Below are 55,655 nucleotides of genomic sequence, written 5' to 3'. Positions count from 1 at the left end.
GAGGCGGCCGACCTTGCCCATGAGGTCCGGGGTGGCGACGACGGCGTCGAAGTCCAGACGGCCCTTCGCAACCTCGTCGATGAGCTCGTCGGAGCCGACGATGTCGGCGCCCGCGGCAAGCGCGGCCTCGGCACGGTCGCCGGTCGCGAAGACCAGGACCCGGGCGGTCTTACCGGTGCCGTGCGGGAGGTTCACGGTGCCACGGACCATCTGGTCGGCCTTGCGCGGGTCGACACCCAGGCGGAAGGCGACCTCGACGGTGCCGTCGAACTTGGTCGTGGAGGTCTCCTTGGCGAGACGGACCGCCTCAAGCGGCGCGTACAGCTTGTCCGCGTCGATCTTGGCGTCCGCAGCGCGGAGAGTCTTGCTGCGCTTCACTTCAGCTCCTGTAGGGAGTAACACCATGCGGCTGACGCCACGTGGTGGGCATGGAGTCGTGGTGCGGGCCAGCGCTTGGCCCTACCACTGGAGGTCAAACGGGGGTGAGCTGAGATCAGCCCTCGACCGTGATGCCCATGGAACGGGCGGTGCCGGCGATGATCTTCGACGCGGCGTCGAGGTCGTTGGCGTTCAGGTCGGCGAGCTTCGTCGTGGCGATCTCGCGAACCTGGGCCTCGGTGATCTTCGCGACCTTGGTCTTGTGGGGCTCGCCGGAGCCCTTCTCGACACCAGCGGCCTTGAGGATCATCTTCGCGGCCGGCGGCGTCTTGGTGATGAAGGTGAAGGAGCGGTCTTCGTAGACCGTGATCTCCACCGGGATCACCCAGCCACGCTGCGACTCGGTCGCGGCGTTGTAGGCCTTGCAGAACTCCATGATGTTGACGCCGTGCTGGCCGAGCGCGGGGCCGACCGGCGGGGCCGGGTTCGCCGCACCGGCGTTGATCTGGAGCTTGATAAGCCCCGTGACCTTCTTCTTCTTGGGAGGCATTGCTCTCTCCGGGTCCTAGTGAGAGTGAACTGCCTGCATCCGTTCAACCGGATGGAGGCATACCGCACAACGATAACGGGTATAGCTGCGCGGCTAAAAACCGAGCAGGTCAGAGGGGCTGCGAGAGCTCCTCTGACCTGCTCGGAAGTGCTGGTTCCAGAAAGCGTTCCGGGTTGCCGGAAGGCGTCAGTTCTTCTGGATCTGGTCGAAGCTGAGCTCGACCGGGGTCTCGCGGCCGAAGATCTCGACGAGGCCCTTGACCTTCTTCGAGTCGGCGTTGATCTCGTTGATGGTCGCCTGGAGCGTCGCGAACGGGCCGTCGGTGACGGTGACCGAGTCACCCACCTCGAAGTCCAGGACCTGGACCTCGACCTTGCGCTGCGGAGCCGGCTTGCCCTCGGCCTCGGCGGCCTCACGGGCGGCCTTCTCCTCGGCCTCGGGGGCGAGCATCTTGACGATCTCGTCGAGCGTCAGCGGGTACGGGTCGTACGCGTTGCCCACGAAGCCGGTGACACCGGGGGTGTTGCGGACGACGCCCCAGGACTCGTTCGTCAGATCCATGCGGACGAGAACGTAACCGGGCAGCTTGTTCTGCCGGACGTTCTTGCGCTCGCCGTTCTTGATCTGGACGATCTCCTCTTCGGGGACCTCGGCCTGGTAGATGAACTCCTCGACGTTCAGCGAGACGGCACGCTGTTCGAGGTTGGCCTTCACGCGCTTCTCGTAACCGGCGTACGTGTGGATGACGTACCACTCGCCGGGCAGGAAGCGGAGCTCCTGGCGCAGGGCCTCGACCGGGTCGACGGGGGCGGCGGGCTCCGCCGGCTCCTCGTCCTCGGCGGACTCCTCGGACTCTGCGTCCTCGTCCTCGACGGAAGCCTCGGCCTCGTCGGCGTCCTCGGCCTCGTCGGCGGCGTCCTCGGTCACGTCGGACGCCTCGGCCTCTTCGGCCTCGACGTCATCGGAGTCGACGTGCAGGGCAGCCTCTTCGGCCGCTTCGCCCGCAGCGGCGTCGGCAGCCTCGGCCTCGTCCTCGTCGGCCGCCTCGATGATCTTGAGCTCGTCCTCGACGGACTCGACCGACTCGGAGGCGTCGTTCAGGTTCGGGTCAGACACGGTGGCTGCTTCTTCCTGGCTACAGATGGGGTGGAACGCGCGAAAGGGGCGCCAATGAGGGGCGCCCTTCGCGATCAGCCGAAGACGTACTTGACTACCTGCGAGAAGCCGGAGTCAATCAACGTCACAATGCCGATCATGATGACGACGAACACGATCACGACCGTGGTGTACGTCGTCAGCTGGCTGCGTGTCGGCCAGACAACTTTACGGAGTTCGGCAACAACCTGCCGGTAGAAGAGCGCGAGACGGCCCACAGGGCCCTTCTTGCCGCGCTTACCGCCCTTGCGGGCCTTCTTCTTCGAATCCTTGGACTCCGCTGCCTCGTCCTGGGCATCAGGCATGTCGATGGAGCCCACGGCGTCCGTCACGCTTCTCACCTGATTCCGGGTCATGGCCGTGCCGCGCCCGGTGGAGCCGCACGGCGGTGCATTGAAGTACGTACATGCGCACACATCCTGGCGAAGGTGTGTGTAGCAGGGCCGGAGGGACTTGAACCCCCAACCGCTGGTTTTGGAGACCAGTGCTCTACCAATTGAGCTACGACCCTTTGTGGTTCCCCCAACCTACCGCATGTGGTGGTGCGGTTGGTGAGGACCAACAGGCAGTGAGTGTACGTGGTCAGGGGCCCGGCGTCGAACAGCTTCCTCCCGAGCCCCTCCGGACCGCCGCCGTCCCGTCCTTCTGCCGGCCTTCTCCGCGCCCGCCCCAGGCCTTCCCACGGCCTTCCCGCGGCCTTCCCGCGGCCTTCCCGCGGCCTCGGCCCGGCCTCCGCGAGAGGGGCTCTCGGACGCCTGTCCACATGCTGACCGGTCCGTGGGACGCGGGTGCCCGGGCCGTTGGCGTTCTGGGACCATGGCCCGCATGAGCGCTGCAACTCCCCCGCCTTCCTCCCCCACCGAGCGCCGGGTCTCCGCGCGCATCGGCGCCATCTCCGAGTCCGCGACCCTCGCGGTCGACGCCAAGGCCAAGGCCCTCAAGGCCGCCGGGCGTCCGGTCATCGGCTTCGGCGCCGGCGAGCCCGACTTCCCGACGCCCGACTACATCGTCGAGGCCGCGGTCGAGGCCTGCCGCAACCCGAAGTACCACCGCTACACGCCGGCCGGGGGCCTGCCCGAGCTCAAGGCTGCGATCGCCGCGAAGACGCTGCGCGACTCCGGTTACGAGGTCGACGCCTCGCAGGTGCTGGTGACCAACGGCGGCAAGCAGGCGATCTACGAGGCCTTCGCGGCGATCCTCGACCCGGGCGACGAGGTCATCGTCCCGGCCCCGTACTGGACCACCTACCCCGAGTCGATCCGGCTCGCGGGCGGCGTCCCGGTGGACGTCGTGGCCGACGAGACGACCGGGTACCGGGTGTCGGTGGAGCAGCTGGAGGCGGCCCGTACCGAGCGGACGAAGGTCGTCCTGTTCGTCTCGCCGTCGAACCCGACCGGCGCCGTCTACAGCGAGGCCGACGCGGAGGCCATCGGGCGCTGGGCCGTCGAGCACGGCCTGTGGGTGATGACGGACGAGATCTACGAGCACCTGGTGTACGGCAGCGCCGCGTTCACCTCGCTGCCCGCGATCGTCCCGGAGCTGCGCGACAAGTGCATCGTCGTCAACGGCGTCGCCAAGACCTTCGCGATGACGGGCTGGCGGGTCGGCTGGATCATCGGCCCGAAGGACGTCGTCAAGGCCGCGACCAACCTCCAGTCGCACGCCACGTCCAACGTCTCCAACGTGGCCCAGATCGCCGCGCTCGCCGCCGTCTCCGGGAACCTGGACGCGGTCGCGAGGATGCGGGAGTCCTTCGACCGGCGGCGCGCGACCATGGTGCGCATGCTGGGCGAGATCGACGGGGTGATCTGCCCCACGCCCGAGGGCGCGTTCTACGCCTACCCGTCGGTGAAGGGCCTGCTGGGCAAGGAGATCCGCGGCAAGCGCCCGGCGACCTCGGCGGAGCTCGCCGCGCTGATCCTGGACGAGGCCGAGGTCGCGGTCGTCCCCGGCGAGGCCTTCGGTACGCCGGGCTACCTGCGGCTCTCGTACGCCCTGGGTGACGAGGACCTCGTCGAGGGCGTCTCGCGGATCCAGAAGCTGCTGGCCGAGGCCCGCGACTAGGTTCCGGCGGATCGTGTGGTGGGAGCGGGCCCCGGTGGGGCCCGCTTCTGCGTTCGGGGCGGGCCCCGATCGGGGAAAGGGGCTGCCGGATTCCGGCCGGGTGCGGCAAGATCCCTGGATGGAGCACGTTCGCGACGTACGAGATCTGCCGAAGGCCCATCTGCATCTGCACTTCACCGGGTCGATGCGGCCCTCGACCCTGCTGGAGCTCGCCGACAAGTACGGCGTACGGCTGCCCGATGCGCTGACCGGCGCCGAGCCGCCGAAGCTGCGGGCCACCGACGAGCGCGGCTGGTTCCGCTTCCAGCGCCTCTACGATGCGGCGCGCTCGTGTCTGCGCGCCCCCGAGGACATTCAGCGCCTGGTGCGCGAGGCGGCCGAGGAGGACGTCCGGGACGGTTCCGGCTGGCTGGAGATCCAGGTCGACCCGACCTCGTACGCGCCCCTGCTGGGCGGTCTGATCCCGGCCCTGGAGATCATCCTGGACGCGGTCGACTCGGCCTCGCGCGAGACCGGGCTCGGCATGCGCGTCGTGGTCGCGGCCAACCGCATGAAGCATCCCCTCGACGCGCGCACCCTGGCCCGGCTCGCGGTCCGCTACGCCGATCGCGGGGTGGTCGGCTTCGGGCTGTCCAACGACGAACGCCGGGGCATGGCAAGGGACTTCGACCGCGCCTTCGCGATCGCCCGCGAGGGCGGGCTGCTCGCGGCCCCGCACGGCGGCGAGCTCTCCGGGCCGTCGTCGGTGCGCGACTGCCTCGACGACCTGCACGCGCGGCGGGTCGGGCACGGGGTGCGGGCCGCGGAGGACCCCCGTCTGCTGCGCCGCCTCGCCGAGAAGGGCATCACCTGCGAGGTCTGCCCCGCGTCCAACGTCGCCCTCGGCGTCTACGAGAAGCCCGAGGACGTGCCGCTGCGGGTGCTGTACGACGCCGGTGTCCCGATGGCCCTGGGTGCGGACGACCCGCTGCTCTTCGGCTCCCGGCTGGCCGCCCAGTACGACATCGCCCGTCACCACCACGCCTTCGACGACACGGAGTTGGCGGAGCTGGCCCGCCAGTCGATCCGGGCGTCGGCGGCCCCCGCGGACATCCGGGAGGAACTTCTTGCGGGAGTGGACTCCTGGCTGAAGGCCTGACTCCCGCGAGGGGCCGGGGCCTGGCCGGCGGCTGGTCGCCGCGTCCCGACAAGATCCGCCGGAAGGGCCCGGGGCGCTAGATCTCCACCCCGACCGCCACCGGCTCGTTCACCAGCGTCACGCCGAACGCCAGCTCCACGCCGGCCACCACATCGCGGGCCAGGCTCAGGAGGTCCTCGGTGGTGGCGCCGCCGCGGTTGGTGAGGGCGAGGGTGTGCTTCGTGGAGATGCGGGCGGGCCCCGTCCCGTACCCCTTCGTGAACCCCGCCTTGTCGATCAGCCAGGCCGCCGAGGTCTTCGTCCGGTCGGCGCCGACGGGCCACGCGGGCGGCGCCACGTCCGCGCCGAGCCGCTCCTGGGCGCGGGCGAGGAACGCGGCGTACGCCTCGTTGGGCAGGATCGGGTTGGTGAAGAAGGAGCCCGCCGACCAGGTGTCGTGGTCCTCCGGGTCGAGCACCATGCCCTTGCCGGCCCGCAGCTTCAGGACGGTCTCGCGGGCGGTGCCGGCCGGGACCCGGTCACCGGGCTCGACGCCCAGCGCGCGGGCGGTCTCGGCGTACTTGACCGGCGCCGAGAGCCCCCCGGCGTCCTCCAGCTCGAAGACGACGCGGAGCACGACGTAGCGGTCGGGGTGCTGCTTGAAGCGGCTGTGGCGGTACGAGAAGTCGCACTCGGCGTTGGTGAGCGTCACGGTGGCGCGGTCGAGGCGGTCGTAGGCGACGACGTGCGTGATGGTGCTGGACACTTCCTGGCCGTAGGCCCCGACGTTCTGGATCGGGGTCGCGCCGGCCGAACCGGGGATGCCGGCCAGGCACTCGATGCCGGCCAGCCCGGCCTCCACGCTGCGGGCCACCGCGTCGGTCCACACCTCGCCGGCGGCGAGTTCGAGGCGGGTGCCGTCGAGCTCGAAGCCGCGGGTGGCGATGCGCAGGGCGGTACCGGCGAAGCCCTTGTCCCCGATGAGCAGATTGCTGCCGCCACCGATGACGAGGAGCGGGGTCCCGCTGTCGTCGGCCTCGCGCACGGCGGCGACGACCTCGGCGTCGGTGGTGGCGGTGACGAGCCGGTCCGCCGGGCCGCCGAGGCGGAGGGTGGTCAGGGGGGCGAGGGGAGCGTCGTGAAGTTCCTGCACGGGGTCCAGCGTACGGGTGCGGTGCCGTGGGGGCCGTCGCCCCCGCCGGGTTCCGGGGGCCGCGGCCCCCGGAACCTTCGCGGCTCAGGCCAGGCGGACGACCGCCCGGGACATGCCCAGGACCTTCTGGCCGGCGCTCATCGCGGTGAGGTCCACGCGGACCGTGCGGGCCTCGTCGTCGAGCTTCGCCGCGACCTTGGCGGTGACCTCGATCAGTGCGCCGGTGTCGTCGTTGGGGACCACCACCGGCTTGGTGAAGCGGACGCCGTACTCCGCGACGGCGGCCGGGTCGCCGGCCCAGTCCGTGACCACGCGGATCGCCTCGGCCATCGTGAACATGCCGTGCGCGATGACGTCGGGCAGCCCGACCTCCTTCGCGAACTTCTCGTTCCAGTGGATCGGGTTGAAGTCGCCGGACGCGCCCGCGTACTGCACGAGCGTGGCGCGGGTCACGGGGAAGGACGCGGACGGCAGCTCGGTGCCGGGCTCGACGTCCTCGTAACGGATCTTCGCGGTCATGTCAGGCCCCCTCGGCCGCTCGGGACACCAGCTTGGTCCAGGCGGTCACGACGTGCTCGCCGGCCTCGTCGTGGACCTCGCCCCGGATGTCCAGGATGTCGTTGCCCGCGAGGGACTTGATCGCGTCGATGGTGGAGGTGACCGTCAGCCGGTCGCCCGCGCGGACCGGGCGGGTGTACGCGAACTTCTGGTCGCCGTGCACCACCCGGCTGTAGTCCAGGCCCAGCTGCGGGTCCTGGACGACCTGGCCCGCCGCACCGAACGTGATGGCGAACACAAAGGTGGGCGGCGCGATGACATCGGCGTGACCCAGCGCCTTGGCCGCCTCCGGGTCGGTGTAGGCGGGGTTCTCGTCCCCGACCGCCACCGCGAACTCGCGGATCTTCTCGCGGCCGACCTCGTACGGGGCGGTGGGCGGATAGGTCCGCCCCACGAAAGACTGGTCGAGCGCCATCGGGCGGCTACCTCCTGCGGATCAGGGTGGTGGGGTCTACGGAGAATTTAGTCGTACGCCTGGAAAACGCCGAGAGGCCGCCCCCCGGTATGGGGGACGACCTCTCGAACGAGCCTGAGTGCCAGACGCCGTGGTTAGCGGGTCTCGCGGTGCGCGGTGTGCGAGTTGCAGCGCGGGCAGTGCTTCTTCATCTCAAGTCGGTCCGGGTTGTTACGCCGGTTCTTCTTGGTGATGTAGTTCCGCTCCTTGCACTCCACGCAGGCCAGCGTGATCTTCGGGCGGACGTCGGTGGCAGCCACGTGAGTGCTCCTTGACGGACGGGTTGACGGATGAACGCATGAAAGAGTAGCCGATCGAAGGACCGACCCCACAATCGGCTACTGTGTGTAGCGGTGACCGGACTTGAACCGGTGACACAGCGATTATGAGCCGCTTGCTCTACCGACTGAGCTACACCGCTTTGACACGGATTCCCTCACCCGAAGGTGAGGGCTTCCGCACCAGAGCCCCAATACGGAATCGAACCGTAGACCTTCTCCTTACCATGGAGACGCTCTACCGACTGAGCTATTGGGGCGAGCGAGGAAGACATTACACGCTCTCTCGCCGATCGCCCAAATCCGTTTCGTGCCGCCCCCGAGCGCCCCTCCCGAGGCCTTGCCCCACCGGTCCCGTAGGCCACTCAGGGCCACACCGGTACGACTATTTCGCTCCTCCTCGATGCACGCCGTAGCCGCCCCTAGGCTCGGCTCACGCTGCGTGATCATGCCCGCCGAGCCGATCACCCGAGCCCGATCACCCGAGCCCGATCAGGAGCGCGATGTCCGACAGCCACCAGCAGCCGGCCCACTCCCCCGGCACCGGCGAAGGCCCCGATCCCGCCGCGGGATCCTCGCTGCTGCTGTGCGGCGCCCGGCTCGCCGACGGGCGCACGGTGGACGTGCGGCTCGGCGGCGGTCGGATCGAGGCGGTGGGCACCGCGGGCAGCCTCACCGCGAACGGCTCCTCGCGGGTGGATCTGAACGGCTTCCTGCTGCTCCCGGCCCCGGCCGAGCCGCACGCCCACAGCGACACCGCCCTGACCGCCTCCAGCGCCGAGGGCCCGGTCTCGTACGCGGTCGAGGAGGTCCAGCGCCGGGCCACCGAGGCCGCCCTGCTCCAGCTCGGCCACGGCGCCACCGCACTGCGCTCGCACGTACGCATCGACGAGGTGAGCGGCCTCGATCCGCTGGAGGCGGTGCTCCAGACCCGGCGCTCCCTGCGCGGCCTCACCGAGCTCGCGGTGGTCGCCGTGCCGCGGCTGCTCACCGGGGTGGCCGGCGCGGACGGGCTCGCCATGCTGCGGGACGCGGTCAAGATGGGCGCCTCCGTGGTGGGCGGCTGCCCGGATCTGGACGCCGATCCGGCCGGGTACGCCCAGGCCGTCCTGGAGCTCGCCGCGGAGCACGGCTGCGCGGTCGACCTGCACACCGACGGCGCCGATCCGGCGCGCCTCGCGCGGCTCGCGGCCATGTCCGGCGGCCTGCGCCCCGGCGTCACGATCGGCCCCTGCGGAGGCCTGTCCCGCCTTCCGCGCGACACCGCGGCCCGCGCCGCCGACCAACTCGCCTCCGCGGGTGTGGCGGTGACGTGTCTCCCCCAGGGCGGCTGCGGTATGACGGACCGTCAAGGTGCGGCTCCAGTACGGCTGTTGAGGGCCGCCGGGGTCCGACTCGCGGCGGGCAGCGGCGCGTTGCGGGACGTCTCCAACCCGGTCGGGCGGGGCGATCCGCTGGAGGCCGCCTACCTCCTCGCCTCCCAGGCGGGCATGCGGCCCGAGGACGCGTACGCGGCGGTCAGCACGGTGGCCCGCGAGTCGATGGGGCTGCCCGAGGTGCGGGTCGAGGCGGGCTTCCCCGCCGAACTGCTCGCGGTGCGCGGCGAACGCATCGCGGGCGTCCTCTCGCTCGCCTACAGCCGCATCGTCGTCCACCGCGGCCGGGTGGTGGCCCGTACGAGCGCGGTGCGCGAGTACTGCGACTCGGCCGCGGCGGTCGCCCTCGACCTGCCCCGGCAGGGGCGCACGGAGGCGGGGCGCGGCGACGCGGGGTGAAGCCGGTGACGCGTGCGCTCGCCGGCGCCGCGTGCGCTGCCTGTGCCGCCGGGTGACCCGTGGGCCGCCGGGTGCTGCCTGTACCGCCTGTGTCACCTGTGCCGCCGGGTGACTCGTGTGCCGCCTGCGCACGCCTGTCCGCCGGGCGAACCTCCACCCGCAGCGCTCACTCACTCCACCCGCTCCACCCGCTCCACCGCCTCCACCGGCGAGCGGCGGCATCTCCGCGTACCGTCGGGAGCATGCGCATTGTCATCGCTGGAGGTCATGGTCAGATCGCGTTGCGGCTCGAACGCCTGCTGGCGGCGCGCGGCGACGAGGTGGCCGGAATCATCCGCAAGCCGGAGCAGGCGGACGACCTGCGGGAGGTCGGCGCGGAGCCGGTGGTCCTCGACCTGGAGTCCGCGACGGTGGACGCCGTCGCCGAGGCGCTCCAGGGCGCGGACGCGGTGGTGTTCGCGGCGGGCGCGGGCCCGGGCAGCGACGCCTCCCGCAAGGAGACGGTGGACCGCGGGGCGGCGGTCCTGCTGGCGGACGCCGCGGAACGGGCGGGCGTACGCCGCTATGTCATCGTGTCGTCGATGGGCGCGGACTCGGCCCACCAGGGCGACGAGGTCTTCGACGAGTACCTGCGCGCCAAAGGCGCCGCCGACGACGCCGTACGCTCCCGCCCGCACCTGGACTGGACGGTCCTGCGCCCCGGCATGCTGACCAACGACGCGGGCAAGGGCCTGGTGACCCTGGCCGCCTCGACCGGCCGCGGCACGATCCCCCGCGACGACGTGGCCGCGGTCCTGGCCGAACTCGTGGACTCCCCCGCGACGGCGGGCCTCACCCTGGAACTGATCAGCGGCTCGGCACCGGTGGTGGTGGCCGTGAAGGGCGTGGCGGGAAACTGACCCGCCGTTACGGCCCGCCGGCCGGTACTAGTCCGGGGCCGCCACGTGCGTCGGAGCTCCGAAGTCACGCAGGGTGAGGGTGTTCTCGATCTTCGAGCCGTCGGGGGCGGAGAGGTGCCGCGTGGGACATCAGGGCATCCGCGCCGGGCTGCCCCGCACAACGAAGAAACCCCTGGTGACCTTCTCAGGTCACCAGGGGTTTCACCCAGTGTGGCGGCGCCAGGATTCGAACCTGGGTAGGCAGAGCCGACGGATTTACAGTCCGTTCCCATTGGCCACTCGGGCACACCGCCATGGGATGTCGCCTCCGGTTCCCGCTTTTCGGCGGTGCTCCGTGGCAACGACGTAAACGATACCCGATGCCCAGGGGTGCTCCGCCACCCCATTGATCAACGCTCTGCCCGGCACGGGGTGGCTAGGCTTTGGGGCGGTGGTTCGGCAGTGGGGCCGGGTCGCCGCGCGTTCGGCCGCAGGGCTCGTGCGCACCCGACACACAACCGAACCAAGGAGCCACAGGACATGGCCGACTCCAGTTTCGACATCGTCTCGAAGGTCGAGCGGCAGGAGGTCGACAACGCCCTCAACCAGGCCGCGAAGGAGATCTCGCAGCGCTACGACTTCAAGGGCACCGACGCCTCGATCTCGTGGTCCGGCGAGAAGATCCTGATGCAGGCGAACGGCGAGGAGCGGGTCAAGGCGATCCTCGACATCTTCGAGACCAAGCTGATCAAGCGCGGCATCTCCCTGAAGTCGCTGGACGCGGGCGAGCCGCAGCTGTCCGGCAAGGAGTACAAGATCTTCGCCTCCATCGAGGAGGGCATCTCCCAGGAGAACGCCAAGAAGGTCGCCAAGGTCATCCGCGACGAGGGCCCCAAGGGCGTCAAGGCGCAGGTGCAGGGCGACGAGCTGCGCGTCTCCTCGAAGAGCCGCGACGACCTCCAGGCCGTCCAGGCCCTGCTCAAGGGCAAGGACTTCGACTTCGCGATCCAGTTCGTGAACTACCGCTGATCAAGTGGTCTGACCTGCACGGACGTTGTCAGGCTGAGCGAGCAGGGCACAACGGGCGCACATCGCCGAGGACTGCCTCGACGGCGGCCCTCGTTGTGTCCTCCTCGTCCGGCCACAGGTGCGTGTAGGTGTCGAGCGTGATCGACGGCTTGGCGCTGCCATCGGGCTTGCCCCTGCGGACCCATGCCGCGCGTGCCTGCTCGTACGTTGCCGTGAGCGCCTTGTTCGCTCTCTGCCGCGTCCTTTTCCATACGTGAGACCAGGAACCACGCCGGACCGGGACGCTGTACTGGTTAGGGAAGATCAGCCGCGCAGTGCGCTGGCGCGGTCTCCGAGGGGCAGTCCGATCCTCGATCTTCACCGCCGGCGCGGGGAAGCGCTCAAGGTGCGCGGCGAGCGCGTCCACCGCCGCTTTCGTGAGCGGCACCGTGCGATAGCTCTCATGCGTCTTCGGCTCACCGAGGTACGGTTCGCCCTCCTCCGGGTCGATGAGTTGCTGCCGCACGGTCACCTCTCGGCGCAGGAAGTCGACGCCGTCGACTTCGAGGCCGAACAACTCCCCTTGACGCAAGCCGGATGACGCCGCGAGCAGGAACAGGGCTCGGTACCGAGCGGACGCTGCGTCTATGAGTGCCCGGCCGGCTGCCGAACTGGACGCCCTCAGCTGTACCGACCGCGTACGCGTCCACACCGAGGATCGTGCCCTGTACGACCGGCTCACTGGCCGCGCTCCAGCCGCATGACCCCGCCAGCGTGCTGCGCTCCCCTGCCGCCGCTCGCCTCGCCGACGACGCCTCTCGGATCGTGACTTGAACCACCTCGCCCTCCGCCCGCTCGCGGCCCCGCCTTCGTGCGGGCCGTCTTCATGTTCATGCGGCAGTGAGTGCGCGGTGCACGGCCCAGTCGCGAGCGGCAGCGATCAGCGCAGCCCGGTGCGGAAGCGGGTCGGTCCTCTCCCGGCTCTCCCAGACGGCGTACAGAGCATGCGCGAAGGTACTGATGGCGGCAGGCGGTGCCGCTCGGAAGGCAGGCACCCGTCTGGCGATGGTCTCGGCCTCATAGGGCGTGTGCCCGGCATGGACGAGTCGCGGCACCGTGAACGCCGTGTCCGCCCAGGCTGGCGCCGGGCAGGCGAGGGCCCAGTCGACGAATCGGATTCCGTCGGCGGTGGCCAGCATGTTGAGCGGCGACATGTCCGTGTGGGTGAGCGTCTGCCCGTCGAGGTCGGGCGCGCGGCCCTCGGCAATCAGAGGCCCCCATCGGATGGGCAGCGGCTTCTTACGGACTGTCTGAGGCCACGGGGCCGCCGACATGACGGTGAGAGCGTCGACCAGCGGGGCGAGATCGGCGGAACCGGGGCTGAGATCGGGGTGCCGTCCCTCGATGAACTCGTATCCTGCGAGCAGCCATCCGCCCGCCTCCACCTGCCACAGCAACCGGGGTGCGAGAGGCGCATGCCGCGTCACTTGTGCCTCGCTGCGGTAGACCCATGCCGAGGCGCTATCGGTGCGGGTGCCCTTGATGAACGTCCGGCCCGAGGCGCCGCCGATCGTGCAGGCGAGATGCGCCATCACCCCTTTATCGGCGCTCTCCGCCCAGCCGACTGGGCCTGTGTGCTGCTCGACGGCGTGCCGCACTGCGGGCGGGAGTTCGTGCCATGACGTGCGGTCCACCCGCATCTCTCCTCGTACAGAACGGAAGCCGGCCCCCTGCTCGGCCACAGAGTGGCACAAGCAGGGGGCCGGCGCGGTGAACCGTCAGGCAAGCCGAGTGCTGTTGTGCTTCGGGCTGTTGTGGCAGTTCGCATGACACTGCGAGCAATCGGCGATGTCGAGCTCAGGCCAGAAGTCCACGTCAACCACGAACCCGGCAGAGGCGATGGCGTCCACCGTGCGGGCGCGCAGCGCCTTGCCGCCGCCGTGCTCCTCCTTGTCGAGGAAGCCGGGCTGATGATGGACGAACTTCCCGAGTGTCTGCTCGCAGAAGTCCTGATACGCCTTGGTGTGCAACAGGAAGGCGTGCCAAAAATCGTCCACCAACGGAGACGGACTCAGCGGGACGGGGCTGTGTGCACCGGCCGCGAGGAAGGCAAGCATCTGCCCGATGCCCCGCTGCGCCTGCTCCTCGCTCATGTCCTCGAACTTGGCGCGCACGTTGGCCGCGAGGGTCGCCCGCAGCTCGGGGTTGACCAGGGTTCGTGCGTCGGTCGCGGGGCGTTCCTGTACTACGGTCACGGTCCTTTGCCTCCTTGATGAGGTGGTGCGTCGGACGTGCGTGGTGCGGTACCCCGGCCAGAGCCATGCCTTGAGGTCCCGGCCGAGGTGAGCCTCCGCCCGCCCAGTGGGTCGTGTCAGGCACCGCCGGGCGGTGGGGAGTTTCAGAGGGCCGGAGCGACGAGCTCGGGCGTTGTCAGGGTCGGCCCGGGGGCGCCCCGGTGGGCGAGCTCACCGTCGACAGCAGTCGCCAGAGCGATAAACCCAACGGCAGTTCCGAGTGCCCACAGCCACCCGAGGAAGCGGCCGAGCGGGTCATGTGCGGCATAGCGGCGGGTAGCGTGGCGGGCGCTCATAAGGCGCCGCCACGTGCCTTTTCGCGGAGTTCGATGACCCGCCCAACTTGGTAGTAGAAGAGCTCAAGTTGGTCCGGATCGAGGACGAGCAGTGACTCGGTGTTGCCGCCGTCCTCGAAGTACACGAGGACAGGGAGCGCTCCCTGCTGCGCGCGGTGGTCGTACGCGACGTCGCGCCTTGCTGAAGCGACGTACGTGACCTGCGCCGGAACGGGGCGCAGGGTGGTGCCGTCGGCCGGCGCTGTCCACTCTTCACCGCCGCCGGGCGGACGCAGGTGGTACGTCGCCGCGTCCGCGCCCGGCAGGGCGATCACGACGCCGATCTCGCCGCCATGGGCGGTGTCACGGGCAAGGTCGCCGAGTCGAGGGAAGAAAGGGGCCGCGGTGCCTAACTCGGCACCCTGAGAGGGGAGATGAGGCGCTGCTCGTCCTGTCATGCTCCGAAGTTAGGAGCGTGCCAGGGGGCGAATATGAATCGGAGGAATAGTGCCCTCATCCGTCGAGGTGAAAGCGGTCTGACATGCGGCGCAGCTTCTCGCGGGTGGCGATCCGCTCGGCGTAGACGATGCTGCGCAGCGTCGAGCGGGCCACGGGGTGGTTGCGTACGAGCTGCGGAGCAATCCGCTCAGCGGTCTCCAGTTCGCCGAGGGCCCGGTCGCGGCTACCATCCCACAGCCACGCCCGAGCGAGGTCCATGTGATGGTGTCCCTGGCGGGAGTGGGGCAGCGCGGCGACCACCTCGGGGCCGGTCCGGCGGTTTATGGCAAGCGCCTTGGTCTGATCGCCCATCTCAAGCGCCACGCTGATGGCGTGGATCTGCACGTTGCCGGGCGAGAACGTCACGGAGTGCCGGTCGTACACCGGCGGGCCCTGGTAGCTGCTCAGACGGTCGGCAGCGGACTTGGCGTGGCCGATGCGCTCCTCCGTCTCAGCCGCCCGTCCGCCTCTCGCGGCGGACACAGCGGCACGCAGTTGCAGGGTCCCCCACATGCGGACAGCGAGCGGGTCACCACGTTCATAGTCGCGCTGAACACCGGCGATGGCCTTGTCGGAGAGCGTGAGGGAGTCGTCCCAATCGGCGGTTGCCCACATGTCCCAGACCCGCATCCAGTCGGCGAGGGCAGGCATTACGGGGTCGCCGGACAGGCGGGCGGACCATGCGGCGCGCTCGGCCGCCATGGCGATGAGCTCCGGGTGCCCGAGGGAATGCGCGGCGGTGTGAGCGAACTTGCAGGCAACCGCATAGATCGCGTACGCCTCCTCGCGCTCATGCCCGGCGGAGACCTCGGCCAGGGCGCGGGCCTCGCGCAGAAGATCGGGCAGGACTCGCAGGATGGCGACGTTGGCCGCCGCATCCCGCAGCCGATGCAGCCTGGTCATCTCGCGCCACAGCTCGCCAGACGCGCGAGGGGTGCCGTCGAAGACCGGCACCAGGTCGTACCGTCGCAACTCGCGCATGATCGAGCTCGCGGACACCTGCCACTGATTCTCGGCGGGGCTACTGGCGTACGGACGGCCGATCAGGTCGTTGGGGTGAACGTGCAGTTCGGCGGCGACCAGGTTGAGCAAGCCGACGCGGTCGAGCTCGATGAGCCCGCGCTCCATCTTCGAGACCCAGCCCTGCGTCTTGCCGAGCGCGGTGGCGAGATCCGCCTGCGGCATCCCGAGTCGGAGTCGGGCGCGACGAACGCGCCGGCCAATCTCCTCGGCTTCCTCCAACATCAGCACACCCCCCACTCGGTGGCAGGCCTGCTGTGCTCAAGCGTGCGGCAGGGCATCACAGCTCCATCCGTTCAGGCTCACTCCCCAGAACGGTACCCACAGCGCTCTCGGCTTGTGGAGGCTTAGCCCGTTACCTGCGCCGGGAGAACCTTCAATCGCCTGCGAGCGCCCCTGCCGGTTCGGCAAGATGCATCTGTCGGCTATACACAGTTGGGGGTCACGTGGCGATGTCGAGCTCGGACCGCAAACGCCTCTGGGGACGCTCAGGCAATATGTGCGCATTCCCCGAATGCCCCCGCCGTCTAACTGCCGACGTGCAGGAATATGTCAACGACTCTGGGGCGATAGAAGGCGTAACACTCGGCGAGGAAGCTCACATTGTCGCCGAGTCCGATAATGGACCACGAGCTATTCCCAACATGCCACAGACGGAGCGGGACGCATACGCGAACAGGATTCTCCTCTGCGAAGAGCATCATAAGGTAATCGATAGCTCCAATGGCCGTTATTTTCCCGTAGAGGTCCTCATGGAGATGAAGAGGGAGCATGAGGAACACGTCGCTCAAAGCCTGGGAGAAAAATCCGGGAAGAGAGAGGAGGCAACCGAGCGCGCGGCTAGATTTTTGGGCGAGTGGGAACGCCGCGTCGAGCTAGAAAACTGGGACGACTGGACATCCTCGCTCCTTTCACCTTTGCCAGAAATCGAAAAAGAGCGATTTGACCGGTTCGCCAGCACGGCGCTTTGGCTGCGCTCCCGGGGTTGGCCCACCTCTCATTTCCCGAGGGTTCGCCGCGGTGTATCAATCTTCACCAAAATCTGGAGCGACCTGATACAAGTGATTGACCGCGAGTTCGCGTATCACAGAAACCTGAGAGAGCGATTCTGTCTACGCGAAAAACATAAGGAGATCGACTGGGACGAGAAGCTATACGAGAAGTACGGGGGTGAGTACGACTTCAACTGCGACTTGATTCATGAGCTCGTATTCCACCTCACGGCAGCCGCCAACCTCATGTGCGACTACATCCGCGAAGAACTTGATGCAGGATACCGGTTTGACGAAGGAAATCTGATGATCACAAGGGGGCCAAACGAGATGCTCCGATACGAGCATTTCAGCCCCACTTACGACGCAGAGCAGCGAGCACTTGAAGAGCCATACCCAGGATTGGATAGCGTCAAGGAAGGCGCGTCAAGGTCATCCGGCCATAGACCCCTTTGACGCGACCATCCAACCGACTGAACAACCATGACTCCGTTCACCTACGCCCCCTTGGGTCACGTTTAGGCGGTCAGTCGAACCGATGGACCGGGCCGGGAGCCATCCGTTCGGACATCGCCCCGTGCCCCAGGGCACGCCCAGGGCACAAGCCCCCAGAAGATCACGGAAAACCGCGACAACCACCGAGAGTAGTTTTCGCAGGTCACGGCATCATTTGCCGAGTCCGTACAGGTCAGAGGATCATGGGGGAAGTTCGTGAACTACCGCTGAGGTCGTCCGCCCGATGCGCCGGCGGCCGGACGTGGTGTCCGAATTCCGCCAGCGCCACGCGGCCGGGGGTCGCAGACTCGATGTCGTACGCAAGGAAGGGAAGGTGCGATGACTGTCTACGCGACCCTCGAAAGCCCTCTGGGTGAGCTGCTGCTGGTCGGGGAGGAGTCCGCGACCGCGCCGGGCGGGACCGCGCTGGTCTCGCTCTCCGTGCCGGGGCAGAAGGGCGGTGCCGTCGTGCGGGACGGGTGGCGGCACGCTCCCGAAGCCTTCGACGGGATCGCCGCGCAGCTGCGGGCGTACTTCGCCGGCGAGCTGACCCGGTTCGACATCGAATACGCCGCCGGCGCCTCCGGTACCGATTTCCAGCGCCAGGTCTGGGCCGAGCTGGACGCGATCGAGTACGGGACGACGGTCTCGTACGGTGAGATCGCCCGGCGGCTCGGCGCCTCCTCCGTGCTGGTGCGGGCGGTGGGCACCGCGATCGGGCGGAATCCGCTGCTCGTGGTGCGGCCCTGCCACCGCGTGATCGGCTCCGACGGCTCCCTCAAGGGGTACGCCGGCGGCCTGGAGCGCAAGCAGACGTTGCTGGGGCTCGAAGGCGCCCCGGCGTCATGAGCGAGGGGCTGTTCCGGCTGCCTCGGCCCGAGCGGGTCGAGGTCGCGCCGGGTGCGGTCCACGTGCCGGGCTGGCTCTCGGTCGAGCGGCAGCGGGAGCTGGTCGCCGCCTGCCGGGAGTGGGCCCGGGGGCCCGTGCCGATCCGCCGCACCGAGCTGCCGGGCGGCGGGGTCATGTCGGTGCGGACGGTGTGTGTCGGGTGGCACTGGCAGCCCTACCGGTACACCCGGGTCGCCCATGACGTGAACGGGCTCCCGGTGGCCCAATTCCCGGACTGGCTCGGTGAGTTGGGGCGGGCCGCGGTGGCTGCCGCGTACGGGGACGCGGGCGCGGGCGCGCGCTACTCGCCCGACACCGCGCTCATCAACTTCTACGACGACACCGCCAGGATGGGGCTGCACCAGGACAAGGACGAGAAGTCCGACGCGCCTGTCGTCTCGCTCAGCATCGGGGACAGCTGCGTCTTCCGGTTCGGCAACACCGAGCACCGGGGGCGGCCCTACACCGATGTGGAGCTCGTGTCCGGCGATCTGTTCGTCTTCGGCGGTGCGTCCCGGTTCGCCTATCACGGGGTGCCCAAAGTGCTGCCGGGAACGGGCGAGCCGGCCACGGGCATGGCTCGTGGCCGGCTCAACATCACCCTGCGCGACACCGGGCTCGGCGGCTGACCGCCTTGCCGCGGTGGCCGGTTGGTCAGCGGCCGCGTGAATTGCCGAACAGGATGCGGTAGATGATCAGCAGCACCAGCGAGCCGCCGATCGCCGCCACCCAAGTGGCGCCGTCGTAGAAGTGGTTGGTGATCGGGCGGTCCAGCCAGCGGGCCGATATCCAGCCGCCGACGAACGCTCCCGCGATGCCGATGAGGGTCGTGCCGATCAGACCGCCCGGGTCGCGGCCGGGGAGCAGGACCTTGGCGATCACCCCGGCGAGCAGTCCGAGAACGATCCAGCTGACGATGCCCATTCCGGGAACCTGCCTTTCGTACGCGCTGCACGGGGCATCTGCCGTATTGCGTAACCCCGCAACCATTCGGTCGTCGGGGAAGACGCCGTCGCGGCGCGCAAGGTTGCGGCTCTCGTCAGGGTGCGTCGCAGGCCACAGCGGCCACCCCGGTGGCCTGCGGCCGGCCGCAGGCCCGCTCGCCCCTCAGCGCGCGGCGAACGGCTCGTCCGTGCGGACGATCTCCTTGCCCAGGGGCAGCAGCGACACCGGGAGCAGCTTGAAGTTGGCGATGCCCAGCGGGATGCCGATGATCGTGACGCACAGCGCGATACCGGTGACGATGTGGCCGAGCGCCAGCCACCAGCCGGCGAGCACCAGCCACAGGACGTTGCCGACGCACGAGGGCGCGCCCGCGCCCTGCCGGTCGACGACCGTGTAGCCGAACGGCCAGAGGGCGTACATGCCGATGCGGAACGCCGCTATGCCGAACGGGATGCCGATGATGGTGACGCACAGCAGCACGCCCGCCAGCAGGTAGCCGAGGAACATCCAGAAGCCGCACAGGATCAGCCAGATGATGTTCAGGATTGTCTTCACGGGCGGCGACCTGCCATCTGTTCGAGTCGGGTGATGCGTTCCGCCATCGGCGGGTGGGTCGAGAACAGTTTGGACACTCCCTGACCGGGGCGGAAGGGGTTGGCGATCATCATGTGGCTGGCCGTCTCGATGCGCGGCTCGGGCGGCAGCGGCAGCTGCTGGGTGCCGGCTTCGAGCTTGCGCAGCGCGCTGGCCAGGGCCAGCGGATCGCCGGTGAGCTGGGCGCCGGACGCGTCCGCCTCGTACTCGCGGGAGCGGCTGATCGCGAGCTGGATGACCGAGGCCGCGAGCGGGCCCAGGAGCATGACCAGGAGCATGCCGAAGATGCCGGGGCCCTCGTCGTCGCTGGAGCGGCCGACGGGGATCAGCCACGCGATGTTGACCAGGAACATGATCACCGAGGCGAGCGCGCCGGCGACCGACGAGATCAGGATGTCCCGGTTGTAGACGTGGCTCAGCTCGTGCCCGATCACGCCCCGCAGCTCCCGCTCGTCGAGGATCTGCATGATCCCCTCCGTGCAGCACACGGCCGCGTTGCGCGGGTTGCGGCCCGTCGCGAAGGCGTTGGGGGCCTGCGTCGGCGAGATGTACAGACGGGGCATGGGCTGGCGGGCCTGCGTCGAGAGCTCGCGGACCATCCGGTAGAGCGCCGGGGCCTCGAATTCGCTGACCGGGCGCGCCCGCATGGCGCGCAGCGCCAGCTTGTCGCTGTTCCAGTACGCGTAGGCGTTGGTGCCCAGCGCCACCAGAACCGCGACGATCAGCCCGGTACGGCCGAAGAAGCCTCCGATGACGATGATGATCGCGGACAGTCCTCCGAGGAGGACGGCGGTCCTCAGCCCGTTGTGCCGGCGGTGCACGGTACGCCCTCCAAGTGGTGCGGTGGGGAGCCATCGCTGGTGGTCCTTCCACTGTCCAGTGGACCCTCCCGTACTGGTCAACGCCAGGCGGGGGACGCGGGTTCCCTTGTGCGCGCTGGAGGGCGCGTTACGCCGTACGGGGCGGGCTCAGCGCTGCGCGGACAGCCCGGCCATCTCCAGGGCCGTCTCGTCGGGCTCGATCTCGCTGGTGCAGTACGAGCAGCGGCTGGCGATGCCGGGAATCTGCGAGTAGCAGCGCGGGCAGTCGCGCATCGCGGCCTTGATGTCCACCGGCTTGTCCTTGTCCCGCCGGTCGAAGCGCGCCTGCACCTTCATCATGGGCACGACGACCAGGAAGTAGAGCACCGCGGCGGTGATCACGAAGGCGATCGCCGCGCCGACGAACTTTCCGTAGGGGAACGTCACGCCCTCGGCGGTGAAGGTCGCCGTGCTGAAGTCGCCGGTCGAGCGGGTCGCCAGGCCGATCAGCGGGGTGATGAACGCGGTGCTGAAGCCCGTGACCACCGCGGTGAAGGCCGATCCGACGGCCAGACCGACCGCCATCGTGACTATGTTCCCGCGCAGGATGAAGTCCTTGAACCCGCTCAGCACCGCTCTGCTCCCTGATGTGTCTCGTCTGGTTCCGCGCCGTCGTACGCGCGTACGCGCCCGGATGTGCGCGTACGACAGTGCCTTCTCCAGGGCGTGCGCACCAAACCGCGCCCTCGCTCCAGGCTTGCCAAGACGCGGCGGCGGGCGCAAGAGGGCACGGGTCCTCCGACGCGCCCCGCGCGCGCCCATGGGCGGGCGGGCGTCCTCAGAAGAGGGTCACCGAGGCGAAGTGCAGGGCGAGTTGGGGCAGGCCCGACAGGACGACGCCTGCGGTCGCGGTGAGCGCGATCGCGACCGCGAGGGGGGCCGGGACGCGGGAGCGTACGGGCCGCGCGGCGGGCCCGGCAGTCTCGGCGGGGTCGGAGGGGTCGGAGGGGGCCCCCGCCGTTCTGGACGGCTCGTCGCCGGTCTCCGGCGAGCGGAACAGGATCGCGGTCCAGCGCAGGTAGTAGTAGAGGGCGACGACGACGTTGACGGCCATGACGACCGCCAGCCAGCCGAGCCCCGCGTCCACGGCCGCCGAGAACACGGTGACCTTGGCGAACAGGCCGATGATGCCCGGCGGAAGACCGGCCAGGCACAGCAGGAAGAAGGCGAGCGCCAGCGCGGCCAGGGGGCGCTCGGCGTACAGGCCCCGGTAGTCGGTGAGGCGGTTCAGCGGCTTGCCGCGGGCGACCAGGGCGGCGACCGCGAAGGCGCCCAGGTTCACGACGGCGTACATCAGGGCGTACGCGACGGTGGCGCCGACCTTGTCGTCGCCGGAGTACGCGGCGGCCGCGATCGGCACCAGGAGGTAGCCCGCCTGGCCGACCGAGGACCAGGCGAGCAGGCGCACCGCGCTGTGGGCGCGCGTCGCGGACTGGCGCACGGCGGCCGCGTTGCCGATGGTCATGGTCAGCGCGGCGAGCACCGCGAGGGCCGGGCCCCACACGTCCGCGTACGCCGGGAAGGCGACGACGGTCACCAGGATGAGCCCGGAGAAGCCGACCGCCTTGCCGACGACGGAGAGGTAGGCGGCGACGGGCAGCGGCGCGCCCACATAGGTGTCGGGCACCCAGAAGTGGAAGGGCGCGGCGGCCGTCTTGAAGGCGAAGCCGACCAGGGTCAGCACGACCCCGGTCTCGGCGACCGTGCCCAACTGCCCCGGGACGTCCGCGAGCTTGGTGGCGAGCTCCGTGAGGTGCAGGGTGCCGGTCGCCGCGTACACGAAGCTGACGCCGAGCAGCATCACGGCGGTGGCGGTGACCGACGACAGGAAGAACTTCAGGGCCGCCTCGGAGGACAGCCGGTCGCCGCGCTTGAGGCCGACCAGCGCGAAGGCGGGCAGCGAGGCGACTTCCAGGGCGACGATCAGGGTGGCGAGGTCGCGGGCGGCGGGCAGCAGGGCCGCGCCGGCCGCCGAGGACAGCAGCAGGAACCAGAACTCGCCCGCCGGGAGCTTCTCCTCGGTGTCCTTGACCGAGAGCAGCGCGGTCAGCAGGGCGCCGCCGAGGACCAGCGCCTGGATGACGAAGGCGAACTGGTCGACGGTGTAGCTGCACGCGTCCGGGTTCGCGGTCAGGCAGAACGTCGAGCGGCTGCCGGTGCGCAGCGGAACCAGGGCGGCCAGCGCCGCGACGAGGCCCGCGATCGTGATCCAGCCGAGCAGCGGCTTGCGCGCGGGCGGCAGGAACAGGTCGGCGAGCAGCACGACCAGGGCGACCGCGGCGGCGATCAGGGGCGGTGCGATCGCGACCCAGTCGACGGACTGGACCAGGCTCGCGGTGCCGGCCGCCGCGGTGGTGACGTCGGGGGTCACGACTTGCCTCCTGCGAGGAGCTTCTGGACGGCCGGGTCGGTCAGGCCGAGGAGGACCGCGGGCCAGAGCCCGGCGAGGACGGTGAGCGCGACGAGCGGGCTCCAGGCGGCGAACTCGTAGCCCTGGATGTCCGCGAGCTGCGGGCCTTCGGTGGGCTTGCCGCCCATGCAGACCCGGCGCACGACGACCAGCAGGTACGCGGCCGTGAGCAGGGTGCCGAGGGCGGCGATCGCCACGAAGGTGAGGAACGCGGGGCGGCTGAGGCCGGCCGCCGGGTCGAACGCGCCGAACATCGCGAGCATCTCGCCCCAGAACCCGGCGAGTCCGGGCAGCCCGAGGGAGGCGACGGCCGCGAAGGCGAGGAGCCCGCCCAGGCGCGGCGCCCTGCCGTAGAGGGCGGCTCCGGTGGCGCCGGCCAGGGTGTCGAGGTCAGCGGTGCCGTAGCGGTCCTTGAGGGCGCCGACCAGGAAGAACAGCAGGCCCGTGATGAGGCCGTGGGCGATGTTGGCGAACAGCGCGCCGTTCACGCCGGTGGGGGTCATCGAGGCGATGCCGAGCAGCACGAAGCCCATGTGGCCGACGGAGGAGTACGCGATGAGCCGCTTCAGGTCGCCCTTGTTGCCCTGCTTGGCGAGCGCGAGGCAGGCCAGCGAGCCGTAGATGATCCCGGCGACGGCGAAGGCGGCCAGGTAGGGCGCGAAGGTGTGCATGCCGTGCGGGGCGATCGGCAGCACGATGCGTACGAACCCGTACGTGCCCATCTTCAGCAGGACGCCGGCCAGCAGCACCGAGCCGACGGTCGGGGCGGCGGTGTGGGCGTCCGGGAGCCAGCTGTGCAGGGGGAACATCGGGGTCTTGACCGCGAGCCCGATCCCGATCGCCAGAACGGCGATGACCTGCACGGACGTGGTCAGTCCCCGGCCGTTGTCAGTGGCGAGTGCCACCATGTCGAAGGTGCCCGCCTTGAGCCCGATCAGGAGCAGGCCGAGCAGCATGACGACCGAGCCGAGCAGCGTGTAGAGGATGAACTTCCAGGCGGCGGCGGTCCGCTCGGCCCCGCCCCAGCGGGCGATGAGGAAGTACATCGGGATGAGGACCATCTCGAACGCGAGGAAGAACAGCACGAGATCGAGGACGGCGAAGGTGGCGAGGGTGCCGGACTCCAGGACGAGCAGGAGCGCGACGAACGCCTTCGGGCCCGGGCCCGAAGGCATCTTGAAGTAGCTGTACAGCGCGCAGAGGAAGGTCAGCAGCGCGGTCAGGACGAGGAGGGGGAGCGAGATGCCGTCGACGCCGAGGTGGAGGTGGACGTTCAACGCCGGGATCCACTGGATGTCCGTCGTGGCCTGCATCTTCGACGGGTGGCCGTGGTCGAAGCCGAGGGCGAGGACGATCGCGGCGAGCAGGATCACGCCGGTCACGGTCACGCCGTGGCGGAGCACGGCCTGGTCGGGGCTCTTGCCCCTGAGCCCGGGCGGGGCGGGGAGCAGGGCGGCCACGGCGCCGATGAGGGGGACGACGACGATGAACGCCAGAAGGAACTGCATCACGGACTCGCTGATATCGATCACGGCTCAGGACCCCGCGGTGACGTTGGCAAGGACGACCACGGCGGCCGCCAGGACGAGTGAGCCGGCCAGCAGCGCGCTGAGGTAGCTCTGCACATTGCCGTTCTGCGCCCGGCGCACGGCCCGGCCGAGCCACCGCGGCCCGGCGCTCGCAGCGCGTACGTACGTCTCGACGACCTCCCGGTCCAGGAAGCGGACCAGGCCGGCCGCGGCCAGGACGGGGCGGACGAACAGGGCGGAGTACACGGCGTCCAGGTGGAAGCCGGTGGCCGCGTGGCGGTGCAGCGGGCCCAGCAGGAGCCGGCCGGGGTCGGCCGGGTCGGGCGCGGAGGCGATGGAGCCGTAGACCTCGGCGTGGCTGGCGATGGCCTCCTCCTCGACCAGCCCGCCGTCGCCCTCGGGGTGGGCGGCGACGGCGCCCATCGGGGTGCGCGCGGCCAGGGCCGAGGTGTGGCGCCAGGCCGCGTAGGTGACCAGGCCGCCGACCAGGGCGACGCCCGTGGACAGGACGGCGGTGGTGACGGCCGGGGTGAGCGCGCGCCCGTCGAACCAGTCGCCGAGGTGGCCGGCGGTGAGACCGAAGCCGATGGAGGGGATGGCGAGCACCCACAGGACGGCGTTCATGACGAAGGGCTGACGGCCGTGGTCCGGGGCCTCCGCTCCCCTGCCGCGGAAGGCGAGCAGCCACAGCCGGGTCGCGTACGCGGCGGTCAGGAGGGCGGTGAGGAGCCCGGCGATCAGCACGGTCCAGCCGGCGCCGGACGGGGCGACCTGGCTCTCGCCGAGCGCGGTGTGCTCGGCGGCGGACAGGACGGCCTCCTTGGAGAAGAAGCCGGCGAAGGGCGGGATGGCGGCGAGCGCGAGCAGGGCGACGGTCATCGTCCAGTACGCGTCGGGGATGCGCTTGGCGAGGCCGCCCATGCGGGACATGGCGGTCAGGGAGTTGGTGCCGGCCGCGTGGATGACCACGCCGGCCGCGAGGAAGAGCAGCGCCTTGAAGGCGCCGTGCGACAGGAGGTGGAAGACGGCGGCCCCGCGGTCCCCGACGGCCAGGGCGCCCGAGAGATAACCGAGCTGGCCGATGGTCGAGTAGGCGAGAACGCGCTTGATGTCGTCCTGGGCGAGCGCGGCCAGACCGGACCCGACCATGGTGATCGCGGCCATCACGGCGAGCACGGTCAGGGCGGCGGCGGACGCGGCGAAGACGGGGAGCAGCCGGGCCACGAAGTAGATGCCGGCGGCGACCATCGTCGCGGCGTGGATCAGCGCGGAGACCGGGGTCGGGCCGGCCATCGCGTCCGGCAGCCAGGTGTGCAGCGGGAACTGGGCGGACTTGCCGGCCACGCCCGCGAGCAGCAGCAGGGCGACGAGGGTGGGGTGGCCGATGCCGCCGGTGAGGGCGGCCTGGACGACGCCGGTGATCCGGAACGTGCCGGCGTCGGTGGCGAGGGCGAACAGACCGATGAGGAAGGGGACGTCGCCGAGCTTGGTGACCAGGAAGGCCTTCAGCGAGGCGGCCCGCGCCTCGGGGGTCTCCCAGTAGTGGCCGACCAGGAAGTACGAGCAGATGCCCATGATCTCCCAGCCGACCAGGAGCACCATCAGGTCGCCGGAGTAGACGACCAGCAGCATCGCGGAGGTGAAGAGGGAGACGAGCGCGGCGTACGAGGTGTAGCGCGGGTCGTCGCGCAGATAGCCCGTCGAGTAGAGCTGGACGCAGGTGGCGACCAGGCCGACCAGGACGGCGACGAGGACCGCGAACCCGTCCAGGTGGAGGGCGAGTTCGATCGGCACCGAGCCGGTCGGGGTGAGCCGGGTGGCCGCGTCGATCGCCCTGCCGCCGCCCTGGTCGACGGCGACGACGACGGCGAGGACGAACGCGGCGAATGTCGGGAGCACGGCGAGCGGCCGGACGAAGCCGGGCGCGCGGCGGCCGAGCAGCAGGCCGGCCGCGGCGCCGAGGAACGGGAGGAGCGGAACGAGGACGGCGAGGGTCGTGGTGGTCACGCGGCGGCCTCAGCCTTCTGTGCCGGGGCGGCGGGGTCTTCGGGACCTTCGGGGTCGGCCGGGTCCTGGCCGTGGCCCTCGGCGGTGTCGCGGAGCCGGTCGATGTCGGAGCTGCCGCGGTTGCGGTACACGGCGAGCACGATCGCGAGGCCGATGCCGATCTCGGCGGCGGCGATGGCGATGGTGAACAGCGTGAGCGCCTGGCCGCCGTGGAGGGTGTCGCGCAGCCAGACGTCGAAGGCGACCAGGTTGAGGTTGACCGCGTTGAGCATCAGCTCTACGGACATCAGGACCAGGATCGCGTTGCGCCGCGCGAGCACACCGTAGAGACCGGTGCAGAACAGGAGGACGGCGAGCACGGCGGGATAGGCGAGGTGCATCAGCGCGACTCCGTCTCACGTGCGGCGGCGGCGGAGGGCTCACCGGGGGCGACAGCGGCCGAGGCTTCACCGGCGGTGTCACCGGGGGCACTCTTGCGGGACAGCACGATCGCGCCGACGAGGGCGGCAAGGAGCAGTACGGACAGCGCCTCGAAGGGCAGCACCCAGTGCCGGAAGAGGATCTCTCCGGACACCTTGGTGGAGCCCTGGGCCGGTCCGTCCAGGTCGATCCAGCTGGTGCGGAAGGCGTCCACGACGACCCAGACCAGGGTCCCGGCGGCGGCGACGGCCACGGTCAGGGCCACCCAGCGGTTGCCTGAATCGGCGTCCGGGGAGCGGCCGATGGGGGCCTTGGTGAGCATCAGACCGAACAGGAGGAGCACCACGATCGAACCGACGTAGATGAGGACCTGAACCCAGGCGATGAACTCCGCAGTGAGCAGCAGGTATTCGACGGCCAGGCCGCCGAGCGCCACGACCAGCCACAGGGCGGCGTGCACCAGCTGGCGGGTCGTGACGGTCATGACGGCCGCGCCGAGGGTGGCGATGCCGACCAGGAGGAAGGCGATCTCCACACCGCTCGGCGACAGGAAGCCCTGCGGCGCGGTGAGGGCCGCCTGGGCGAGGGTCGCGCTCATGCCTGGCCTCCCTCGGGGCCGGTGTTCGGGGTGGGGTCGGTGCGGTCCGCGGGGTGGTCCGTGGACGCGGGACCCGCAGCCCCGGCGGACCCGGCTGCCTCCGCGGACCCGGCTGCCTCCGCGGACCCGGCTGCCTCCGCGGACCCGGCTGCCTCCGCGGACGCGGCGGCCTGCGCGGCCTGCTCAGTCGCGGCTGCCTCCGCCGCTTGCGCTGCCTCCGCTGCCTGCGCGGCGGCCAGCTTGTCGGCGGCCTTGCGGGCGGCGGCGACCTCCTTCGGCTCCTCGGCGCCGGGGTCGAGCGCGGGCGGGGCCGGCACCGTCCACATCCACTCGCGCAGCTTGTCGCGCTCGTGGGTGAGCTCGTGGATGTCGGTCTCCGCGTACTCGAACTCCGGCGACCAGAACAGCGCGTCGAAGGGGCACACCTCGATGCAGATGCCGCAGTACATGCAGAGCGAGAAGTCGATGGCGAACCGGTCGAGGACATTGCGGCTGCGTTCGCGGCCGCCCTCCACGGCGGCGGGCACCGTCTCCTTGTGGGAGTCGATGTAGATGCACCAGTCGGGGCACTCGCGGGCACACAGCATGCAGACCGTGCAGTTCTCCTCGAACAGGCCGATCACGCCCCGGCTGCGGGGCGGAAGTTCGGGCTGGACGTCGGGGTACTGCGCGGTGACGGTCTTCTTCGTCATCGTGCGGAGCGTCACGGCGAGGCCCTTGGCGAGGCCGGAACCGGGGATCGGAGACATCAGCTGATCGCCACCTTCACGATGCCGGTGAGCGCGATCTGCGCGAGCGCGAGCGGGATGAGCGTGGTCCAGGCGAGCTTCTGCAGCTGGTCCTCGCGGAGGCGGGGGTAGCTGACCCGGAGCCAGATCACGACGAAGGCGAGCACGGCCGTCTTGAGCAGGGTCCAGACCCAGCCGAGACCGTCCGCGCCCCACGGGCCGTGCCAGCCGCCCAGGAACAGGACGGTGGTCAGGCCGCACAGGACGACGATGCCGGCGTACTCGGCGAGCAGGAACAGCGCGAAGCGCAGGCCCGTGTACTCGGTGTACGCACCGAAGATGATCTCGGAGTCGGCGACGGGCATGTCGAACGGCGGCCGTTGGAGTTCGGCCAGGCCCGCGACGAAGAAGACCAGGGCGCCGACGATCTGCCAGGGCAGCCACCACCAGTGGAAGGCGTTGAGGATGCCGGGCAGCGAGACCGTGCCGGCCGCCATCGCCACGGAGGCGGCGGCGAGCAGCATCGGCAGTTCGTACGCGAGCAGCTGCGCCGCGGTGCGGAGTCCGCCGAGCAGGGAGAACTTGTTGGCCGATGCCCAGCCCGCCATCAGCGAGCCGAGTACGCCCACGCCCATCACGGCGAGCACGAAGAAGATGCCCGCGTCGACGACCTGGCCGACCGCGCCCTCGCTCGGGCCGATCGGCACGGCGACGAGGACGAGGAGATAGGGCAACAGGGCGACGGCGGGGGCAAGTTGGAAGATGCGCCGGTCGGCGGCCGCCGGGACGACGTCCTCCTTCTGGGCGAACTTCACGCCGTCCGCGACGAGTTGGGCCCAGCCGTGGAAGCCGCCCGCGTACATGGGGCCGAGCCGCCCCTGCATGTGCGCCATCACCTTGTGCTCGGTCTGCCCGACGACGAGGGGGAGGACCAGGAACACGACGAAGACGACGACAAGCCGGACGGCGACGTCGAGTGCGTCATTCACGCGGGTCGCCTCCGGCGGGGTCGGTGGGTTCGGCGGGGCCAGTGGGTTCGGCCGGGTCGGTGGGTTCCGGCTCTTCGGTAACGGGGGCCGGGGCGGGCTTCGCGTCCGGCTCCTCCTCGTCGAAGGCGGGTTTCGGGCTGTGCCAGGGGGCGTCCGAGCTGCGCGTACGGGGCGGAGCGGCGCGCCGCTCCGCCGTGTCCCCGCCCTGCTGCGAGGCGGAGCCTTGGCTCGCACTCCGACTCCGCCGGGGGCGTACGGCCGGAACTTCCGGAGCCCCGGGGGCGGGCGGAGCCTCCGGGCCTCCGGGGCCGGCCGGCCTCCCCTGCTCCTCGGGGACCTCCGTGGCAGCCGGGGTCCCCGGAGTGGCCGGGGCCGCCGGGGCTTCCGGGGCAGCCGGCGCCTCCGGGGCCGCCTGCGACGCCGAACCCTCGCTCGCCGTGCGGGTGCGCCTGGGGCGTACCGCCGGGGCTTCCGTCGCGGCCGGAGCCTCCGCGCCCTCCGAGCCCGCCGGGGTCGCCGGGGTCGCCGGGGTCGCCGGGGTCGCCGGGGTCGCCGGGGTCCCCGTACCGGTCGCGTCGGCCGGGGTGGCCGCCTGCGACGCCGAGCCCTCGGACACGCTTCGGGCGCGCCGCACCGGGCGGTCGCCGGCCGCGCGCGCGGGGCGCTCGGCTCCGGCCGCCCCCGCCGCACGCGGGGTGCGGGCCGGGCGGGCCGGGGCCGGGGGCAACTGGCCCTTGAGGGGGCCCCATTCGTTCGGGTCGGGAACGCCGGGCGGGAGCATCTGGCGGCGCTTGGGCCCGCCGTGCGCCGCACCCGCCGCGGGCTCCCCCGGCTCCTTCGCGCCGGGCCACGCCTTGGCGACGCGGGCCGCGAGGACGAAGTCCTTGCGCAGCGGGTGGCCCTCGAAGTTCTCGGGCAGGAGCAGCGGGACCAGGTGGGGGTGGTCCGTGAAGTCCACGCCGAACATCTCGTGGGTCTCGCGCTCGTGCCAGGCCGCGCCCGCGTAGACGTCGATGGCGGAGGCCAGCACCGGCGCCGAGTGCGGCACGGTCGTGCGCACGAGCAGGCGCCGCACCCGGCCCTCGCCGAGCGAGACGACGTGCGCGCAGATCCGGAAGCCGGAGCCGGGCTCGTCGACCGCGCTCAGCCAGTCGAAGTAGGTGCACCCCAGCTTGTCGCGGGCGATTTCGAGCGCGGCGATCCAGGAGCCGGCCGGCACGTCGACGGTGAGCAGCCCGTAGGCCTCCTCCGCCGTGGCCTCCGCGCCGAAGATCTCGGTGACGCCGTCGGGCAGGGTGTCGTACGCGGTCACGCCCGGTCCTCCCCCGGGGTCGGCGGGGCGGCGACGAGCCCGCTGGTCAGCTGGGCGGGGGTGGCCGCGTTCGCGTACCGCTCGCCGAGCGATTCGCGGGCGATCTTCTCCTGGAGCTTGAGGATGCCCTGGAGCAGCGCCTCGGGCCGGGGCGGGCAGCCGGGCACGTACACGTCGACCGGGATGATCTGGTCCACGCCCTTGGTCACCGAGTACGAATCCCAGTACGGGCCGCCGCAGTTGGAGCAGGCGCCGAAGGAGATGACGTACTTGGGCTCGGGCATCTGCTCGTAGAGCCGCTTGACCGCGGGCGCCATCTTGTCCGTCACCGTGCCGGAGACGATCATGAGGTCGGCCTGGCGCGGTCCGGGCGCGAAGGGGATCACGCCGAGCCGGATGAAGTCGTGGCGGGCCATGGAGGCCGCGATGAACTCGATGGCGCAGCAGGCGAGGCCGAAGTTGAAGACCCAGAGGCTGTAGCGGCGGCCCCAGTTGAGGACCACCTTCATCGGCTCGGGGGCCAGGCGCGAGAGCACGCCCAGCTTCTTCGGTTCGGGCAGCAGCACGGGCTGCGACGCGGGTCCGGGAGTCGTCACGTCCATTCCAGGACGCCCTTCTTCCATGCGTAGAGCAGTCCCACGGCCAGGAAGCCGAGGAAGATGAACATCTCGACGAGGGTGGTCGCGCCGTAGCCGGGGGCCGCGAAGACGGTCGCCCAGGGGAAGAGGAAGATCGAGTCCACGGCGAAGATCACGTACAGGAAGGCGTAGACGTAGTAGCGCACCTGGGTGTGGGCCCAGCCCTCGCCCACCGGGTCGACGCCGCACTCGTAGGTGAGGAGCTTCTCCGGCGTCGGCACCACGGGCCGCAGCAGCCGCCCGGCCCCGAAGGCCACGGCGACGAACAGCACGCCGACCACGGCCAGCAGGCCCACGACCGCATAGCTGTGGAAGTAGTCGGCAGCCAACACCGGCATCTGGCGCACGGTCGGTTCCGGCACGTCGCGCCCCTCGCTCCCTGGCCTCGATGATCTCGTCGCGCCCTGTTCGACGCTGTGTACGGACGGGAGTCTAGGCCCTGCTAAGGGGGCCCTTCGCAGGCGCGTCTCACGGCTTGGGCCGCCGGGGTGGGGTTTTCCCCCGTACAAGGAGGGTGCGGCACCCCATGGCGCCGCCGATCTCCGCCCGGCAGGCTTGGCACCATGACCAGGACCCTCCGCGAGCAGCAGCGGTACGCAGCAGAACAGCCGGGCGCGGCCGCCGACGACGAGAAGGCCGCTCCGCCCGCCGTGCGGTTCGCCTACGAGCGGCACACCTGGAAGGAGGTCGCGCATCTCCTCGCCGACTTCCCGATGGCCCTGATCGGCTTCGTCTACGTGGTCGTGATGGTCGCGCTCGGGCTCGGGCTCTCCGTCACCGTGATCGGTCTTCCGCTGCTCGCGGTGGGGCTGCTCGGCGCACGTCAGCTCGGCAAGGCCGAACGGGCGCGGGCGCGGGCCCTGTTGGGGGTGCACGTCGAGGAGCCCACCCCGATCCCGGCGCGTCCGAGCAGGCACGGCGGCTTCTTCCCCTGGCTGTGGACGAGCCTGCGCGACCCGGTGGCCTGGCGCAATGTGCTGTACGAGTTCGTGCGGCTGCCCTGGGGGATCCTGACCTTCGTGGTGACGCTGGTCTCGCTGTTCGTGGCGTGGCCGCTGCTCGGCTTCATCGCGCGGGGGCTCACCAACGCGGACCGGATGATGGTGCGCGCCCTGCTCTCCCCTTCGGACAGCCTGGAGCGGCGGATCGCGGAGCTGGAGTCCGACCGGGGCGTGGTCGTCGACACGGCGGCGGCGGACCTGCGCCGGATCGAGCGCGATCTGCACGACGGGGCGCAGGCCCGCCTGGTGGCTCTCGCCATGGGCCTCGGCCTCGCCAAGGAGAAGCTCCTCGAAGACCCGGACACGGCGGCCGCGATGGTCGACGAGGCACACGGCGAGGTGAAGCTGGCCCTCCAGGAGCTGCGCGACCTGGCCCGCGGCATCCACCCCGCGGTCCTCACCGACCGCGGGCTCGACGCCGCTCTCTCCGCCATCGCGACGCGCTGCACGGTACCGGTGAAGGTCGCCGTCGACCTGCCCGGACGGCCCGCGCCCGCCATCGAGGGCATCGCGTACTTCACGGTCTCCGAGCTCCTCCAGAACGTCAGCAAGCACAGCCGGGCGCGGGCCGCGTCGGTCGAGGTGTGGCGCAGCGCGGACCGGCTGCTCATCCAGGTCGAGGACGACGGGGTGGGCGGTGCCCGGCTCGACGGCGGCTCCGGCATGGCGGGTCTGGCCGAGCGGCTCGGCGCGGTGGACGGCCTGTTCGTCCTCGATTCGCCGGCCGGCGGCCCGACGGTCGTGACGGCCGAGCTGCCGTGGCGCGACCGGGGTCCGCAGGACTGACCGGGGCCGACAGGACCGACCAGGGGCGACGGGACCGACCGGGACCCGCCGGACCGACCCGGGGCAGCGGGACCGACCGGGACCCGCCGGACCGACCGGGACCCGCCGGACCGACCCGGGGCAGCGGGACCAAACCGAGGCCCGCAGGACCGATCGGGCCCCGTGAGGGCCCTCGGGAGTGCCCCGGGGTAGGGAAAACCCCCGGTCGAAGAGGGTGACCGGCTCCATGGCCGGGGGCGCCCGCGCAGGACAGGCTGGAGGTCACAGGGGGCGGCGCGCAGTCGGCGTCCACGCGGCACACGGAATGGACGGACGGACCGATGACCATGGACACCGAGTACGGGTACGGCGTGGCGCGCTCCCCCGAGCGGCGGCGACACCTCCTTCCGGCGGTGCTGCGGGCGCCGTTCGAGGGCCGCACCTTCCGCGAGTTCGGTTATCTGCTGCTGAGCCTGCCGATCAGCATCGTGCTGTTCTGCTGGGCCGTGCCCATGGTGTCGGCGAGTGCCGGGCTCCTGGTCACCTTCATCGGCATTCCGCTGATGGCGGTGGCCCTGATGGGCTGCCGGGGGCTCGGCGTGCTGGAGCGGGCCCGGGCGCGGGCGCTGCTCGGGGTCGAGATCGACGAGCCGCGGCCGGTGCGCTCGCGCGGCGGCCTCATGTCGTGGATCGGCGGCGTCCTCAAGAGCGGGGTTTCCTGGCGCCACCTGATCTACTCGGTGCTCCACTTCCCCTGGGCGGTCTTCGCCTTCTGCACGGCGCTGCCGCTCTGGCTGACCGGCTGGGCGCTGTTCAGCTACCCGCTGTGGCGCTGGGTGTTCCCCATGTACGCCGGCCAGGCCGGCCTCCAGCTCTACGGCGACGACCACCACAACGTGTACTTGGACACGCCGTTCGAGATCGCCCTGACCGCGGCCGCGGGCCTGTTGATCACGCTGGCCGTGCCGTGGCTGATCCGCGGTCTCACGGCGGTGGACCGGGTGATGGCCGTCGGGCTGCTCGGCCCCTCGCGTCTGGAGGAGCGGGTCACCGAGCTGGAGTCGGACCGCGGCGTGGTCGTGGACACCTCGGCCGCCGATCTGCGCCGGATCGAGCGCGATCTGCACGACGGGGCGCAGGCCCGCCTGGTCGCCCTCGCCATGGACCTCGGCCTCGCCAAGGAGAAGCTGGCCGAGGACCCGCAGACGGCGGCCCGCATGGTCGACGAGGCGCACGGCGAGGTGAAGGTCGCCCTCCAGGAGCTGCGCGACCTGGCCCGCGGCATCCACCCCGCGGTCCTCACCGACCGGGGCCTGGACGCCGCCCTCTCCGCCGTCGCGTCCCGCTGCACGGTTCCGGTCCGGGTCGAGGTGGATCTGCCGGGCCGACCGGTTCCGGCCATTGAGGGCATCGCGTACTTCACCGTCTGCGAACTCCTCCAGAACGTCAGCAAGCACAGCGGCGCGAGCCGGGCCACGGTGGACGTCTGGCAGGCCGGCGAGCGTCTGATGCTCCAGGTCGTCGACAACGGACGCGGGGGCGCGGACGCCTCGGCGGGTTCCGGCCTGGCGGGCCTCGCCGATCGGCTCGACGCGGTGGACGGCATCCTCGCCGTGGACTCCCCGCCCGGCGGCCCGACGACCATCACCGCCGAACTGCCTTGGCGCTCCTAGGAGTTGAGCCGCGGTCCGGGCGCGCCGCCGGCCCCGCACCGGGCGTACCCCGCGCCTCGAACGGCACGGTGACACCCCGTACCACCCCCCGGCCCGTAAACCTCGGGTCGGGGGGTTTTTGCCTGGCGGGCGCGGTTTCGCGGCCGGATGCTGAGATGCTGGACGGCACAACGCCACGGCTTGCGCAGAGCTGTGGGGCGCGCGCCCGACGGGCGCGGGCCTGGGGAGCCGACAGAGCACGGGGGCTGTGGAGTCGTGGAGGACAGGGTGCGGGTGGTCATCGCCGAGGACTCGGTACTGCTTCGGGAGGGCCTGACCCGCCTGCTGACCGACCGGGGGCACGACGTCGTCGCGGGCGTGGGCGACGGGGTGGCGCTGGTCAAGACCGTGGGAGAGCTCGCCGACCAGGGCGCGCTGCCCGATGTCGTGGTGGCGGACGTACGGATGCCGCCGACCCACACCGACGAGGGCGTGCGCGCGGCGGTCCAGCTGCGCGCGCTGTACCCGGACATCGGCGTCCTGGTGCTGAGCCAGTACGTCGAGGAGCAGTACGCGACCGAGCTGCTCGCCGGGTCGAGCCGGGGCGTCGGCTATCTCCTGAAGGACCGGGTGGCCGAGGTCAGGGAGTTCGTCGAGGCCGTGGTGCGGGTCGCCCGGGGCGGTACCGCCCTGGACCCCGAGGTCGTGGCGCAGCTCCTGGGGCGCAGCCGCAAGCAGGACGTCCTGGCCCATCTGACGCCGCGCGAGCGGGAGGTCCTAGGACTCATGGCCGAGGGCCGGACGAACTCGGCGATCGCCAAGCAACTGGTGGTCAGCGACGGCGCGGTCGAGAAGCACGTCAGCAACATCTTCCTGAAGCTGGGCCTCTCGCCGAGTGACGGGGATCACCGCCGCGTTCTCGCGGTCCTGACCTATATCAATTCATGACCGGGTGTCACCCTGTCGGGGATCGGGCGGGCCGCCGGCGCCGGAATCCGGTCGCCGGGCCAAGCTGACACGCCGCCCGCGGGCTTCCGCCACGGCGGGACCTACAACCAAAGAAGGATGACCGGGCGTTCCAGCAGAAGGGCCGGGGGGCGAATAATTCGTGGCAATTCAGGGCAATAAGGCGTCTCAAAAGAGCGTCCAACATATGAGCGGTCCAGGGAAGGCGACCCTTACCGACGTAGGGTGGGCCTTGGCGCTACCGGTCGGCCGGATGCGCCCGAGCAGCCCGCCCGAGGGAGGTCCAGTTCAGTGACCAGCCAGGTCAGTAGCCCAGCCGAGCAGGCAGACGGAGCCGATGGGGCCGTCGTCGGGGAGCAGCGCAAGCCAGCCGGCGAGAAGGAAGTCCGGCGACTCGACCGGGTCATCATCCGCTTCGCGGGTGACTCGGGTGACGGTATGCAGCTCACCGGTGACCGGTTCACCTCGGAGACGGCGTCGTTCGGAAACGACTTGTCGACGCTGCCGAACTTCCCGGCCGAGATCCGGGCACCTGCCGGAACGCTTCCCGGTGTGTCGAGTTTCCAGCTGCATTTCGCCGATCACGACATCCTGACCCCGGGTGACGCGCCGAACGTGCTGGTCGCGATGAATCCGGCGGCGTTGAAGGCCAACCTGGCGGACGTGCCGCGGGGCGCCGAGATCATCGTCAACACGGACGAGTTCGCGAAGCGGGCGATGGCGAAGGTCGGCTACGACACCTCGCCCCTTGAGGACGGCTCGCTGTCCGCGTACAACGTGCACCCGGTGCCGTTGACGACGCTGACGATCGAGGCGCTCAAGGAGTTCGGGCTCTCCCGCAAGGAGGCCGAGCGGTCGAAGAACATGTTCGCGCTCGGTCTGCTGTCGTGGATGTACCACCGGCCGACCGAGGGCACCGAGAAGTTCCTGCGCTCGAAGTTCGCGAAGAAGCCCGCGATCGCCGAGGCCAACGTGGCGGCGTTCCGCGCGGGCTGGAACTTCGGCGAGACGACCGAGGACTTCGCCGTCTCCTACGAGGTCGCCCCCGCGACCCAGGCCTTCCCGGCCGGCACCTACCGCAACATCTCGGGGAACCTGGCCCTGTCCTACGGCCTGATCGCGGCGGCCCAACAGGCCGATCTGCCGCTGTACTTGGGCTCGTACCCGATCACTCCGGCCTCCGACATCCTGCACGAGCTGTCCCGGCACAAGAACTTCGGCGTGCGCACCTTCCAGGCCGAGGACGAGATCGCCGGAATCGGCGCGGCGCTCGGCGCGGCCTTCGGCGGCTCCCTCGCGGTGACGACGACGTCGGGTCCGGGCGTGGCCCTGAAGTCCGAGGCGATCGGTCTCGCGGTCTCGCTCGAACTTCCGCTCCTCGTCGTGGACATCCAGCGCGGCGGGCCCTCGACGGGTCTGCCGACCAAGACCGAACAGGCCGACCTGCTCCAGGCGATGTACGGGCGCAACGGCGAGGCCCCGGTGCCGGTGGTCGCGCCGAAGACCCCGGCGGACTGCTTCGATGCGGCCCTGGACGCGGCGCGGATCGCCCTGACCTACCGCACCCCGGTCTTCCTGCTCTCCGACGGCTACCTCGCCAACGGCTCCGAGCCGTGGCGGGTGCCGGAGCTCGACGAACTCCCGGACCTGCGGGTCCGGTTCGCGAGCGGGCCGAACCACACGCTGGCCGACGGCACCGAGGTGTTCTGGCCCTACAAGCGCGACCCCCAGACCCTGGCCCGCCCGTGGGCGGTACCGGGCACGCCGGGCCTTGAGCACCGGATCGGCGGCATCGAGAAGCAGGACGGCACGGGCAACATCTCCTACGACCCGGCCAACCACGACTTCATGGTCCGCACCCGCCAGGCCAAGATCGACGGCGTCGAGGTCCCCGATCTGACCGTGGACGACCCCGACGGCGCCCGCACCCTGGTGCTCGGCTGGGGCTCCACGTACGGCCCCATCACCGCGGCCGTGCGCCGGCTGCGGGCGGCCGGCGAGCCGATCGCGCAGGCCCACCTGCGCCACCTCAACCCGTTCCCGAAGAACCTCGGCGACCTCCTGGCCCGCTACGACAAGGTCGTCGTGCCGGAGATGAACCTCGGCCAGCTCGCCACCCTGATCCGCGCCAAGTACCTGGTCGACGCGCACTCCTACAACCAGGTCAACGGCATGCCGTTCAAGGCCGAGCAGCTCGCCACCGCTCTCAAGGAGGCCATCCATGCCTGACGCTCACGCCAACGAGCTGCTGCAACTGGTCCCCAAGGCCGAGGCGAAGCAGTCGATGAAGGACTTCAAGTCGGACCAGGAGGTCCGCTGGTGCCCGGGCTGCGGCGACTACGCGGTCCTGGCCGCCGTGCAGGGCTTCATGCCCGAGCTCGGCCTGGCCAAGGAGAACATCGTCTTCGTCTCCGGCATCGGCTGCTCCTCCCGCTTCCCGTACTACATGAACACCTACGGGATGCACTCCATCCACGGCCGCGCCCCGGCCATCGCGACCGGACTCGCCTCCTCACGGCGGGACTTGAGCGTCTGGGTGGTCACCGGTGACGGCGACGCCCTGTCCATCGGCGGCAACCACCTGATCCACGCGCTGCGCCGCAACGTCAACTTGAAGATCCTGCTGTTCAACAACCGGATCTACGGTCTGACCAAGGGCCAGTACTCGCCGACCTCCGAGGTCGGAAAGATCACCAAGTCGACGCCGATGGGGTCCCTGGACGCGCCGTTCAACCCGGTCTCCCTCGCGATCGGCGCCGAGGCCTCCTTCGTGGCCCGCACCGTCGACTCCGACCGCAAGCACCTCACCGAGGTGCTGCGCCAGGCGGCCGAGCACCCGGGCACCGCGCTGGTGGAGATCTACCAGAACTGCAACATCTTCAACGACGGCGCCTTCGAGGTCCTCAAGGACAAGGACCAGGCCGAGGAAGCCGTCATCCGGCTCGAACACGGACAGCAGATCCGCTTCGGCGCGGACCGGGCCAAGGGCGTCGTCCGTGACCCGGCCACCGGCGACCTCGCGGTCGTCCCGGTCACGCCGGAGAACGAGGCCGACATCCTCGTCCACGACGCCCACCAGGCCTCGCCGACCACGGCGTTCGCGCTGTCGCGCCTCGCCGACCCGGACACCCTGCACCACACCCCGATCGGGGTGTTCCGCTCGGTCGACCGGCCGGTCTACGACACCCTCATGTCCGACCAGCTCGACACCGCCATCGAGCAGAACGGCAAGGGCGACCTCGGCTCCCTGCTCGCCGGCAAGGACACCTGGACCGTCGTCGGCTGATCCGGAGCGATGACGAAGCCGGGTGCCCGGCCGCGAGTCCCCACGGACCCCGGCCGGGCACCCGGCTTCGTCGCGCCTAGGCTCCGGCCGACTCCCGGGCCGCGTCGTAGGCGGCCCGCGCCCGCTGCACGTCGTCCATCCGGACGCCGGTCCAGCGCGCCAGCGCCCGCACCTGCTCGGCGGCCTCGCGACCGAGCGGGGTGATCGAGTAGTCGACGCGGGGCGGAATCACGGGCTTGGCGTCCCGGTGCACGAAGCCGTCGCGCTCCAGCGTCTGAAGCGTCTGGGCCAGCATCTTCTCGCTGACGGTACTGAGCTTGCCGATCTCCCGGCGCAGCTCGCTGAACCGGTACGAGCGGTCGAGCAGCGCGTCCAGGACCAGGACGCCCCAGCGGCTGGTGACGTGCTCCAGCACCAGCCGGTGCGGGCACATGGCCTCGCGCGCCGCCTCCCGCCGCCCACGCTCCCCGGCGGCATCCACGGCAGCACCTCCGACGACTCTCCGTCCACTTACTCCCATACCAGTACCTTACTTCAAAGTGTGTACTTTCCGATGGTTAGCGCTATCCGTAGGCTGGAACCCACCTACGCATGAGGAGCCACACCATGAGCATCGTTGTCACCGGAGCCACCGGATCCCTCGGCCGTCTCGTCATGGAGGACCTGCTCACGCGGGTACCGGCGAGCGAGATCGTCGCCGTCGTACGCGACAAGGAGAAGGCGGCCGGCATCGCCGCCCGCGGCGTGGAGCTCCGCGTCGCCGACTACAGCGAGCCCGCCACCCTGGCCGGAGCCTTCGGGGCCGGCGACCGGGTGCTGCTGATCTCCGGCAGCGAGGTCGGCCGGCGCGTTCCGCAGCACACCGCGGTGATCGAGGCGGCGCAGGCCGCGGGCGTCGCCCAGCTCGCCTACACCGGCATCCTCGGCGGCCCCGACGCCGACTTCGCGCTCGCCGACGAGCACAAGGTGACCGAGCGGCTGATCCTCGAATCGGGCCTGCCGTACACGTTCCTGCGCAACGGCTGGTACACCGAGAACTACACGGCCAACCTTGCGCCGGTCCTCGCGCACCGCGCCGTCGTCTCCAACGCGGGCGAGGGCCGGGTGGCCTCGGCGGCCCGCGCCGACTACGCGGCGGCCGCCGCCGTGGTGCTGACCGGCGAGGGCCACCTGGGCCGGGCGTACGAGCTGAGCGGCGATGTGGCGTGGTCGTTCGCCGAGTACGCGGCCGAGGTCGCGGCCGCCACCGGCGAACCGGTCGCCTACAACGCGGTCACCCCCGAGGCCCACCTTGCCATCCTGACCGGCGCGGGGCTGCCCGCCGCGTTCGCGGAGCTCCTGGTGGACGTCGACCTCGCCATCGAGCGGGGCCGCCTGGCCGCCACCCCGGGCGACCTCGCCCGCCTGATCGGCCGCCCGACCACCCCGCTGGGGACGACGGTCCGGGCCGCACTCGCCGCGTAGGGCAGGCCGTCAGGACCGTATGGCGATACGGGCATGACACCGCGGTCTCTTCGGCGCTACCTTCTGCCTGGAATCGAGCGCGCGGGAGGACCAGTGGCCAAGGATTCGGCGGGACCGGTGGGACCGGCAGGGCCAGGGGGACCAGGGGGACCAGTGGGGCCGGCGGGACAACAGCGGGCCGGACTGCTGTACGGAATCGGCGCGTACGGCATGTGGGGGCTCGTCCCCCTGTTCTGGCCACTGCTCAAGCCGGCGGACGCGATGGAGATCCTGGCCCATCGCATGGTGTGGTCCCTCGGCCTGGTCGCCGTCGTGCTCCTGCTGATGCGCCGCTGGGCCTGGATCGGCGAGCTGGTGCGCCGGCCCCGCAAGCTCGGCCTGATAGCCGTCGCCGCGACGGTGATCACGGTCAACTGGGGCGTCTACATCTGGTCGGTGAACTCCGGCCATGTGGTGGAGGCGTCCCTCGGCTACTTCATCAACCCACTCGTGACCATCGCGATGGGCGTGCTGATCCTGAAGGAACGGCTCCGGCGCGCCCAGTGGGTCGCGGTGGGCGTGGGTGCGGCGGCGGTCGTCGTCCTGACCGTGGGCTACGGGCAGCCGCTGTGGATCTCGCTGACCCTGGCGTTCTCGTTCGCGACGTACGGCCTGGTCAAGAAGCAGGTGAACCTCGGCGGTCTGGAGTCCCTGGCCGCCGAGACCGCCGTGCAGTTCCTGCCCGCGCTCGGCTATCTGCTGTGGCTCGGCGGGCAGGGGCGGGCCACGTTCGCCACCGGCGGCGCGGGGCACGCGGTGCTGCTGGCCGCGACGGGCGTCGTGACCGCCATCCCCCTGATCTGCTTCGGCGGGGCCGCGATCCGGGTGCCGCTCTCGACGCTGGGGCTGCTCCAGTACCTGGCGCCGGTCTTCCAGTTCCTGCTCGGCATCGCCTACTTCCACGAGGCGATGCCGCCGGAGCGCTGGGCGGGCTTCGCGCTGGTGTGGCTGGCCCTCACCACGCTGACCTGGGACGCCCTCCGCACGGCCCGCGCCACCCGCCGCGCCCTGTCCGAAGCCCTGGCCCACACCCCGCCGCTGGCCTCCGCGCCGCCCCAGCCGCAGGGTTCGTAGGGCCTTTTTTCCCTCCCCACCCCGCCCCTTCCCACAACCCTCCGGGGGCCCGTCACCTGCGAACCGTGCGCGGCTTGTCGCCCAGTTCCCTGGGCCCCCAACCCCCTTCCGGGTGCGGACCGTGGTCGCCTCTCGCGCAGTTCCCCGCGCCCCCAACCCCCCTTCCGGGTGCGGACCGTGGTCGCCTCTCGCGCCGTTTCCCGCGCCCCTAAAGGCCTCGGTGCTGGCCCGCATCGGGCACTTCAGCCCGTCCGGCTGACCGGTACGGACCGGTGGAGGCATCTCCAACCCGTCCGGCTGATCGATACGGGCCGGTATCGGGCACTTCAGCCCGTCCGGCGTTTGAGGACGAGCGCCCTTAAGGCGCGATACGGGGTCCGGGGCGGAGCCCCGAACCGGGGGTGCAGGGGGCTGCGCCCCCTGCGGGGGTCTGGGGGCGGAGCCCCCAGGGGCCGAAACCAACCGATCCCGGGCAACGGGCGGGCGGGTGGGCAAACCCCCCAGGGGCCCCTGTAAATGGGGGGACACCCCGACCGCACCCCGGCTAGCCTGGGCACATGGTCACGTACTCGTACTACTTCTTCCGCTGAGCCCCCCGCGGCAGCAGCCGCACCCAACCCCACCCCGGAAGGAACCCCGTACCGAGTACACCAAGGGACACCCATGCCCTCGCACGACCACACCCCCTCCCAGCTGACCCTCACCGCCGTCTGCAAGGCGTACGGCGACCGCCGGGTACTGGACCAGGTGAGCCTCACCGTCCGCCCCGGCGACAGGACCGCCGTCATCGGCGAGAACGGCTCCGGCAAGTCCACCCTGCTGCGGCTGCTCGCCGGCGCCGAGCAGCCGGACTCCGGAGAGGTCACCTCCGTCTTCCCCGGCGGCACCGGCCACCTCGCCCAGACCCTGGACCTCGCCCCGGACCGCACGGTCCAGGACGCCATCGACCACGCCCTGGCCGAGCTACGCGCCCTGGAAGCCGCCATCCACACCGCCGAAGCGGCACTCGCGAAGGCGGGCGAGCGCGCCACCGAGGCCCAACTCGCCGCGTACGGCGACCTGTTGACCGCGTACGAGAACCGCGACGGCTACCGCGCGGAACCCCGCACCGCCGCCACCCTCAACGCCCTGGGCCTCGCCCACCTCACCCGCGACCGCGAACTCGGCACGCTCTCCGGCGGCGAACAGTCCCGCCTCGCGCTCGCCTGCGTCCTGGCCGCCGCCCCCGAGCTGCTCCTGCTCGACGAGCCGACGAACCACCTGGACCACCAGGCCACCGACTGGCTCGCGGAGCAACTCCGCGCCCACCGGGGCACGGTGGTGGTCGTCACCCACGACCGCGCCTTCCTCGAACGCGTCTCGACCACGATCCTGGAGGTGGACCGGGACCTGCGCACGGTCGCCCGGTACGGCGACGGCTGGGCCGGATACCGTACGGCCCGGGCCGCCGCGCGGCACCGCCGGGAGCTGGCACACCAGGAGTGGCTCACCGAGCTGGCCCGTACCCGAGGACTCGTCGAGGCCGCCGGGCAACGGCTCGCGGCAAGCGGAAAGGACCCGGGCCAGGGCTTCGGCAAGCACCGCCGTTCCTCCGAGGCCAAACTGTCCGGGCAGGTCAGGGCGGCCAGGACGCGGCTGGACCAGTTGGAGCGGCAGCCGGTCGCGGCCCCGCCGCCGCCCCTGCGGTTCCACGCCCGCCTCACCACGGCGGCGGCCGGCTTCGACGGCCCGCTCGTCGAGCTGGCCGGGGTCGTGGTGGGCGACCGCCTGGACGTGCCCGCCCTGAGCGTCAAACCGGGCAGCCGCCTCCTCGTGTCCGGCCCCAACGGCGCGGGCAAGACGACCCTCCTGCGCGTCCTCGCCGGACGGCTGAGCCCGGATGCCGGGACCGTGCACCGGACGACACGTCACATCGGCTATCTGGCACAGGAGTTGAGCCATTCGCCGACCCGCACTCCGCTCCTCGGCGCCTTCGCCTCGGGACGCCCCGGGCTCCCCGAGGAGTACGCCGATGAACTCCTGGCCCTCGGCCTGTTCCGCGAGGAGGACTTCGCGGTGCCGGTCGCGGGGGGGGGGGGGGGGCCGCCCCCCCCGCCGGGGGGCCCCCCGCCGGGGGACCCCCCGGGGCCCCCGGTGTAGTCCGCGGAGCACCCCCGGGCCGGGGGCGGGGCCCGGGGGGCGCCCGGGGGGGGGCGGGGGGGGGGGGGGCCGGGGGCACCGCCACGACGGCTGGAGCTCGCCCTTCTGGTGACCCGCCCCGCCGACCTCCTCGTACTGGACGAGCCGACGAACCACGTGTCGCTCGCCCTGGTGGAGGAGGTGGAGCAGGCACTGGCCGACTATCCGGGCGCGGTCGTCGTGGTCTCGCACGACCGCCGCTTCCGGGCCTCCTTCAGTGGCGATCGACTGGAGTTGCGCGCCGGAGCGCCGGTGCGCTGACCGGGACGGGCCGCGGGACGGGCCACCGGTGCGCGGGTTATAACGAACCCATGACCCTGCACTGGAAGCTCGTAGTGGACGCCTCCGACCCGCACGCCCAGGCCGACTTCTGGGCTGCCGCCCTCGGCTACGAGGTCGAGGACAACAGCCTGCTGATCAACCGGCTGAGCGCGGCCGGGGCCATCGGGCCGGATCTCACCCTCGAACACGGCGGCCGGATCGCCTTTCGCGATCTGGTCGCCGTCCGGCATCCGGACGACTCCTACGACCCCGACAGCGGCACGGGCCTCGGTCGGCGCATCCTGTTCCAACGGGTGCCGGAGAAGAAGACGGTGAAGAACCGGATGCACATCGACGTCCACTCGGCGCCCGGGGAGCGGGCCGCCGAGGTCGACCGCATCGCCGGGCTCGGGGCCACGGTGCAGCGTCAAGTGAGGGAAGCAGGAGCGGAGTTCACCTTGATGACGGACCCCGAGGGCAACGAATTCTGCGTGCACTAGGCCGTGCCCGGTCCAGCCCTACGGTCCCGCCCGGCACCCCCGCATCCCCGCACACCCGCACCCCGGCACCCCCGCATCCCCGCGCACCCACATACCGGCGCCCCGGCACACCCGCACCCCGGCACGCCCGTGCTCTCGCACCCCTACGACACCGCGAGTCGCCCCCGGCCAGGACCGGCCGGAGATGGCCCAATCACCCACCGTTTGGCCCCAGTTGACCACCCGTACACCGTCCGGAATCCGAACACCCCTGGCCGGTTTACGTTCTTGACGCCCCCTCTACCTCTCCTTGACCATCGGCCTCGCGTTTCCGTCCCATCCCCGAACGGAACACGGAGCCCCCCATGCGCACTCCGCACTCCCCACGCACCCTGACCGCAGGCGTGGCGCTGGCCACCGCCGCGCTCTCCGTCGGCGTGCTCGCACCCGCCGTCTACGCGGCCCCCGCGCCCGAAGCCCCCGCCCAGGTGAGCCCGGTGGCGGTCGCCGCGCCCGACATACCCGTAGCCAACGTCAAGGCGCACCTCGCCCAGCTCCAGCAGATAGCCAACGCCAACGGCGGCAACCGCGCCCACGGCCGGTCCGGCTACAAGGCCTCGCTCGACTACGTGAAGGGCAAGCTGGACGCTGCCGGATTCACCACCTCCGTCCAGCAGTTCAGCTCGTCCGGCGCCACCGGCTACAACCTGATCGCCGACTGGCCCGGCGGCGACGCCTCCCGGACCGTCATGGCCGGCGCACACCTCGACTCGGTCACCGCAGGGCCCGGCATCAACGACAACGGATCCGGTTCGGCCGGCATCCTGGAGACCGCGCTCGCCGTCTCACGGGCCCAGCTCAAGCCCGACAAGCACCTCAGGTTCGCCTGGTGGGGCGCCGAGGAGCTGGGCATGGTCGGCTCGCGCTACTACGTCAACTCGCTTGCGAGCGGCGATCGTTCGAAGATCTCCGGGTATCTGAACTTCGACATGATCGGCTCGCCGAACCCGGGTTACTTCGTCTACGACGACGACCCCACCCTGGAGAAGGTGTTCAAGGACTACTTCGCCACCCTCTCCATCCCCACCGAGATCGAGACCGAGGGTGACGGCCGTTCCGACCACGCCCCGTTCAAGAGCGCGGGGATCCCCGTCGGCGGTCTGTTCTCCGGCGCCGACTACACCAAGACCGCCGCCCAGGCGCAGAAGTGGGGCGGCTCGGTGGGCCAGGAGTTCGACGCCTGCTACCACGCCTCCTGCGACACCAGCTCCAACATCGACACGACGGCTCTCGACCACAACAGCGACGCCATCGCCTACGCCCTGTGGCAGTTGGCCGCCGGAGGCAGTACGCCGCCCGACCCGGGCAGCACCTTCGAGAACACCACGGACCTCGCCGTCCCCGATTCGCCGGGACCTGCCGTGACGTCCTCGATCACCGTCAACGGCCGTACGGGGAACGCCCCTTCGGCGCTGAAGGTCGGCGTGAAGGCCGTCCACACCTACAGCGGCGACCTGGTGATCGATCTGGTCGGGCCGAGCGGCCGCTCCTACCGGCTGCACAACTCGTCGTCCGACGCGACGCCCAACATCGACACGACCTACACCGTGAACGCCTCGTCGGAGACGGCCAACGGCACCTGGAAGCTGAAGCTCCAGGACAAGGGCCCGCAGGACACCGGCTACCTCGACAGCTGGAAGCTCACCTTCTGACCCAGAGCTTCCCCATCCCCCGGGACCGGTCCGGGAGACAGACCCTCCCGTCCGGCGTATGCGCGTGCATATACTGCATGCGCATACGCCTTTGGATGACTCACGGAGGGCACCATGGCCCGCAACTTCCTTTTCCTGTTGGGCAGTACACGCGCAGGGGGCAACACCGAGACGCTGGCCCGGCAGGCGGCCGAGCAACTTCCGGCGGGCGACACCGCCCGCTGGCTGACCCTCACCGACTTCGAACTCCCCGCGTTCCGCGACCTGAGCCACACCGATCAGCGCGACCTGGCCGCCCCCACCGGGAACGCTGCGACCCTGCTCGACGCGACCCTGGACGCCACCGATCTGGTCATCGCCTCGCCGCTGTACTGGTACAGCGTGTCCACCCCGGTCAAGCACTACCTCGACCACTGGGCGGGCTGGCTCCGCACCCCCGGACTCGACTTCCGGCAGCGGATGGCGGGGCGCACCCTGTGGGGCGTGACCGTGCTCGCCGGCAGCGACCTCTCCACGGCCGACCCCCTGGTGGGCACGTTGCGCAACTCGGCCGCCTACCTGGGCCTCGACTGGGGCGGGGTCCTGCTCGGCAGTGCCGTCCAGCCCGGCGAGATCGCGCAGGACACCGAGGCCGTCGCCCGCGCCAAGACGTTCTTCGGCGGCACGCCCCTCAGGGCCGCTCCGGGGTCCGCAACGCCCGCATGACATGGGCCACCAGCAGCTCCACCCGCTCCGGTCCGGGCATCGGCCGGCCGAGCGCGTGGCGGTAGTACAGCGGGCCGTAGAGCATCTCCACGGCCAGCGGGAGATCGGCGTCCGGGGGCAGTTGGCCCTGCTCCTGGGCGCCGCGCATGCGCTCGTAGACCAGGGCCACGCGCGGGATCACCAGCTCGTCGTTGACGGCCCTCGCCAGCTGCTCGTCGTGCAGCACCTGGGAGAGGATCCCCCGGTAGGCGGGGCCCATCACCGGCGAGTTGAACAAGTTGACCAGCATGCCGATGTGGGTGCGCAGATCGACATCGATGTCCCCGGTGTCGGGGAACTCCGATTGGCTCACCACCAGTTCCACCACCGCGTCGAGCAGTACCGCGCCCTTCGTCGACCACCAGCGGTAGATGGTCTTCTTGCTGACGCCCGCACGGGCCGCGATCGCCTCGATGGTGACCTTGCCGTATCCGTTCTCCGCACACAGTTCGAGCGCGGCCGCGAGCGTCGCCCGGCGTGATTTCTCGCTGCGGCGCCTGGGGCTCGGAGCGGATCCGGACGAGGTGATCATGCCCTCACTCTACGAGGGCGTCCGTAACCGGATTGACAGCCGAGCCCACGACTCCAACAATGACGCAGGAAACGGAACGTGTCGTGTCGAGCTGGACGGGGGTCGGCTCGCACGACCGGTCCGTTCCGGACACTTCCGCGCGCTGTCGCGCCCGCCGGTTCCGTCGGCCGTTCCGGCCGCTCGGCCGCCGGACAGCCTCTCACGCAGTGATGTCCTTCGTCGTGAAGCGGGCCCAGGCCGCCGAGCCGAAGACCGCGACATACAGGGCCTGGAGCTCGAAGTTCTTCACCAGCTGGTCCCAGTAGACGGGCTCGCGCAGGACGTCCGCGAAGGACAGCCAGTAGTGCGGGAAGAGATACGGGCCGATCGCGTGCAGCTGCGGTATCTGACCGAGGATCTGGACGGTGATCAGCAGCCCGATGGTCGTGGCCATCGCCGCGATCCCGCTGTTGGTCAGGGTCGAGATGAAGAGCCCGAGCGCGGCCATACCGGACAGTGAGACCGCCACCACGCCGGCGATCGCCACGGCCCGCAGCAGCCCGTCGGCGAACGATATCTGCGTACCGGAGATCGTCGTGACCTCGCCCAGCGGGAAGAGCAGGGCGCCGACCGCGAGCGCCGACGCCGCCACCACGAGCGTGGCGATGAGGCAGAAGGCCAGCACCGAGGCGTACTTGGCGAGCAGCAGCCGCGTGCGGCCCGCCGGGGCGACGAGCAGATAGCGCAGCGTCCCCGAGCCGGCCTCGCCCGCCACCGCGTCGCCCGCGACCACGCCGACCGCCATCGGCAGGAACACCGGCAAGGTGGCGGCGAGGGCCGCGAACACCAGGAAGAGGCCGTTGTTGGTGATCTGCGCAAGGAACGCGGGGCCGCCCTCTCCGCCCCCGCCGCCGCCCCTGCGGCCGCCCGTGTCGACCTTCACCGCGATGCCGATCAGGATCGGCACCGCCGCGAGGACCGCGAGCAGCGCGAGCGTGCGCCAGCGGCGCAGCACCGTGATCAGCTCGGAGCGGAAGAGGCCCAGCGACCACAGGACGCTCGGCCGGCGCTCGGGCCCGGCCTCCGGACCCCGCCGGGGCGCTTCCACGACCTCAGCCCGCGACATCGAAGCCCTCCCCGGTCAGCGCGACGAAGGCGTCCTCCAACGAGGCCCGCTCGGCCGCGAAGCCGCGCACCCGCACCCCGGCCCGTACGAGCTCGGCATTGAGGTCCGCCAACTCCACGTCCTGGGGCGGCAGTTCGCTGGTCACCCGGTTTTCCCCGGCCACCGTCACCTCGGCCATCCCGCGCTCCTTGAGGAGGCGGGCGGCGGCCCCGGTGTCCGGGGTGGTCACCACGAGCCGGCCGCGCGCGTTCGCCGCCAGCTCCGCCACCTCGCCCTGGACGACGAGCCGGCCCTGGTTCATCACCGCGGCGTGCGAGCAGACCTGCTCGATCTCGTCGAGCAGGTGGGAGGAGAGGAAGACGGTCGTGCCGTCCTCGGCCAACTCCCTGATCAGGGAACGGATTTCGCGCATCCCCTGGGGGTCGAGCCCGTTGGTCGGCTCGTCCAGGACCAGCAGCTCACGGTGCTGGAGCAGGGCCGAGGCCAGACCCAGGCGCTGCTTCATGCCCAGCGAGTACGCCCGCGCCTTCTTGCCCGCCGCCGCGGCCAGGCCCACCCGGTCCAGGGCGGCCGTCACTCGGGCGGTACGGGTGCGGGGGTCGGCGGTGGGGTCCGCGGCGTCGTAGCGCAGCAGGTTGTCCCGGCCGGACAGGAAGCCGTACAGGGCGGGGCCCTCGATCAGGGCGCCCACCCGGGGCAGCACGGAGCGGGCGGCCTTCGGCATGGGGCTGCCGAGGAGCTTCGCGGTGCCGGAGGTCGGCTCGATGAGACCCATCAGCATGCGGATGGTGGTGGTCTTGCCGGAGCCGTTGGGCCCGAGGAAGCCGAAGACGCTGCCCCGGGGGACCGTGAGGTCGAGCCCGTTCACGGCCAGCTGGCCACCGCGGAACCGCTTGCTGAGGCCGTGTGTCTCGATGACCGCTGGACTGTTCCCCACTCCGCCCCTTCCCGCTGCCGCCCTGCCCGGCTCCGGGAGCCGAGGGGTCACCCCCTCGACTCCCTTGCCGCCGAGCCGGGTTACTACTTGGCCGAGTTCGCGGCGGCGACCAGCGCGTCCTTCGTCACCGCGCCCACGTACACCTTGCCGTTGTCCGTGATCAGGGCGTTGACCAGGCGCGTCTTGAAGACCGTGCCGGAGCCGAACGGGCCGGAGACCTTCTCGCCCAGGGAGTCGAGGAACTTCTGCGCGTCCCCGCCGCCCTTGCCGTTGTCGGCCTTCGGGATGCCCTTGCCGCCGGTGTCGAAGGCGGCGATGGACGTCCAGCCCTTACCGATCACCTTGGTGTTCTTGGCGTCACCCAGACCGCCGAGGCCCCCGGGCAGGCTCTGCTCGGGCTTGAACGTCTGCTTCTGCTTCTGCTTGCCGTCGTCCTCGGTGACCTTCGCACCCTTGGGCGGGCTGAAGGCGAAGGTGTCCGCGGACGGCTTCGAGAAGTCGACCTTGGTGAAGCCCGCGTCGACCACGGCCTTGCCGCCGGCGCTCGACGCGAGCGTGAACTTCAGCGGCACGCCCGTCTTGGCGTCGACCGCCACCCGCACCGAGCCGACCGTCGAGCCGGACTGCTTCGGCTTGATCAGGAGCTGGTAGGCATCGCGCCCGGCCACCTGCGCCGTACCGTCGACGGACACCGCGGTGGTCGGGTCGACGTTCTTCAGGAACTGGTCGGCCAGCGCCTTCGGGGTGGTCGGAACGCCCGCCTCCGGCGTCTTCCCGTGCTCCTTCGCCGCGTCGGCCGCGGAGCGCTGCGCGTGGTACGCCTGGTTCGACCCGCTGTCGTAGGCCCAGATGTCGTTGCCGTTGTGGATCAGGCTGTACTCGGCCGCGTCCTCCAGGATGGACACCTTCTGACGGTCGGGGCCGTCGGCCGCGACGCGCAGGGTGTGGGTGCCCGACGCCAGCTCGGTGAGCTTCGCGTCCGGAGCGGCGGACTTGCCGGAGCCGCCGGCCTTGGGGGCGAACGAGCCGAGGCTGCCGAGCCCGGGCAGGCCCAGGTCCGTGCTGATCTTCATGGTGCCGGAGAGCTGCTGTGTGTCGGATGCGGCCATCTTCTCGATGAGCTGCTGTGCGCTGATCTTCGGCAGACTGGGGTCGCCGGCCGCGGCGAGTGCCGGGACGAGCCCGATGGTCGCCGCCGCAACCCCCGCCACCGCGACCGGGACGAGGTAGCGCGCCGCCTTGCGGCGGCCCGCGCCGAGGTCCCTGGCCTCGTCGGTGGCCTGTGCGCTGTCGTTCGGTGCCATGTGTGCCCTACCTCCGTGGTCGGCGGCGTCCGTCCGTCGTGCTCAGTTCCACCCCGCGCCGCCATTCTCACCCGAATTGGTCAGGAGTGGTGCCTCCCATCTGACCAAAATCGGAGCCTCGGCGCGTCAGCCCCCGGGAGCAACCTCATGTACCTCTCTGGGATGACGGAACCCTGAGTCGCCTACCCCGTCCCGTAGGGGTGAGAACCGAAAGGGCCCGCCTTCCGGCCCGGCCCCCCGGCTCTCGGCACTCGGCTCTCAGCCCGCTCGGTGCACGACCGCGTCGCAGAGCTCTTCGAGCGCGGACTTGGCGTACCCGCAGGGCAGCGGCGCGAGGGTGGCCCGCGCCTCCTCGGCGTACCGGACGGTGTCCCTGCGCGCCTGCTCAAGGGCCGGGTGGACGCGCAGCCCGCGCAGCGCCTCCGCGTGCCGGGCGTCGTCGCTGAGGTCGCCGTCGAGCAGCGCCACCAGCTCCAGGTCCTCCGGGCGGCCGTGCTGCGCGGCCTGGGCCCGCAGGTGCAGGACCGGCAGCGTGGGGATGCCCTCGCGCAGGTCCGTGCCCGGGGTCTTGCCCGACTCGTGCGAGTCGCTCGCGATGTCCAGGACGTCGTCGGCGAGCTGGAAGGCGGTGCCCAGGCGCTCGCCGTACTGCGTGAGGATGTCGACCACCGACTCGTCGGCGCCGGACATCATCGCGCCGAACCGGCCCGAGACCGCGACGAGGGAGCCCGTCTTGCCGGACAGCACGTCGAGGTAGTGGTCGACCGGGTCGCGCCCCTCACGGGGGCCCGCGGTCTCCAGGATCTGGCCGGTGACGAGCCGTTCGAACGCCTCGGCCTGAATCCGTACGGCCTCGGGGCCGAGATCCGCCAGTATGTGCGAGGCGCGTGCGAAGAGGAAATCACCCGTGAGGACCGCGATGGAGTTGCCCCAGCGGGTGTTGGCGCTGTCCACGCCGCGCCGCACATCGGCCTCGTCCATCACGTCGTCGTGGTACAGCGTCGCGAGATGGGTCAGCTCGACCACCACGGCCGAGGGCACGACGCCCGGCGCGTAGGGATCTCCGAACTGGGCCGCCAGCATCACGATCAGCGGGCGGAATCGCTTGCCACCTGCGCGGATGAGGTGCTGCGCGGCCTCCGTGATGAACGGGACCTCGCTCTTGGTGGCATCGAGCAGTCCCGCCTCGACAGCCGCCAATCCGGTCTGGACATCGGCTTCAAGTGCCTGGTCCCGCACGCTCAGCCCGAACGGCCCGACGACGGTCACGAGGGGTACTCCTGTCTGCTGACGATCACACGGATTGTCGATGTGTCGCTGCCTTCACTCAAGTCAGCGTATCGGGTCGCTGTTCGATCACCATGGGCGCCTTCCCGTCACCGCCCGCGCACAGTCCCTTGGACCCCGGTATGTTCTGGATCAGCTCATACGATCAGGAGTGGACCTTTTGTCCGGAACGATGACCGACGCCCCCGACGATCCGGCCGCGGAGCAGCCGCCTCCGCAGGACGACCACGCCTTTTTCGGCCAGCCCCGCGGCCTGCTCACCCTCTCCGGCCTGGAGGTCTGGGAGCGGTTCTCCTTCCTCGGCATGCAGGCGATCCTCGTCCTGTACTTCGCCGACTCCGTCGCGAACGACGGCATGGGCATGTCCGCGGGCAACGCGGCCTCCGTGTCGGCGGCCTACGGCACCCTCGTCTACCTGGTCTCGGTCGCCGGCGGCTGGCTCGCCGACCGCATCCTCGGCTCCTACCGCGCGGTCCTCTACGGCGGCATCCTCATCGCCTGCGGCCACTACGCCATGGCCGTGCCCACCGCCGCGGCGACCTGGATCGGGCTCGGCCTGATCAGCGCGGGCACCGGCCTGCTCAAGCCCAACGTCGCCTCCATGGTCGGCAAGCTCTACCGGACCGACGACGAGCGGCGCGACGCCGGGTTCGCGCTGTACTACATGGGCATCAACATCGGCGCCTTCCTCGGCCCGCTGATCACCGGCTGGCTCGGCGACCACAAGGGCTGGCACTGGGGCTTCTCGGCGGCCGCGGTCGGCATGACGTTCGGCCTGATCCAGTACGTGCTCGGCCGGCGCCACCTGGCCGGACGCAAACACGCGGCCGAATTCGCGCTGCCACCCGAGGGCATGCGCCGCGCGGTCCGCCTCATCGTGCTCGGTGTCGTCGTCGTCGCGGCACTCGCCGTACTGCTCTCGCTCGGCGGCTGGCTGACGCTGGGCCGCTTCGTCGACCTCCTGACGCTGATCTCCGTGATCGCCCCGGTCGTCTACTTCGCGGTGATGTTCGCCAGCCCCCGCGTGACCGCCGAGGAGCGCGGGCGGCTGCGGCCGTACGTCGTGCTGTTCCTGGCCTCGGTGGCGTTCAACTTCATCCTGTTCCAGGCGTACTCGACGATGATGCTGCTCGCCTCCACCAACGCCGAGACGAGCATCCTCGGCTTCCACTTCCCGGCGAGCTGGTACGCCTCCGCGCTCGGCGCGTTCGAGGTGGCGCTCGCGCCGGTGGTGGCCGCCGTGTGGGCCCGCATGGGCCCGCGCCAGCCGCACGCCTCCAACAAGATCGCCTTCGGCGTCATCCTGGGCGGGCTCTCGTTCCTCCTGATGGTCCTGCCGACCTCCGGGCACTCCGGCGACACCTACAAGATGGCCGCCTGGTGGATCGTCGGCTCGTACCTGCTGCTCGGGCTCGGCGACATCCTGCTGGAGACCTCCGGCATGTCGGCCACGACCAAGCTCGCCCCACGGGCCTTCGCCAGCCAGACGATGTCGCTCTGGTTCCTCTCCCTGGCGCTGGCCAACGGCATCCAGGCCCAGACCGTGAAGGTGTACGGAAAGGTCTCCAACCCGGCGTACTTCGGCGTGAACGGCGCCATCGCGGTGCTCGTCGGCGTTGCCGTGATCGTCGCCGCCCCCTGGCTCAAGCGCACCATGCACCCCGTCCACTGAGCCCCCGTCCACTGAGCCCCCGTCCACCGAGTCGCCGTCCGCCGAATCCCCGTCCGCCGAGTCGCCGTCCAGAGTCCCCGAGCACGCAACCCCGTTCCCTGAGGTCGCCGCCATGCACATCCGCACCGAATTCCCGTACGAGACACAGCGCGAGGACGTCCGGATCCCGCTGCCCGACGGCACGCTCCTGTACGCGCGCGTCTGGCGCCCGGTCACCGAGGCGCCCGTCCCCGCGCTGCTCGAATACCTCCCCTACCGGCTGACCGACTGGACGGCTCCCCGCGACTGGCAGCGGCACCCCTGGTACGCCGGGCACGGCTACGCCTCGGTGCGTGTCGATGTCCGCGGGCACGGCTGCTCCGAGGGGCTGCCGGGCGACGAGTACGACGCTACGGAGCTGGCAGACGGCGTGGCGGTGGTCAATTGGCTTGCCCAGCAGCCCTGGTGCACGGGCAAGGTCGGCATGTTCGGCATCTCCTGGGGCGGCTTCAACAGCCTCCAGATCGCCGCCCTCGCGCCCGAACCGCTCAAGGCGATCGTGACGGTCTGCTCGGCCGACGACCGCTACGACAACGACGTCCACTACATGGGCGGTTCGGTGCTCGCCGTCGACATGCACGCCTGGGCGGCGACGATGCTCGCCTTCGTCTCGCGCCCGCCGGACCCCTTCTTCGTCGGGGAAAAATGGCGTGAAATGTGGCTGGAGCGACTCGAAGCGGTGCAGCCGTTCATCCACACCTGGCTCGCCCATCAGACCCGGGACGCCTACTGGAAGCACGGCAGCGTCTGCGAGGACTACGGCGCGATCGGCGCGGCCGTACTCGCGGTGGGCGGGTGGCACGACCCGTACCGCGACACCGTGCTGCGCCTGGTGGAACACCTCCCCGCCGACCGGGTACGCGGTCTCATCGGGCCCTGGTCGCACCAATACCCGGACCGGGGCCTTCCGCCCGGGCCCGCGATCGGTTTCCTCCAGGAGACCCTGCGCTGGTGGGACCACCACCTCAAGGGCGAGGAGACCGGCGTGATGAAGGAGCCGCTGCTGCGCTCCTGGATCAGCGAGTCGCACCCGCCGGCCACGGTCTACGCGGAGCTGCCGGGCCGCTGGGTCGGCGACCCGGCCTGGCCCTCGCCGCACGTCACGCCCGTCTCGTACGCGCTCCAGGGCGCACCCGTGCAGGTGCGCTCGCCGCAGCACACCGGCATCGACGCGGGCCGCTTCTTCCCCTTCGGCAACGACGCCGACCTGCCCCCGGACCAGCGCGCCGAGGACGCCCACTCGGCCGCCTTCGACTTCCCGGTACCGGACGGCTCCGGCCCCCTGGAGATCCTGGGCCGCCCGCGGGTGACGCTCCGGCTGCGCATGGACGTCCCCTTCGGCCAGGCGATCGCGCGCCTCTGCGACGTGGCCCCGGACGGTTCCTCGACCCTGGTCACCCGGGGCGTCCTGAACCTCTCCGCCCGGCACGGCCGGGACCGCGCGGACGCGTGGCCGCTGGGCGCGACGGAGGACGTGACCTTCGACCTGAACGGCATCGGCCACGCCTTCCCGCCGGGGCACCGCATCCGGCTCGCGGTGTCCTCCGCGTACTGGCCCTGGATCTGGCCGCAGGCCGACTCGGTGGGCTTCACCCTCGACCCGGCCGGTTCCTCGCTCCAACTACCGCTCAGGGAGCGGACATCGGACGACACGATCGCCTTCGCGGACCCCGAGCAGTCCGAACCGCTCGGCGTCTCCTACCCGGCCCCGCTGGACGAGCCGCGCCCGGAGCGGCTCGTCGTACGGGACGTGGCGAAGGGCGAGTGGCGCCTTGAGGTCGACCCGCGGTACGGGGGCACCCGGGTGTACCCGGACGGGCTCGAATTCATGGAGGACGCGAAGGAGACGTACACGATCGAAGCGGACGATCCACTGTCCGCGCGGACCCGCTCGGACTGGCATCTCCGGTTGCACCGGCCGGAGTTGGGGTGGGACGTCCGGGTCGACACACGGTCGGAGATCTCGTGTGACGCGGCGGATTTCGTGACGTGGGACGAGGTGGTGTGCCGGGAGGGCGGGGAGGTCGTCTTCCACCGGACGTGGGAGCGCCGCGTCCCCCGCGAAGCGGGCTGATCCGGGGGGGGAGTTGCCCACCCGCCCGCCCGTTACTCGGGGTTGGCAGGTTCCGGCCCCTGGGGCTCCGCCCCAGACCCCGGGGGGTCTGCCCGCCCTCCCGCCCGTGCGGCCGGGTTGAGGGGTTCGGGCCCCTGGGGCTGCGCCCCAGACCCCCTGAGGGGCTGCGCCCCTCGAACCCCGGGCGGGGGCTGCGCCCCCTGCACCCCCGGTTCGGGGCTCCG

General features: G+C 70.9%; 53 protein-coding genes, 4 tRNA genes and 1 pseudogene (1 of these 58 running past the window's edge). 21 read left to right on the top strand and 37 right to left on the bottom strand.

Translation table 11 applies throughout. The features are described from left to right. The 5 genes from rplA to ACFYNP_RS19390 form a co-directional block, all read right to left on the bottom strand. Window positions 1–378, bottom strand: the 5' portion of a protein-coding gene (gene rplA / locus ACFYNP_RS19410; protein WP_161244507.1) for a 50S ribosomal protein L1. Its footprint begins 345 nt before the window's first position; 378 of the gene's 723 nt are visible here — the first part of the coding sequence; its start codon is at window positions 376–378; the stop codon falls past the left edge of the window. Between the two features lie 115 nt (window positions 379–493). Beyond that, window positions 494–928 carry a 50S ribosomal protein L11 gene (gene rplK, locus ACFYNP_RS19405; protein WP_053731185.1) on the bottom strand — a complete coding sequence of 145 codons (435 nt, stop codon included), beginning with the start codon at window positions 926–928 and terminating at the stop codon, window positions 494–496. A 186-nt stretch (window positions 929–1,114) separates the two neighbouring features. Next, entirely contained in the window at window positions 1,115–2,044 is a 930-nt protein-coding gene (gene nusG / locus ACFYNP_RS19400) for a transcription termination/antitermination protein NusG (RefSeq protein ID WP_388786707.1), read from the bottom strand. A 74-nt stretch (window positions 2,045–2,118) separates the two neighbouring features. Next, window positions 2,119–2,415, bottom strand: coding sequence for a preprotein translocase subunit SecE (gene secE, locus ACFYNP_RS19395; RefSeq protein ID WP_161244505.1), 297 nt, complete (start codon window positions 2,413–2,415; stop codon window positions 2,119–2,121). A gap of 106 nt (window positions 2,416–2,521) precedes the next feature. Next, window positions 2,522–2,594, bottom strand: a tRNA-Trp gene (locus ACFYNP_RS19390). Window positions 2,595–2,908: 314 nt separating this feature from the next. Here ACFYNP_RS19390 and ACFYNP_RS19385 point away from each other — a divergent pair. Both ACFYNP_RS19385 and ACFYNP_RS19380 read left to right on the top strand, forming a co-directional pair. Beyond that, window positions 2,909–4,147 (top strand): pyridoxal phosphate-dependent aminotransferase, encoded by a 1,239-nt coding sequence (locus tag ACFYNP_RS19385; protein ID WP_388405541.1) that lies wholly within the window; start codon window positions 2,909–2,911, stop codon window positions 4,145–4,147. Between the two features lie 118 nt (window positions 4,148–4,265). Beyond that, entirely contained in the window at window positions 4,266–5,285 is a 1,020-nt protein-coding gene (locus ACFYNP_RS19380) for an adenosine deaminase (protein WP_388405539.1), read from the top strand. 76 nt (window positions 5,286–5,361) lie between these two features. On the opposite strand, the gene ACFYNP_RS19375 is transcribed toward ACFYNP_RS19380, so the two are convergent. The 6 genes from ACFYNP_RS19375 to ACFYNP_RS19350 all read right to left on the bottom strand — a co-directional run bounded on the left by ACFYNP_RS19375 (window position 5,362) and on the right by ACFYNP_RS19350 (window position 7,967). Then, window positions 5,362–6,426 (bottom strand): UDP-N-acetylmuramate dehydrogenase, encoded by a 1,065-nt coding sequence (locus ACFYNP_RS19375; protein ID WP_388787013.1) that lies wholly within the window; start codon window positions 6,424–6,426, stop codon window positions 5,362–5,364. Between the two features lie 75 nt (window positions 6,427–6,501). Next, window positions 6,502–6,936, bottom strand: a complete 435-nt coding sequence (locus ACFYNP_RS19370; RefSeq protein WP_388405536.1) for a MaoC family dehydratase — start codon at window positions 6,934–6,936, stop codon at window positions 6,502–6,504. A 1-nt stretch (window position 6,937) separates the two neighbouring features. Continuing rightward, a complete protein-coding gene (locus ACFYNP_RS19365; protein WP_100578079.1) occupies window positions 6,938–7,390 on the bottom strand; it encodes a MaoC family dehydratase N-terminal domain-containing protein in 453 nt (150 codons plus the stop codon). A 134-nt stretch (window positions 7,391–7,524) separates the two neighbouring features. Beyond that, window positions 7,525–7,689: a 50S ribosomal protein L33 gene (rpmG, locus tag ACFYNP_RS19360; protein ID WP_003956487.1), complete on the bottom strand. Its 165-nt coding sequence runs from the start codon at window positions 7,687–7,689 to the stop codon at window positions 7,525–7,527. An 88-nt stretch (window positions 7,690–7,777) separates the two neighbouring features. Further along, window positions 7,778–7,850: transfer RNA gene (locus ACFYNP_RS19355), tRNA-Met, on the bottom strand. Window positions 7,851–7,894: 44 nt separating this feature from the next. Continuing rightward, window positions 7,895–7,967: transfer RNA gene (locus tag ACFYNP_RS19350), tRNA-Thr, on the bottom strand. Window positions 7,968–8,210: 243 nt separating this feature from the next. On the opposite strand from ACFYNP_RS19350, the gene ACFYNP_RS19345 reads away from it, so the two are divergent. Then, on the top strand, window positions 8,211–9,482 hold the full coding sequence (locus ACFYNP_RS19345) for an amidohydrolase family protein (protein WP_345253825.1): 1,272 nt from the start codon (window positions 8,211–8,213) through the stop codon (window positions 9,480–9,482). Between the two features lie 242 nt (window positions 9,483–9,724). After that, on the top strand, window positions 9,725–10,381 hold the full coding sequence (locus ACFYNP_RS19340) for an SDR family oxidoreductase (RefSeq protein ID WP_388786704.1): 657 nt from the start codon (window positions 9,725–9,727) through the stop codon (window positions 10,379–10,381). A 211-nt stretch (window positions 10,382–10,592) separates the two neighbouring features. On the opposite strand, the gene ACFYNP_RS19335 is transcribed toward ACFYNP_RS19340, so the two are convergent. Next, window positions 10,593–10,674, bottom strand: a tRNA-Tyr gene (locus ACFYNP_RS19335). Between the two features lie 226 nt (window positions 10,675–10,900). On the opposite strand from ACFYNP_RS19335, the gene ACFYNP_RS19330 reads away from it, so the two are divergent. Continuing rightward, entirely contained in the window at window positions 10,901–11,389 is a 489-nt protein-coding gene (locus ACFYNP_RS19330) for a YajQ family cyclic di-GMP-binding protein (RefSeq protein WP_100578076.1), read from the top strand. A gap of 28 nt (window positions 11,390–11,417) precedes the next feature. Here ACFYNP_RS19330 and ACFYNP_RS19325 read toward each other — a convergent pair whose 3' ends face one another. The 5 genes from ACFYNP_RS19325 to ACFYNP_RS19305 all read right to left on the bottom strand — a co-directional run bounded on the left by ACFYNP_RS19325 (window position 11,418) and on the right by ACFYNP_RS19305 (window position 15,680). Then, a complete protein-coding gene (locus ACFYNP_RS19325; RefSeq protein WP_388786701.1) occupies window positions 11,418–12,080 on the bottom strand; it encodes a tyrosine-type recombinase/integrase in 663 nt (220 codons plus the stop codon). A 178-nt stretch (window positions 12,081–12,258) separates the two neighbouring features. After that, window positions 12,259–13,062 carry a hypothetical protein gene (locus ACFYNP_RS19320; RefSeq protein ID WP_388405522.1) on the bottom strand — a complete coding sequence of 268 codons (804 nt, stop codon included), beginning with the start codon at window positions 13,060–13,062 and terminating at the stop codon, window positions 12,259–12,261. An 84-nt stretch (window positions 13,063–13,146) separates the two neighbouring features. Then, window positions 13,147–13,623 (bottom strand): glycine-rich domain-containing protein, encoded by a 477-nt coding sequence (locus ACFYNP_RS19315; RefSeq protein ID WP_388786698.1) that lies wholly within the window; start codon window positions 13,621–13,623, stop codon window positions 13,147–13,149. Between the two features lie 331 nt (window positions 13,624–13,954). Then, complete coding sequence (locus ACFYNP_RS19310; RefSeq protein WP_388786696.1) at window positions 13,955–14,395, bottom strand: hypothetical protein; 441 nt, start codon at window positions 14,393–14,395, stop codon at window positions 13,955–13,957. A gap of 55 nt (window positions 14,396–14,450) precedes the next feature. After that, a complete protein-coding gene (locus ACFYNP_RS19305; RefSeq protein WP_388786694.1) occupies window positions 14,451–15,680 on the bottom strand; it encodes a helix-turn-helix domain-containing protein in 1,230 nt (409 codons plus the stop codon). Between the two features lie 314 nt (window positions 15,681–15,994). Here ACFYNP_RS19305 and ACFYNP_RS19300 point away from each other — a divergent pair, with 314 nt between their 5' ends. The 3 genes from ACFYNP_RS19300 to ACFYNP_RS19290 all read left to right on the top strand — a co-directional run bounded on the left by ACFYNP_RS19300 (window position 15,995) and on the right by ACFYNP_RS19290 (window position 18,459). Beyond that, window positions 15,995–16,903, top strand: a complete 909-nt coding sequence (locus tag ACFYNP_RS19300; RefSeq protein ID WP_388786691.1) for a hypothetical protein — start codon at window positions 15,995–15,997, stop codon at window positions 16,901–16,903. A gap of 378 nt (window positions 16,904–17,281) precedes the next feature. Then, window positions 17,282–17,791 (top strand): methylated-DNA--[protein]-cysteine S-methyltransferase, encoded by a 510-nt coding sequence (locus tag ACFYNP_RS19295; RefSeq protein ID WP_388786688.1) that lies wholly within the window; start codon window positions 17,282–17,284, stop codon window positions 17,789–17,791. Beyond that, a complete protein-coding gene (locus ACFYNP_RS19290) occupies window positions 17,788–18,459 on the top strand; it encodes an alpha-ketoglutarate-dependent dioxygenase AlkB family protein (protein ID WP_388786685.1) in 672 nt (223 codons plus the stop codon). Before ACFYNP_RS19295 ends, ACFYNP_RS19290 begins: the two co-directional genes overlap by 4 nt. 25 nt (window positions 18,460–18,484) lie before the next feature. Here ACFYNP_RS19290 and ACFYNP_RS19285 read toward each other — a convergent pair whose 3' ends face one another. The 14 genes from ACFYNP_RS19285 to ACFYNP_RS19220 form a co-directional block, all read right to left on the bottom strand. Then, on the bottom strand, window positions 18,485–18,754 hold the full coding sequence (locus ACFYNP_RS19285) for a GlsB/YeaQ/YmgE family stress response membrane protein (RefSeq protein WP_388405504.1): 270 nt from the start codon (window positions 18,752–18,754) through the stop codon (window positions 18,485–18,487). A gap of 183 nt (window positions 18,755–18,937) precedes the next feature. Continuing rightward, window positions 18,938–19,330 carry a YccF domain-containing protein gene (locus ACFYNP_RS19280; protein ID WP_388405501.1) on the bottom strand — a complete coding sequence of 131 codons (393 nt, stop codon included), beginning with the start codon at window positions 19,328–19,330 and terminating at the stop codon, window positions 18,938–18,940. After that, entirely contained in the window at window positions 19,327–20,190 is an 864-nt protein-coding gene (htpX, locus tag ACFYNP_RS19275; protein ID WP_388405498.1) for a zinc metalloprotease HtpX, read from the bottom strand. Before htpX ends, ACFYNP_RS19280 begins: the two co-directional genes overlap by 4 nt. A 147-nt stretch (window positions 20,191–20,337) precedes the next feature. Next, window positions 20,338–20,802, bottom strand: a complete 465-nt coding sequence (locus tag ACFYNP_RS19270; RefSeq protein WP_388405495.1) for an MscL family protein — start codon at window positions 20,800–20,802, stop codon at window positions 20,338–20,340. Between the two features lie 205 nt (window positions 20,803–21,007). Continuing rightward, complete coding sequence (locus tag ACFYNP_RS19265) at window positions 21,008–22,600, bottom strand: NADH-quinone oxidoreductase subunit N (protein ID WP_388786683.1); 1,593 nt, start codon at window positions 22,598–22,600, stop codon at window positions 21,008–21,010. Then, entirely contained in the window at window positions 22,597–24,171 is a 1,575-nt protein-coding gene (locus tag ACFYNP_RS19260) for a NuoM family protein (RefSeq protein ID WP_388405490.1), read from the bottom strand. Before ACFYNP_RS19260 ends, ACFYNP_RS19265 begins: the two co-directional genes overlap by 4 nt. A gap of 3 nt (window positions 24,172–24,174) precedes the next feature. Beyond that, window positions 24,175–26,175, bottom strand: coding sequence for an NADH-quinone oxidoreductase subunit L (locus ACFYNP_RS19255; protein ID WP_388786680.1), 2,001 nt, complete (start codon window positions 26,173–26,175; stop codon window positions 24,175–24,177). Next, entirely contained in the window at window positions 26,172–26,555 is a 384-nt protein-coding gene (gene nuoK / locus ACFYNP_RS19250; protein ID WP_388405486.1) for an NADH-quinone oxidoreductase subunit NuoK, read from the bottom strand. The genes ACFYNP_RS19255 and nuoK overlap by 4 nt, the downstream gene beginning before the upstream one ends. Then, window positions 26,555–27,193: an NADH-quinone oxidoreductase subunit J gene (locus tag ACFYNP_RS19245; protein WP_388405483.1), complete on the bottom strand. Its 639-nt coding sequence runs from the start codon at window positions 27,191–27,193 to the stop codon at window positions 26,555–26,557. Before ACFYNP_RS19245 ends, nuoK begins: the two co-directional genes overlap by 1 nt. Continuing rightward, window positions 27,190–27,942 (bottom strand): NuoI/complex I 23 kDa subunit family protein, encoded by a 753-nt coding sequence (locus ACFYNP_RS19240; RefSeq protein WP_388786677.1) that lies wholly within the window; start codon window positions 27,940–27,942, stop codon window positions 27,190–27,192. The genes ACFYNP_RS19245 and ACFYNP_RS19240 overlap by 4 nt, the downstream gene beginning before the upstream one ends. Next, complete coding sequence (locus ACFYNP_RS19235) at window positions 27,942–28,910, bottom strand: complex I subunit 1 family protein (RefSeq protein ID WP_100578064.1); 969 nt, start codon at window positions 28,908–28,910, stop codon at window positions 27,942–27,944. Before ACFYNP_RS19235 ends, ACFYNP_RS19240 begins: the two co-directional genes overlap by 1 nt. Continuing rightward, entirely contained in the window at window positions 28,903–30,222 is a 1,320-nt protein-coding gene (locus ACFYNP_RS19230) for an NADH-quinone oxidoreductase subunit C (RefSeq protein WP_388786674.1), read from the bottom strand. The genes ACFYNP_RS19235 and ACFYNP_RS19230 overlap by 8 nt, the downstream gene beginning before the upstream one ends. Then, complete coding sequence (locus ACFYNP_RS19225; RefSeq protein WP_161247389.1) at window positions 30,219–30,824, bottom strand: NADH-quinone oxidoreductase subunit B; 606 nt, start codon at window positions 30,822–30,824, stop codon at window positions 30,219–30,221. The genes ACFYNP_RS19230 and ACFYNP_RS19225 overlap by 4 nt, the downstream gene beginning before the upstream one ends. Then, complete coding sequence (locus ACFYNP_RS19220; protein ID WP_100578212.1) at window positions 30,815–31,198, bottom strand: NADH-quinone oxidoreductase subunit A; 384 nt, start codon at window positions 31,196–31,198, stop codon at window positions 30,815–30,817. The genes ACFYNP_RS19225 and ACFYNP_RS19220 overlap by 10 nt, the downstream gene beginning before the upstream one ends. 225 nt (window positions 31,199–31,423) lie before the next feature. On the opposite strand from ACFYNP_RS19220, the gene ACFYNP_RS19215 reads away from it, so the two are divergent. The 5 genes from ACFYNP_RS19215 (at window position 31,424) to ACFYNP_RS19195 (ending at window position 38,530) form a co-directional block, all read left to right on the top strand. Beyond that, window positions 31,424–32,647, top strand: coding sequence for a sensor histidine kinase (locus tag ACFYNP_RS19215; RefSeq protein ID WP_388405474.1), 1,224 nt, complete (start codon window positions 31,424–31,426; stop codon window positions 32,645–32,647). Between the two features lie 326 nt (window positions 32,648–32,973). Beyond that, a complete protein-coding gene (locus ACFYNP_RS19210; protein WP_388406946.1) occupies window positions 32,974–34,299 on the top strand; it encodes a sensor histidine kinase in 1,326 nt (441 codons plus the stop codon). Window positions 34,300–34,566: 267 nt separating this feature from the next. Then, entirely contained in the window at window positions 34,567–35,226 is a 660-nt protein-coding gene (locus tag ACFYNP_RS19205) for a LuxR C-terminal-related transcriptional regulator (RefSeq protein ID WP_388406943.1), read from the top strand. A gap of 309 nt (window positions 35,227–35,535) precedes the next feature. Next, window positions 35,536–37,473 (top strand): 2-oxoacid:acceptor oxidoreductase subunit alpha, encoded by a 1,938-nt coding sequence (locus tag ACFYNP_RS19200; protein ID WP_388405472.1) that lies wholly within the window; start codon window positions 35,536–35,538, stop codon window positions 37,471–37,473. After that, a complete protein-coding gene (locus tag ACFYNP_RS19195; RefSeq protein WP_388405469.1) occupies window positions 37,466–38,530 on the top strand; it encodes a 2-oxoacid:ferredoxin oxidoreductase subunit beta in 1,065 nt (354 codons plus the stop codon). Before ACFYNP_RS19200 ends, ACFYNP_RS19195 begins: the two co-directional genes overlap by 8 nt. Window positions 38,531–38,606: 76 nt before the next feature. Here ACFYNP_RS19195 and ACFYNP_RS19190 read toward each other — a convergent pair whose 3' ends face one another. Further along, window positions 38,607–38,963 carry a winged helix-turn-helix transcriptional regulator gene (locus ACFYNP_RS19190; protein ID WP_388787010.1) on the bottom strand — a complete coding sequence of 119 codons (357 nt, stop codon included), beginning with the start codon at window positions 38,961–38,963 and terminating at the stop codon, window positions 38,607–38,609. A gap of 173 nt (window positions 38,964–39,136) precedes the next feature. On the opposite strand from ACFYNP_RS19190, the gene ACFYNP_RS19185 reads away from it, so the two are divergent. From ACFYNP_RS19185 to ACFYNP_RS19160, 6 genes and pseudogenes are all read left to right on the top strand, one after another. After that, on the top strand, window positions 39,137–39,994 hold the full coding sequence (locus ACFYNP_RS19185) for an SDR family oxidoreductase (protein WP_388786671.1): 858 nt from the start codon (window positions 39,137–39,139) through the stop codon (window positions 39,992–39,994). Window positions 39,995–40,204: 210 nt separating this feature from the next. Then, a complete protein-coding gene (gene rarD / locus ACFYNP_RS19180; RefSeq protein WP_388787007.1) occupies window positions 40,205–41,107 on the top strand; it encodes an EamA family transporter RarD in 903 nt (300 codons plus the stop codon). A 663-nt stretch (window positions 41,108–41,770) separates the two neighbouring features. After that, window positions 41,771–43,546: pseudogene (locus ACFYNP_RS19175) on the top strand (ABC-F family ATP-binding cassette domain-containing protein). A 50-nt stretch (window positions 43,547–43,596) separates the two neighbouring features. Further along, the gene (locus ACFYNP_RS19170; protein WP_388786668.1) at window positions 43,597–44,046 is read left to right on the top strand and encodes a VOC family protein; all 450 of its coding nucleotides are present in this window, start codon (window positions 43,597–43,599) and stop codon (window positions 44,044–44,046) included. 344 nt (window positions 44,047–44,390) lie between these two features. Then, the gene (locus tag ACFYNP_RS19165; protein WP_388786665.1) at window positions 44,391–45,737 is read left to right on the top strand and encodes a M28 family metallopeptidase; all 1,347 of its coding nucleotides are present in this window, start codon (window positions 44,391–44,393) and stop codon (window positions 45,735–45,737) included. Window positions 45,738–45,851: 114 nt separating this feature from the next. Continuing rightward, complete coding sequence (locus tag ACFYNP_RS19160; protein WP_388786662.1) at window positions 45,852–46,442, top strand: flavodoxin family protein; 591 nt, start codon at window positions 45,852–45,854, stop codon at window positions 46,440–46,442. Here ACFYNP_RS19160 and ACFYNP_RS19155 read toward each other — a convergent pair. The 5 genes from ACFYNP_RS19155 to ACFYNP_RS19135 all read right to left on the bottom strand — a co-directional run bounded on the left by ACFYNP_RS19155 (window position 46,408) and on the right by ACFYNP_RS19135 (window position 51,628). Continuing rightward, complete coding sequence (locus ACFYNP_RS19155) at window positions 46,408–47,013, bottom strand: TetR/AcrR family transcriptional regulator (RefSeq protein ID WP_388405453.1); 606 nt, start codon at window positions 47,011–47,013, stop codon at window positions 46,408–46,410. The genes ACFYNP_RS19160 and ACFYNP_RS19155 overlap by 35 nt on opposite strands. Window positions 47,014–47,212: 199 nt before the next feature. Next, on the bottom strand, window positions 47,213–48,118 hold the full coding sequence (locus ACFYNP_RS19150; RefSeq protein WP_388405451.1) for an ABC transporter permease: 906 nt from the start codon (window positions 48,116–48,118) through the stop codon (window positions 47,213–47,215). Then, window positions 48,105–49,055, bottom strand: coding sequence for an ABC transporter ATP-binding protein (locus ACFYNP_RS19145; protein ID WP_388786658.1), 951 nt, complete (start codon window positions 49,053–49,055; stop codon window positions 48,105–48,107). Before ACFYNP_RS19145 ends, ACFYNP_RS19150 begins: the two co-directional genes overlap by 14 nt. Before the next feature lie 83 nt (window positions 49,056–49,138). Further along, the gene (locus ACFYNP_RS19140) at window positions 49,139–50,359 is read right to left on the bottom strand and encodes an outer membrane lipoprotein carrier protein LolA (RefSeq protein WP_388405445.1); all 1,221 of its coding nucleotides are present in this window, start codon (window positions 50,357–50,359) and stop codon (window positions 49,139–49,141) included. A 258-nt stretch (window positions 50,360–50,617) separates the two neighbouring features. Further along, entirely contained in the window at window positions 50,618–51,628 is a 1,011-nt protein-coding gene (locus ACFYNP_RS19135; RefSeq protein ID WP_388786655.1) for a polyprenyl synthetase family protein, read from the bottom strand. A 190-nt stretch (window positions 51,629–51,818) separates the two neighbouring features. Between ACFYNP_RS19135 and ACFYNP_RS19130 the strand changes: the two genes are divergently transcribed. Both ACFYNP_RS19130 and ACFYNP_RS19125 read left to right on the top strand, forming a co-directional pair. Further along, complete coding sequence (locus ACFYNP_RS19130) at window positions 51,819–53,318, top strand: peptide MFS transporter (protein WP_388786652.1); 1,500 nt, start codon at window positions 51,819–51,821, stop codon at window positions 53,316–53,318. Between the two features lie 112 nt (window positions 53,319–53,430). Continuing rightward, window positions 53,431–55,431, top strand: coding sequence for a CocE/NonD family hydrolase (locus ACFYNP_RS19125; protein WP_388786649.1), 2,001 nt, complete (start codon window positions 53,431–53,433; stop codon window positions 55,429–55,431). Window positions 55,432–55,655: the final 224 nt, after the last annotated feature.

This window comes from Streptomyces sp. NPDC006691, from assembly GCF_042869955.1.
In the GTDB taxonomy this organism is placed as follows: domain Bacteria; phylum Actinomycetota; class Actinomycetes; order Streptomycetales; family Streptomycetaceae; genus Streptomyces.
Note: the sequence above shows the minus strand (reverse complement) of the source record. Positions and strands in the feature narration are given on the sequence as shown.

Bases quoted from the DNA above. Each gene is read 5' to 3' on its own strand.
- ACFYNP_RS19310 (WP_388786696.1), bottom strand. From the start codon at position 14,395: ATGACAGGACGAGCAGCGCCTCATCTCCCCTCTCAGGGTGCCGAGTTA.
- nuoK (WP_388405486.1), bottom strand. From the start codon at position 26,555: ATGCACCTCGCCTATCCCGCCGTGCTCGCCGTCCTCCTGTTCTGCACC.
- ACFYNP_RS19245 (WP_388405483.1), bottom strand. From the start codon at position 27,193: ATGAGCGCGACCCTCGCCCAGGCGGCCCTCACCGCGCCGCAGGGCTTC.
- ACFYNP_RS19290 (WP_388786685.1), top strand. From the start codon at position 17,788: ATGAGCGAGGGGCTGTTCCGGCTGCCTCGGCCCGAGCGGGTCGAGGTC.
- ACFYNP_RS19330 (WP_100578076.1), top strand. From the start codon at position 10,901: ATGGCCGACTCCAGTTTCGACATCGTCTCGAAGGTCGAGCGGCAGGAG.
- ACFYNP_RS19340 (WP_388786704.1), top strand. From the start codon at position 9,725: ATGCGCATTGTCATCGCTGGAGGTCATGGTCAGATCGCGTTGCGGCTC.
- ACFYNP_RS19225 (WP_161247389.1), bottom strand. From the start codon at position 30,824: ATGGACGTGACGACTCCCGGACCCGCGTCGCAGCCCGTGCTGCTGCCC.
- ACFYNP_RS19165 (WP_388786665.1), top strand. From the start codon at position 44,391: ATGCGCACTCCGCACTCCCCACGCACCCTGACCGCAGGCGTGGCGCTG.
- ACFYNP_RS19130 (WP_388786652.1), top strand. From the start codon at position 51,819: ATGACCGACGCCCCCGACGATCCGGCCGCGGAGCAGCCGCCTCCGCAG.
- ACFYNP_RS19380 (WP_388405539.1), top strand. From the start codon at position 4,266: ATGGAGCACGTTCGCGACGTACGAGATCTGCCGAAGGCCCATCTGCAT.
- ACFYNP_RS19370 (WP_388405536.1), bottom strand. From the start codon at position 6,936: ATGACCGCGAAGATCCGTTACGAGGACGTCGAGCCCGGCACCGAGCTG.
- ACFYNP_RS19150 (WP_388405451.1), bottom strand. From the start codon at position 48,118: ATGTCGCGGGCTGAGGTCGTGGAAGCGCCCCGGCGGGGTCCGGAGGCC.
- ACFYNP_RS19190 (WP_388787010.1), bottom strand. From the start codon at position 38,963: ATGTGCCCGCACCGGCTGGTGCTGGAGCACGTCACCAGCCGCTGGGGC.
- rplK (WP_053731185.1), bottom strand. From the start codon at position 928: ATGCCTCCCAAGAAGAAGAAGGTCACGGGGCTTATCAAGCTCCAGATC.
- ACFYNP_RS19385 (WP_388405541.1), top strand. From the start codon at position 2,909: ATGAGCGCTGCAACTCCCCCGCCTTCCTCCCCCACCGAGCGCCGGGTC.
- rarD (WP_388787007.1), top strand. From the start codon at position 40,205: ATGTGGGGGCTCGTCCCCCTGTTCTGGCCACTGCTCAAGCCGGCGGAC.
- ACFYNP_RS19140 (WP_388405445.1), bottom strand. From the start codon at position 50,359: ATGGCACCGAACGACAGCGCACAGGCCACCGACGAGGCCAGGGACCTC.
- ACFYNP_RS19160 (WP_388786662.1), top strand. From the start codon at position 45,852: ATGGCCCGCAACTTCCTTTTCCTGTTGGGCAGTACACGCGCAGGGGGC.
- ACFYNP_RS19185 (WP_388786671.1), top strand. From the start codon at position 39,137: ATGAGCATCGTTGTCACCGGAGCCACCGGATCCCTCGGCCGTCTCGTC.
- ACFYNP_RS19125 (WP_388786649.1), top strand. From the start codon at position 53,431: ATGCACATCCGCACCGAATTCCCGTACGAGACACAGCGCGAGGACGTC.
- ACFYNP_RS19215 (WP_388405474.1), top strand. From the start codon at position 31,424: ATGACCAGGACCCTCCGCGAGCAGCAGCGGTACGCAGCAGAACAGCCG.
- ACFYNP_RS19305 (WP_388786694.1), bottom strand. From the start codon at position 15,680: ATGTTGGAGGAAGCCGAGGAGATTGGCCGGCGCGTTCGTCGCGCCCGA.
- ACFYNP_RS19170 (WP_388786668.1), top strand. From the start codon at position 43,597: ATGACCCTGCACTGGAAGCTCGTAGTGGACGCCTCCGACCCGCACGCC.
- ACFYNP_RS19365 (WP_100578079.1), bottom strand. From the start codon at position 7,390: ATGGCGCTCGACCAGTCTTTCGTGGGGCGGACCTATCCGCCCACCGCC.
- ACFYNP_RS19210 (WP_388406946.1), top strand. From the start codon at position 32,974: ATGGACACCGAGTACGGGTACGGCGTGGCGCGCTCCCCCGAGCGGCGG.
- ACFYNP_RS19220 (WP_100578212.1), bottom strand. From the start codon at position 31,198: ATGCCGGTGTTGGCTGCCGACTACTTCCACAGCTATGCGGTCGTGGGC.
- ACFYNP_RS19295 (WP_388786688.1), top strand. From the start codon at position 17,282: ATGACTGTCTACGCGACCCTCGAAAGCCCTCTGGGTGAGCTGCTGCTG.
- ACFYNP_RS19155 (WP_388405453.1), bottom strand. From the start codon at position 47,013: ATGATCACCTCGTCCGGATCCGCTCCGAGCCCCAGGCGCCGCAGCGAG.
- ACFYNP_RS19195 (WP_388405469.1), top strand. From the start codon at position 37,466: ATGCCTGACGCTCACGCCAACGAGCTGCTGCAACTGGTCCCCAAGGCC.
- ACFYNP_RS19285 (WP_388405504.1), bottom strand. From the start codon at position 18,754: ATGGGCATCGTCAGCTGGATCGTTCTCGGACTGCTCGCCGGGGTGATC.
- ACFYNP_RS19240 (WP_388786677.1), bottom strand. From the start codon at position 27,942: ATGTCTCCGATCCCCGGTTCCGGCCTCGCCAAGGGCCTCGCCGTGACG.
- ACFYNP_RS19345 (WP_345253825.1), top strand. From the start codon at position 8,211: ATGTCCGACAGCCACCAGCAGCCGGCCCACTCCCCCGGCACCGGCGAA.